The following is a 57671-nucleotide window of genomic DNA, read 5'->3' as shown; positions in this document are numbered from 1 at the left end:
GCCGAGTCCCCAGACGGTGCGGCCGCCCGTGTCCACCGCCACGAGGCAGGTCATCGGTGCGCCGGTCGCCGCCGTGCCGGTGAACCGGGGCCGGGTGAACCCGATACCGTGCTCGGCGGCGAGCCGTGCGAGGATCTCGGCGCCGTCGGCACCGCCACCGCCGTCGCCGACGGGCAGTGCGGGCGAGTCGTCGAGGCAGTAGGTCTCCCGGAACAGCTGCCAGATCTCCGACGGTTCCAGTTCGTGCCCCAGGGCGTCGGCGGCGGACTGGACCACGGCGGCGAAGTCCCGCCGCAGTTCCATCGGCAGGTCGATCCCCCAGCCGGCCTTGAGCACGTAGGCGATGCCGCCCTTGCCCGACTGGCCGTTCACCCGGATGATCGCCTGGTAGTCACGGCCGACGTCCTTCGGGTCGATGGGCAGGTAGGGCACCTGCCAGGGCATGTCGCCGACGTCCTTGCCCTCCCGTTCGGCCCGGTCGGCCAGTGCGGCCAAGCCCTTGGCGATGGCGTCCTGGTGGGTGCCGGAGAAGGCGGTGTAGACCAGGTCGCCGGCGTAGGGGTGGCGGGGGTGCACGGGCAGTCGGTTGCAGTCCTCGACGATCTCGCGGACGGCGTCGATGTCGGAGATATCCAGCTGGGGATCGACTCCGCTGCTGAACAGGTTGAGCGCGAGGGTCACCAGGCAGACGTTCCCGGTGCGTTCGCCGTTGCCGAACAAGGTGCCCTCGACCCGGTCGGCCCCGGCGAGCATGGCCTGTTCCGCCGAAGCGACGGCGGTACCCCGGTCGTTGTGCGGGTGGACGGAGAGAATGATCGCGTCACGCCGGTCGAGGTTGCGGTGCATCCACTCCACCTGGTCGGCGAAGACGTGGGGCGAGTGGGTCTCCACGGTGGTCGGGAGGTTCAGCACGAGCGGCCGGTCGGACGTGGCGTCGACGACCTCCGCGACCCGGTTCGCGATCTCCAGGGCGAACTCCGGCTCGGTCAGGTTGAAGGTCTCGGGTGAATACTCGAACCGGATGTCGGTCGCGGGCTCACGCTCCGCCAGGCGCACCAGGTGCTGTGCGCCGTCGACAGCCATGCGCAGGACCTCGCGCGGCGACATCCCGAACACGACCTCGCGCCACAGGCAGGCCGTGGCATGGCACAAATGCACCACGGCGCGGTCGGCTCCGCGAATCGCGTCGAAGGTCCGCTCGATGAGTTCTGGGCGGGCCGGCGTGAAAACCGAGACCGTTACGTCGTCCGGGATTCCCTCTTTGGTGACCAGTTCGCGGACGAAATCGAAATCGTGCGCGCTGGCCGCCGGATATCCGATTTCTATGTCTTTGAAACCTGTCGCCACGAGCAGGTCGAACATCCGCTGCTTCCGGCGCATGTCCATGGGGTCGGCCAGCGCCTGGTTTCCGTCCCGGAGATCAACCGAGGCCCAGATCGGAGCGCGGTCGACCGCACCGTCCGGCCACCGCCGTGACCAGCCCGAAGTGGGAGAGGTGGTATCCCGCGCATAGCGGTGGAACGGCATGGGTGACGGACGTTGTGGAATTCCCCGGAACTCTCGGGAAAAGGACAATGGTGTTCCCCCCTGCACTTCCAGGCTGTGCCCTCTTGGGATTCTCAGCGCTCTGAGGCTATGGAGCGTCAGGCCCCGTGGGGAAGTGGACCGTTCTCTATACCTGACCCTGGAATCGGACCATTCGGACATCGGGGTCGGTTTGGCGGACTGCGTGGTTGACGCTGCGTGTTTTGTCACTAGGGTTTCGCAGTATTGTCGGCATCAATTCACCGCCTCATGCGCGCTGACGCGAACCCATGCGAACTCATGCGAAATGGCAGGCCATGGCCGAATCCACCAGTTTCGACAACCGCACGTCCGACAGCGGCGGTGCGGCCCTGCGGCCCGGCCGCGTCCTGGCGGTGGCCTGTCTGGCGCACGGGATGATCGTCGTCGACACCAGCATCCTCCACGTCGCGATCCCGGCGATCCGCGACAGTCTCCACGCGAGCCTTCCGACGATGCAGTTCGTCGTCACCTCCTACGTGGTCGTCATCGCCGGCCTGATGCTGGCCGGAGCCGCAGCGGTGGGGCACTACGGCGCGGTGCGGATGTTCCGGCTCGGGGTCGCGCTGTTCGGGGTGGCCTCCGCGCTGTGCGGGCTCGCCCCCAACGGCACGGTGCTCGTCGCCGTGCGGGCGGCCCAGGGGCTGGGAGCGGTGCTCGTCATGCCCGCCACCCTGGTGATGCTCACCGACACCTACCGGGAGCCCGGCAAGCGCGCCAAAGCCATCTCCATCTGGTCGATGGTCGCCGGGAGTCCGGTCGCCTTCGGTCCCACGCTCGGGGGCGCCCTGGTCGCGACGGTGGGCTGGCGGAGCATCTTCTGGATCAACGTGCCCATCGTCCTGGTCGTCCTGTGGCTCTCGGCACGGAACATGCCACGGGTCGAACGGTCCACGTCCAAGGAACCGCAGGACGTGCCGGGCCAGTTGCTGTCCATCGTCTTCCTCGGCGGTCTCGCGCTCGCGCTCGCCGAAGGACAGGAGCTGGGATGGACCCGGCCGTTGCCCGTGGTGGCGGCGGTGGCGGCCCTGGCCGCGTTCGCCGCCTTCGTGGTCCGGCAGCGCGGTTACGCGTACCCCATGATTCCGGCGGACCTGTTCCGGGCCCCCGGGTTCCGCGGCTATGTCGCGGTCGGCCTGCTGCTCTTCGTCGGTTACAACGGGCTGATGTTCACGCTCAGCGTGTTCCTCCAGCAGGTGCGCGGTTACGACCCGATCACCGTCGGGCTGTTCTTCCTGGCATCCGCCCTGCCGATCACCTTCATGCCGCTGGCCGCGGGACGCTTCGCCGCCAAGTACGGTGCCCGGGCGGTGCTGGGCGCCGGCATCCTGCTGTCCCTGCTCGGCGCGGTGGTGCTGGCCGTCGTCGGCGGCGACACCCCGGTCGGCACCTGTGCCGGGCTGGCGTTCATCGGGCTCGGTTTCGGCCTGGTGACCGTGCCACAGATCACCCTGACCCTGGCCGCGGCCCCGGAGCACCGATCGGCCATCGCCTCCGGGCTGATGTCGGCGGGCCGGTCGACCGGATCCCTGATCGGGGTCGCCCTGCTCGCCGGCCTCCAGTCCGGAGGCGGCATCGCCGCACCGGCGTTCGCCCTCATCGCCGTCTACGTCCTGATGGGCCTGGCCGCCCTTCTCGGCGGCCGGGCACAGCCCGCCGACGCAACGGGCCGCTAGGGCCTGTCGTCGAATTGCCGCCCGCCGCCCGGCACGCACCCGCGCTCGCAGCTGGTCCCTCGCACTCCACACACACCGGAGCATTCATGTCGGAGCATCAGGCAGGTCACGATGTCGCCTCAAGGATCGCTGCCCTGCACGCGGGCGATCCCGAGTTCGCCGGGGCGGTCCCGTCACCCGACGTCGCCGATGCCATCGGCCGCCAGGACGGCCTCATGGGGGTCATCGCGGCCGCCATGCACGGGTACGCCGACCGGCCGGCCCTCGCCCGCAGGGCCGGCCGTGTCGTCCGCGACCCCGCCACCGGCCGCCGCACCCGTGAACTCCTCCCTGTCTTCGACACGTTGACCTACGCCGAACTGTGGCAACGGGTCGGCCGACTGGCGGCCGCCTGGGCCGACGGCCCGGACTGTCTGCGTGCCGGGGATTTCGTCGCGACCCTGGGGTTCACCGGTGTCGACTACGCGGTCATCGACCTGGCCTGCATGTACCTGGGCGCGGTTTCGGTGCCGCTTCCCACCGGTTCGTCCGCCGCACGGCTGGCTCCGGTCGTCGCCGAGACGGGGCCGAGGATCCTCGCGGCCGACGTCGGTTCGCTCGACGCCGCGGTCGGCGCCGTCCTGGCGTCCGACTCCATCGAGCGCCTGGTGGTCTTCGACTACGACCCCCGAGTGGACGACGACCGGGAGGCGTTCGAGTCGGCCGGCGGCAGGCTGAGCGGGCGGGCCGAGGTGGTTCCGCTGGTGGACGAGGTGGGCCGGGGCGCCCGGCTGCCGGCCGCGGAACCGTACGAGGACGGGGATCCGGACCGGCTGGTCGGCCTGATCTACACCTCTGGGAGCACGGGCACGCCCAAGGGCGCGATCTACACCGCCTCCATGATCACGAGGATGTGGCAGAACGCCCGCGGCGGGCTGAACGCCGGAGGCGGCAGCGGCACCCCGGTGTTCGTGCTGCACTACACGCCCATGAGCCATGTCAACGGCCGCGCCTGGCTGGTCAACGGCCTCGCCGCCGGCGGCACCGGCTACTTCGCGGCCCGCGGCGACATGTCGACGCTGTTCGACGACATCCGCCTGTCGCGTCCCACGGTGTTCAGCCTGGTGCCGAGGATCTGCGACATGGTGTACCAGCGGTACCTGCTCGAGGCCGACCGTCTCGGCCGCACCGGCACACCCCGCCCCAGGGCCGAGGCAGCCGCGTCGGCCCTGGTCCGCGACAGCATGCTCGGCGGCCGGATCGTCTTCGCCCTGTGCGGCAGCGCGCCCTTGTCGGAGGCGATGCACACCTTTACGGCCTCGCTTCTCGGCACGCGGATCATCGACTGCTACGGGTCGACGGAGACGACCCGGGCCATCGTCGTCGACCAGGAGGTGCGCTGCCCGCCGGTGACCGGCTACCGGCTGGCCGACGTCCCCGAACTCGGGTACTTCAGCACCGACAAACCGCACCCCCGCGGCGAGTTGCGGGTGAAGTCGGTCGGGCTGTTCCCCGGGTACTACCAGCAGCCCGAGGTCACCGCCCGCGCCTTCGACGAGGACGGCTACTACCGCACCGGCGACGTCTTCGCCGAGACCGCGCCCGGCCGGCTGGTCTACGTCGACCGGATGAACAACGTGGTGAAGTTGTCCCAGGGTGAGTTCATCGCCGTGTCCGGCCTTGAGGCGCTGTACGCGACCAGCCCGGACATCGCGCAGATCTACGTGTACGGCAGCAGCGAGCAGGCGTTCCCGCTGGCCGTGGTGGTCCCCGACGCCGAGCGCCTGGGGCGGGCCGACGACGCCGCCGTACGGGCCGCGGTCCTGGATTCCCTGCGGGAACTCGCCCATGGCGCGGGCCTGCACGCGTACGAGATCCCGCACGACGTCGTCGTCGAGCGGCAGCCGTTCACGGTCGCGAACGGGCTGCTGTCGGGGGTCGGCAAGGTTCTGCGGCCCGCCCTGAAGGAACACTACGGACCGCGACTGGAGCGGCTGTACGCGGACATCGCGGCCGGCCGGGCGGGCCAGATAGCGGCACTGCGGGCCGCAGGCGGTGAGGTCACACCGTTGGAGGCGGTCCGCGCCGCCGCGCAGATCACCCTCGGCTGCCCCTCGTCGCTGGTGCGGGCGGAGGCCGCCTTCACGGATCTGGGCGGCGACTCCCTGTCGGCGCACACCTTCTCGACCGTCCTCGAACAGATCCTCGATGAGGAGGTGCCCATCCAGGTCATCCTCCAGCCCTCCTCGACGCTGGCCCGCATAGCGGACCGGCTCGGCTCGGCGCGCGACGCCCGGGAGCCGCGCCCCACCGTCGCCTCCGTGCACGGAGGCGACGCACACGAGGTGCGGGCCGTCGATCTGGCTCTCGACCGCTTCGTCGACGGGCGACTCCTGGCCGCCGGGCGCGGAGCGCGGGGCGGCCAGGCCTCCGTACAGAACGTACTTCTCACCGGGGCGACCGGGTATCTCGGACGGTTCCTGGCGGTCGACCGGCTGCGGCGCGTCGCCGAGACGGGCGGCCGGCTGACCTGCCTGGCCCGGGCCGCCGACGACGTGGCCGCACGGCAGCGCGTGCTCGCGTGCCTGCGCGGCGCGGTGGCCGACCACACCGACTGGTTCGACGCCGCCGCGGCGCGGCATCTGACGGTCCTGGCCGCGGACGTGTCGGCGCCACGCCTGGGCCTGACGGAGACGGCCTGGGAGTCACTCGCCGGGCAGACCGACCAGATCGTGCACGCGGCGGCGCTGGTCAACCATGTCCTGCCGTATCACCGCCTGTTCGCGCCGAACGTCGCCGCGACGGCGGAGCTCATCGAGCTGGCGCTCACCGGCCGGGCGAAGCGGTTCGCCTATGTGTCGACGGTGGCGGCCGCGATGCTGCCCGACGGCTCGTTCCTCGACGAGACGGCCGACGTCCGAACGGCGTCCCCGGTACGGCCCCTGGACGACTCCGACGCGAACGGATACGCCACGAGCAAGTGGGCCGGCGAGGTCCTGCTGCGCGAGGCGCACGAGAGGACGGGCCTGCCGGTCACCGTGTTCCGGCCGGACATGATCCTGGCCCACAGCAGCCTTCCCGGCGGGCTGAACCTGACCGACCGGTTCAGCCGGCTGCTCCTGAGTGTCCTCACGACCGGCATGGCGCCGCGCTCCTTCTACCGGCTCGACCGGGACGGCGGCCGTCGGCGGGCGCACTACAGCGGCCTGCCGGTCGACTTCACCGCCGCGGCGATCACGTCGCTCAGCGCCGGGAACGAGGACGGGTACGTCACCTACAACACGGTCAACGCCCACGACGACGGGATCTCGTGGGACGAGTTCGTGGACTGGCTGATCGACGCGGGCCACCCGATCACCCGGTTCGACGACCACCGGCAGTGGCACATGCGCGCCGAGGCGGCTCTGCGCGGTCTGCCCGACCACCAGCGCCGGCTGTCGCTGCTGCCGCTGATGCGGGCGTACGCCCGGCCGGGCGTACCGAGGGCGGGCTCCGCCGTGCCGGCCTCGCGGTTCAGCACGGCGGTCGGCGCTCTCGGGGTGGGCGAGGGGCGTGTGCCGTCGCTCTCTCCCCCGTACATCGCCAAGTGCGTGGCCGACCTGAGGCTGCACGGCCTGCTCTGAGCGGCGCCCGCGCGATCCGGCCTCCGCGCGGACGCGGGCCCCGTCCACGGATCGCGTGAACGGGGCCGCGAGGGGCTGCGGCGAGAGGCGCTCAGCGGTTCGCGGGCGCGATCTCCTCGATGACGTGGCGGGGACTGGCGAAGAACCCGGACTCGCGCGGGCAGTGGACCACGATGTCGGTGAAGCCCAGCTCCGCGCACCGTCCCGCGACATCCGCGAACGCCTGTGCGGACTCCATCGTCGGCAGCAGGGAGAACCCGGTCAGCAGCGTACGGTCCAGGGACTTCGGGTCGCGGCCCTCCCGCTCGCACGCCGCGTCCAGCTGCTCCATGCGCCGCGCGAGCAGGGACCAGGTCCAGGACGCGGTCCGCTCGTGCCTGGGTACGTCCCCCTGGTCGGTGACGACCCACGACGCGCCGTACCGCGCGACGGTCCGCATCCCCAGCGGACCGTTCGCCGCCAGCACGAAGGGCACTCTGGGCCGCTGTACGCAGCCAGGCTCCAGCCGGGCGTCGACCGCTTCGTAGTAGCGGCCGAGGAAGGTGGTCTGCTTGCGGCCGTCGGGCGCTCCGGTCAGCAGCCGGTCCAGGAGTTCCACGGACTCGCGGAACCGGCCGCCGCGTTCCTGCACCGACCAGCCCTTGCCGCGCTCGCCCTGGCCGAGCACGAAGGCGTCGGCATCCGGCGATCCCGCGCCGAAGCCGAGGACGAAGCGGCCCTCGCTGATGGCGTCCAGCGTGACGACGTCGTGGGCAAGGGGGACCGGGTGCCGGTAGTTCGGCGACGTCACCAGCGTGCCGAGCCTGATCCGCGAGGTGACCCCGGCGGCGGCCGTCAGCGTGGGTATCGCGCCGTACCAGGCGCTGTCCGGCAGCCCGGCCCAGGTGATGTGGTCGTAGCTGTAGGCGGCGTGGAAGCCCAGCTCCTCCGCGTGCCGCCAGCTCGCGGCCGCCTCCCGGAACGGACGGTCGGGCAGGATACAGACGCTGATACGCACGACAGACTCCAGATTCCTTGCTTCTGCTTCCCGACGCTCCCGACAGTACTGATCCATCGCCACGGCGCGGAGTCAGGAAATCTCTAGACCGCACCCTTGAATCCGGCCAATGCGGCACGCCGCGGCCCGGCGCGCTTCCTCTCCGCCGGGCCTCACGATCCGCCCGGCAGACCTCGGTCGTACCCCGGACTGCCGGATTCCGTGAGCGGTGGCTCGTTCCTCATGTGAGCGGGAGCCAGGACCCGCAGGGCGTGGTAGCCGACGACGACGATCAGGGTTCCCAGCGCGATGCCGCTGAGCTCGAAGTTGTCGGTGAGCGTCAGGCTGACGTTGCCGATTCCGACGATGAGCCCCGCGGCCACGGGTATGAGGTGGAGCGGGTTGGAGAGGTCGACGCGGGAGCGGACCCAGATCTGGGCGCCCAGCAGGCCGATCATGCCGTACAGGATGACGGTGATGCCTCCGAGGACCCCGCCGGGGATGGCGGCCACGACGGCGCCGAACTTGGGGCAGAGTCCGAACAGGATCGCGAAGCCGGCGGCGCACCAGTAGGCGGCGGTCGAGTAGACGCGGGTGGCGGCCATGACGCCGATGTTCTCGGCGTACGTCGTCGTGGCGGGGCCGCCGACGGACGTCGCCATCACGGTGGCGGCTCCGTCGGCCATGATCGCCGTGCCGAGCTTGTCGTCCAGCGGGTCGCCGGTCATCTCGCCCACGGCCTTGACGTGCCCCGCGTTCTCGGCGACGAGCGCGATGACCACGGGCAGGGCGACGAGCACCGCGGACAGGGAGAAGCTCGGGGCGTGGAAGGTGGGGAGGCCGATCCAGTCGGCCTTGGCCACCCCCGAGAGGTCGAGGCGCCAGTGGTCGACCGCTTCGGTACCTCCCGCGGGGGAGTGGATCTTGCCGAAGACACGGTCGAAGACCCAGGAGATCAGATAGCCGAAGGCCAGCCCGAGGAAGATCGCGATACGGGACCAGAAACCGCGCAGCACGACGAGGGCGAAACCCGTGAAGAGCATGGTGAGCAGCGCGGTCCACTGGTCCTGGGGCCAGTAGGTGCCGGCGGTGACGGGAGCCAGGTTGAACCCGATCAGCATGACCACCGCGCCGGTGACCACCGGCGGCAGGACGGCGTGGACGACGCGGGCGCCGAGGGCGCGGATGACCGCCCCGCACAGGAAGAGGACCGCGCCGACGACCAGCAGTGCGCCGGTGAGGGTCGCCGCGTCGCCGCCCTGCGTCTTGATGACGGCGGCCACGCCGATGAACGACAGACTGCTGCCGAGATAGCTGGGGATACGGCCCCGGGTGATGAGCAGGAAAAGGATGGTGGCCGCACCGGATGCCATGACGGCGAGGTTGGCGTCCAGCCCCATCAGGACGGGGGCGACGAAGCAGGCCCCGATCATGGAGACCACGTGCTGCCCGCCGAGGCCGGCGGTGCGTCCCCAGGTGAGTCGCTCGTCCGGTCTGACGACCTCGCCCGGTGCGAGGCTCTTGCCGTCGCCGTGCAGCTTCCAGCCGAAGCCCGCCATGGTCTTGCTCCCTGAAGGTCTGCTCGGTGCGCCGGCCGGTCTGCGACCCGGGTTTCGGTGTTCACCTGCGGAAAAGATCAGCGCCATGGTAGTGGTGCGGCGGGTGGCGGCCGCGCGGAGGTCACCCGCCGCCGCGCACGCCGTCCCCGCGCCCGGCCCCGGTCAGCTCCCGGCGGCGCTCTTCGCCGCCGCACCGCCGCCGGCCGCCGGGGCGGCGGCCTTCCGGTCGGCCGACCGCAGCACGCCGGCGCCCAGCACCAGTCCGAAGGCCAGCGCCGTCACCACGCCGAACGACACCACCAGCGAGGTGGCCTCGGCCAGCGAGCCGATCGCGGAGGGGGCGATCAGACCGGAGGTGTACGTGATGGTAGCGACGCCCGCGATGGCCTGGCTCGGGTTCGGTCCGCTGCGCCCCGCCGCGGCGAAGGCCAGCGGGACCACGACCGCCACGCCCAGGCCCAGCAGCCCGAAGCCGCACATCGCGGCCGCCGGGGACGGCGAGAACACGACCAGCAGCCCGCCCGTGGTGGCGAGCAGTCCACCGGTCCGCACCGTGCGGACCGCGCCGAACCGGTCGACGATCCGGTCCCCGGCGATCCGGGCCACCGCCATCGTCAGGGCGAACGCCGTGGTGGACGCCGCCGCGAGACCCTCGGAGCTGTCCAGAACGTCCCGCAGGTAGACCGCCGACCAGTCCAGGCTCGCCCCTTCGGCGAAGACCGCGCAGAATCCGATCGCCCCGATGAGCAGGGCCGACTTCGGCGGCAGCGTGAAGCGCGGCGGCGGCTCCTCCTCCGGACCGCTCTGGAGGTCGAGGACGCCCCGGCAGGCGATCAGCCCCACCGCCGTGAGCACCAGAGCCGCGATGACGTGGTGCAGACGAGCGTCGGTCCCGGTGTGGGCGGCGACCGTGCCCGCCGCCGAACCGATCAGCGCGCCCACACTCCACATGCCGTGCAGACCCGACATGATCGACTTGTCGAGACGGTTCTCCACCTCGACGCCCAGCGCGTTCATCGCGACATCGGACATCCCCGCCGTCGCCCCGTAGACGAACAGCGCCGCGCACAGGGTGACCAGGTCCGGTGCGAGGGCGGGCAGGACCAGCGCCAGCGTCCACAGCGCCAGAAGCCCCCGCAGGGCGGTCCGCGCCCCGAACCGGTGACTGACCCGGCCGGCCAGCGGCATCGCGATCGACGCGCCGATCGCCGGGAAAGCCAGCGCCAGGCCGAGCTGACCCGCGCTCACCCCGGCGTGATCCTGGATCCACGGCACCCGGGTCGCGAAGCTGCCGGTCACCGCCCCGTGCACGGTGAAGACCGCGGCGACGGCGATCCGGGCCCGCTTCACCCGTTCCGCGCTGTAGACCGTGACGGTCGAGTCGTTCGCCATGCCGTCGTGTCCCTCCCCTGGGAATTCTCGGATGCCGGTGGTCCCGGCGCTCCCGTGCGACGATGCGGGCGTAAACTATCAGGAAACCTGCCTGATAAATAGTCATTACGTCACGCCCCCGGGAAGCGGCGGGGCGGCGATCTGGAAGGATCCCGGTATGCCCGCATCACCGAGCACGGCTCGGGCCATCAACGACCGGCTCGCCCTGCGGCTGCTCCAGCAGGACGGCCCGCTGACGGCCACCCAGCTCAAGACGCTGACCGGACTCTCCCGCCCCACCGTCGCCGACCTCGTCGAGCGGCTCCGGGGGGCCGGGCTGATCCAGGTCGTGGGCGAGTCCGGGGCCGTCCGCCGCGGACCCAACGCCCGGCTGTACGGGATCGTCGCCGACCGGGCCCATCTCGCGGCGCTCGACGTGCGCCTGGGAAGCGTCGGCGTGGTCGTCACCGACCTGCTGGGGGCCACCCTCGCCGAGGGCTCCCTGCCCATCGGCGGTGACACCGGCACCGAACCCGCCGTCGAGCGGGCCGCCGCTCTCCTGGAGCGCACCGCCCGCGAAGCCGGATCCGTGCCGCTGCACAGCGTCGGGGTCGGGGCGCCGGGGCTGATCGACCCCGTCACCGGTGAACTGCGCGACAGCTCCGGCCTGCCTGCCTGGCACCGGGTCCTGGTCCGGGAGCTCCAGCGCCGGCTCTCCGCCACCGTCCTGGTGGAGAACGAGACCAACCTCGCGGCCGTGGCGGAGCACCGGGAGGGCGCCGCCCACGACTGCGAGACCTTCGTCCTGCTCTGGCTCGGCCAGGGGATCGGGGCCGCCGTGATGCTGGACGGCAAGCTGCGTCAGGGGGCGTCCGGCGGCGCGGGGGAGATCGGCTTTCTCCCCGTCCCCGGGGTGAGCGGACTGCCCTCGGCGGTGAACTGCGAGGGCGGATTCCACTCCCTGGCCGGATCCGTCGCCCTGTGCGAACTCGCCGCCGGGCACGGACTCGTGGACCTCGGCGCGATGGCCGGGGGCCGCGAGGAGGCGGCGGCCGTGGACGCGGTGCGGACCGCCCTGGAGGCGGGGGAGACCGGCGAGCCCTTCCTGAAGGAGCTGGCGGACCGCCTCGCCCTCGGCGCCGCCGCCGTCGCCTCGGTGCTCGACCCGGGCTGCGTCCTGCTCGCGGGGGCCGTCGGCCACGCGGGCGGGACCGCGCTCGCCGCCCGGGTCGAGGAGCGGCTGGCCGCGATGTCACCCCTGCGCACCGAGGTCCGCGCCGGTTCGCTGGGCGACGGGGCCGTACTGCGCGGCGCGCTGATCACCGCCCGGGACGCGGCGCAGGACGCGCTGTTCGCACCGGGGGGCTGACCGGGCCGCCCCCGAGGATCGGCGGGCGGGCCGATCGCGCGGGCTCGGGCCGGAGCGCACGGGATCAGACCGGGTGGCGGTGGCGGCGGTCGAGGAACTCCTCGAACGTCACGGTTCCCACGGCGTGTTCGGGCGCCAGGTGGTCGCCGCGCCGGTAGCCCGCGTACGCCTCGCCCGCCAGCCGGACCGGTACCACCCGCCGCCTGCGGCCGGTGGCCCGCAGGAACGCCCCGGTGAGGCCGGTCAGCTCACGGACCTCGGGTCCGCCCAGGTCGGGCACCCGGCCCGCCGGCCCGCCGAGCGCCAGGGCCGTGAGCCGGTCGGCGACCTCGCCGCTGTCGACCGGCTGGAGCGACACGCTGGCGGGCACCGGCAGCACGGGCAGTATCGCCGCGCCGGACAGGATGCGCAGGGCCAGGTCGTGGAACCGCGTGGTCCGCAGGATCGTCGAGCCGAGCCCGGAGTACTCGATCATCCGCTCGACCCGGTGCTTGACCGTGTAGTAGCCCAGCGGCAGCCGGTCCACGCCGACGATCGAGATGTGGAGAAGATGCGGCGTCCCGGCCCGCTTCGCCGCGTTGATGAGGAACCCCGCCGCCCGGTCGTCGCCGCCGCGCGGGGTGGTGGCGCAGTGGACGATCACGTCCGCCCCCTCGACCGCCGCGTCCAGACCCTTGCCGTCGCGCGGATCGACGGCGTACGAGGGGGAGCGCCTGCTGAGACCGCGGACGCCGGCCCCCTCGGTGCGCAGCCGCTCCGCGACCTGGCGGCCGAGGGCACCGGTGGCGCCGGTGACCAGAATCGTCGTCATGGCGCCAGCCTGCCAGAACGGGGTCCGCCCCCCGGGAGGCTTTCCGGCGGTGGACGCCGGGGCCGGGGCCGGTGGGGGCGGGAAGCCCGGCGGTGAACGGGGGATCCGCTCACCGCCGGGCGGCCGGAGGAGGGATCAGCAGGCGCCGAGGTCCTTCCAGGCGCCCCACTGACCGGTGGATCCGGGCGTCTCGCCCTTCGTCCACCACGAGGCCTTCCACTGGTGGCCGTCGTGGCTGACGGTGGAGCCGCCGCCGTACTCGGTGGCCGCGTTCCAGGCCGGGGCCGTGCAGCTGCCGCCCGGCTCCGTCGGGGTCGGGGTCGGGGTCGGGCCGGTGGGGTCCGGCGTCGGTGTGGGGTCGGTGCCGGTGCCGGGCTCCACCACGGTGGTGCCGCGGGCCAGATCACCGGCGAGGGAGTAGGACTTCCCGTCGAAGGTCACCGTCCAGTTCGACGGGGTGGAGGTGGGCAGGTAGTAGACGAAGTCCAGCTCCACCGAGGCGCCGGGGGCCAGCGTCTGCCAGGCCGGGAGCTTCAGCGAGACGCGGTTGTAGTCGCCCTTGAGGCCGCCGATGTTGTTGGCCGCCGTGTGGTCGCTGCGGATGATCGTCGTGCCGAATCCGGACTGGTCCTTGGCGTTGGCCGGGGCGGAGGTGGAGTAGTCGAACTGGAACTCCGTACCGCCGGGCAGGGTGGCCTCGGTCCGGTTGGTGATCTTCAGCTTGGGGCTGATCGGGTAGTTGGAGTCGCCCAGCGGGAACTGCCCGAAGGAGACGTCGATGTTCACGGCCTGGGTGGGCAGGTCGATCGTGGAGCGCTTCGCGCCGTACGGGGTCGCCGACTTGAACGCGTCGTACATCGCGGTGGTCAGCGTGGAGCCCGTCTCGTACTGGCCCTTCGCCGCGTTCCACTGGTAGTCGCCCGCCAGCTCCCAGATCATCGTGCCGCCGATGCCCTTGTCCACGACGTAGTCGGCCTTGGCCTTCACCGACTGCTCGTCCTCGGTGGAGAGGAACACCTTCTTCTCGGCGTTCCACAGCCACGGGGCGACCAGCGTGGAGTCGTACTTGCGAGCGTAGGTGCCGGTCAGCCGGGTGTCCGCGGGGAAGCCGTAGTCGGTGACGTAGTCGCCGACGATGCCCTTCTCCAGGTTCTTCGCGTGCCACATCGGGTTGGAACCGGCCGGCGATTCCTTGCCGTTGGTGTCCTTGTCGTGCCAGAGGTTGTCGATGCCGACCGCGCCGTCACCGCACTTGGTCAGACCCGCGCCCGCCGGGCAGTCGGTCGTGGCCGCCCTGCCCCACAGTCCGTCGGTGCCGCCCTGCACGTTCTTGAAGCCGCGGGTGTAGTACGGCAGACCGATGTTGATCCGGCCGGCCGGCATCGAGCCTCGGAAGTAGTGGTAGGCCCAGTCGGTGTTGAGGTAGCCGGTGCCGCCGTACTGCGAGGTGGAGTACACGCTCGCCTGCGCCAGTTCGGCGTCCTTGCCGTCGTCGAACAGGGAGGCGTTCGGGCCGACGTACTCGTTCCAGGCGCCGTGCAGGTCGTAGGACATGATGTTGACGTAGTCCAGGTACTTCTGCATCTGGTACGTCTCCATGCCCCGCAGCAGGTAGCCGGAGGAGGGGGCGGCGACGGTCAGCAGGTAGTGCTTGCCGTCGGCGGCGCCCGCGTGGTCGAGCTTCTCGCGCAGCGTCTTCATCAGGGCGTCGTAGCCCTTGACCAGCCCGGCGCGGCGGCCGTTGGACAGCGTGTGGTCCAGGGGGTTGCCCGCGTCCTTCATCGTGGTCGCGTACTCGTAGTCGATGTCGACGCCGTTGAAGCCGTACTTCTTGATGAAGTCGACGGCCGAGTCGGCGAAGGTGTCGATGCCCGCCTGGTTGACCGACCCGTCGGCGTTGGTCGCCATCGAGTAGAAGCCGCCCGAGTCGACGCGCTCGCCGTCGGGGGCGAAGTAGCCGCCCGTCTCGGCCCAGCCGCCCACGGAGACCAGGGTCTTCACGTTCGGGTGCTGCTTCTTGTACTTCGTCAGGAGGTTGAAGTGCCCCTTGTAGGGGAGCGCCGGGTCCATCTCCGCGCCTGTGACACCGGGCCAGGTCATGCCGGTGGAGGCGTTGGCGGCGCTGTCGGGGCCGACCGAGAGCTTGTTGGACCCGTCGACGTGCGCGAAGGCGTAGTTGAGGTGCGTGACCTTGTCCCACGGGATGTCCGGGACGAGGTAGGCGTCCTTGCCGTCCTTGCCGGTACGCCAGTTGGTGAAGTAACCGATGACGCGCCGTTGGTGGTCGGCGCCCATCTTCTCGCGCCCGTCGGCGTCGTAGACGGAGCAGTAGGGGACGTCGACGCCGGGGGTCTGGTACAGCCCGTCGGGTCGGCAGGAGGCCTGGTCGGCGGCGGCCGACGGACCTGCGGCGAGTGAGCTCAGCAGCAGTCCGGCGACGGCGGCGCCGGCGGCGAGCAGGGTGGCTCTCGCTCGGGTGGGGGACAGCATGTGGTCGTTCCTCCTGGGGAGGTCGGCAGAACACAACTGGCAAAAGGGGTGGGTCGTGTTGGGGTCCTGGTGTGCGCACACCGTCGGACCGAACCTCGGAGGTGACGCAGAGATTAAAAGGACTAGACCAGTGCGTCAATAGGCATGGACCTTTGGCGGTCAACATTTCTGTCGGTTTCTCGCCGATCGGAACGCGCCACTCGCTCTGTGACCCAGCCCACACGGCTCACCCGCATGGCCGTGAGGTGTCCGTGGCAGACTGGTTCCGTACCAATAGCAGCGCACTCCGGGGTCGGTGTAAGTCCGAACCGGCGGTTACAGTCCGCGACCCGTCCGCAGCCAGCGGCCGGTTGACCAGGTGAAATTCCTGGACCGACGGTGAAAGTCCGGATGGGAGGCAGTGCGCGGCGGGTTGTCATCGGTACGCCGCCGTCGGCGGACGCATGGCCGGGAATCTCCCGGCACTCCGTGCGTTCCCGGCGTTCCCGTTCTCGGGTTCTCGGCGTTTCCCCTGATGAGCCGCTCTATCTGTCGTCATCGACAGGCCCCGGAGTCCGTGCCCGAAGAGGCAGGAGGACCCGGTGGATACCGCAGCCGACATCACCGCTATGCGCCGAGCGATCACGCTCGCGGCGCGCGGTCTCGGCTCCACCAGCCCCAACCCGGTGGTCGGATGCGTGATCACCGACGCCACCGGAGCCGTCGCCGGCGAAGGCTTCCACCAGCGCGCCGGAGGGCCGCACGCCGAGGTCCACGCCCTCCGCGCGGCCGGCGAACGGGCCCGCGGCGGCACCGCCTACGTCACCCTCGAACCCTGTGACCACACCGGCCGCACCGGCCCCTGCGCTAAGGCGCTCTTGGCCGCCGGGATCAGCCGCGTCGTGTACGCGGTCGCCGACCCGGACCCGGGGGCCGCCGGCGGCGGCGACACCCTGCGCCGGGCCGGGGTCCGGGCCGAGCAGGGCCTCCTCGCCGAGGAGGCCGGGGCGGGCAACGCCGCCTGGCTGACCTCGGTGCGCCAGGGGCGGCCGTACGTCCTGTGGAAGTACGCCGCCACGCTCGACGGCCGGATCGCCGCCGCCGACGCCACCAGCCGCTGGATCACCTCGCCCGAGGCCCGCGCCGACGTCCACCGGCTGCGCGCCGAGGCCGACGCCGTGCTCGTCGGCTCCGGTACCGCCCGCACCGACGACCCCCAGCTGGGCGTACGCGGTATCGACGGGGCCACCCAGCCGCTGCGGGTCGTCCTCGACACCGACGCCACCGCCGTGAAACCCGGCGCCCGGGTCCTGGACGACACCGCGCCCACCCTGGTCGCCGTCGCCGACGACGCCCCGGCCGGTCACCTCCCCGGGACCGCCGTCTTGCGGCTGCCCCGCGCCGCCGCCGGACCCGGCCTGGACCTCGACGCCCTCCTCGCCGCGCTGCACACCCGCGGCGTCCGCTCCGTACTCCTCGAAGGCGGACCCACCCTCGCCGGGGCCTTCGTCGCCGCCGGGAAGGTCGACAAGGTCGTCGGCTATCTCGCCCCGGTTCTGCTCGGCGCGGGCCCCGCCGCCCTGGCCGACGCCGGAATCACCACCATCTCCCGGGCGCTGCGCCTCGATGTGACCGAGACCGTGCCGATCGGCCCCGATCTGCGCGTCACCGCCGTCCCCGCCCCTGCTCGGAAGGGAAACTGAGTGTTCACCGGAATTGTCGAAGAACTGGGTGAGGTCACCGCCGTCGAGCGGCTTGCGGACGCCTCCCGCTTCCGGCTGCGCGGCCCCGTCGTCACCGAGGGCGCCAAGCACGGCGACTCCATCGCGGTGAACGGCGTCTGCCTCACCGTCGTGGACACCGGCGACGGCGAATTCACCGCCGACGTGATGGCCGAGACGCTCCTGCGCTCCAGCCTCGGCGCGCTCACCACCGGCTCCCGGGTCAACCTGGAACGCCCGATGGCGCTCGGCGGCCGGCTCGGCGGACACCTCGTCCAGGGCCACGTGGACGGCACCGGCACCATCGTCGAGCGCACCCTCTCCGAACACTGGGAGCTCGTCAAGGTCTCCCTGCCGCCCGAGCTGACCCGGTACGTCGTGGAGAAGGGCTCCATCACCGTCGACGGCGTGAGCCTCACCGTCGTCGACGCCGCGGCGGACCACTTCACCATCAGCCTCATCCCCACCACCCTCGCCCTGACCACGCTCGGCCACAAGCAGCCCGGCGACCCGGTCAACCTGGAGGTGGACGTCCTCGCCAAGTACGTCGAGCGGCTGCTCGGCGACCGGGCGGGAGGGGACCCGCGGTGAACGCGGCGAACTGGCTCAACTCCGAGGCCTTCACCGTGTTCGGCCAGCACATCAGATGGTCGGACATGATCGGCAACCTCGTTGGCCTGGTCGCCCTGGCTCTCGGCTGGCGGCGCTCGATCTGGACCTGGCCCGCCCAGCTCCTCTCCGGCGTGATCCTGCTCGTCGCCTTCGCCTCCGCGCACCTCTCCGGCAGCGCGGGCAAGCAGCTGGTCGTCATCGTCGTCGCGCTGTGGGGCTGGTGGTCCTGGAACCGGGGCAGGCAGCAGGCCCAGGACGGCTCCATCGCCGTACGCTTCGCCACCTGGCGCGAGCGCGGCGTGCTGATCGGCGCCGCCGCGCTGGGCACCCTCGCCGTCGGCGGCCTGTTCACCGCCTTCCCGTCGCTGTCCTGGGACCCGTGGCCGGACGCGTACATCTTCGTCGGCACCGTCGTCGCGATGTACGCCCAGGCCCGCGGCATGGTCGAGTTCTGGTTCGCCTGGCTGCTGGTCGACCTGGTCGGCGTCCCGCTGAACTTCGCCAACGGATTCGCCTTCTCCGGCTTCGTCTACATCATCTACGGCGCCCTCGTCCTGTGGGGGATGCGCGACTGGTGGCTGCGTACGCGGACACCCGCTCTGGAAGGAGCCACGGCATGACTGCTCAGCCCACCTGGCTGCACCCCGGCCACGCCCCGCTCGCCGAGGACCTCTCCCTGGACCCGGTCGAGCAGGCCATCCGTGACATCGCCGCCGGCCGGCCCGTCGTCGTCGTGGACGACGAGGACCGCGAGAACGAGGGTGACCTCGTCATCGCCGCCGAGATGGCGACCCCCGAGATCGTCGCCTTCATGATGAGCGAGTGCCGCGGCCTGATCTGCGCACCCATGGAGAGCGACGAGCTGGAACGCCTCGACCTCCCGCAGATGGTCGCCGACAACACCGAGTCGATGCAGACCGCCTTCACCGTCTCCGTCGACGCCTCCGCCGCCCACGGCGTGACCACCGGCATCTCCGCCGCCGACCGCGCCACCACCCTGCGGATGCTCGCGGGCGGCGTCGCCGGCCCCGGCGACTTCGTCCGGCCCGGCCACGTCTTCCCGCTGCGCGCCCGCTCCGGCGGCGTCCTCGTCCGCAACGGCCACACCGAGGCCGCCGTCGACCTCGCCCGGCTCGCCGGGCTCCGCCCCGCCGGGGCCATCGTCGAGATCGCCGGCGAGGACGGCGTCATGCTGCGGCTGCCCGAGCTGGTGCCCTTCGCCCGCAAGCACGGCCTGACGATCATCTCCATCGAGGACCTCATCGCCTACCGCCGCAGCAGCGAGCCGACCGTCCACCGCGAGGCGGAGACCCGGCTGCCCACCGCGTTCGGCGACTTCACCGCGTACGGCTACCGCTCCAGCGTCGACGGCGTCGAGCACGTCGCCCTGGTCCACGGAGAGATCGGCGACGGCGAGGACGTCCTCGTCCGGATCCACTCCGAGTGCCTGACCGGCGACATCTTCCAGTCCCAGCGCTGCGACTGCGGCCCCCAGCTGCACGCATCCATGCAGCGCATCACCGAAGCGGGCCGGGGCGTCGTCGTCTATCTGCGCGGCCACGAGGGGCGCGGCATCGGCCTGCTCTCCAAGCTGCGCGCGTACGAACTCCAGGAGCGCGGCGTGGACACCCTCGACGCCAACCTGGAGCTCGGCCTGCCCGCCGACGCCCGCGACTACGCGGCGGGCGCCCAGATCCTCACGGACCTCGGCGTCACCAGCCTGCGGCTGATGACCAACAACCCCGAGAAGACCGCGGCCGTCGTCCGTCACGGCCTCGCCGTCACCGGCCGGGAACCCATGCCCGTCCAGGCCGGCGAGCACAATCTGCGCTACCTGCGCACCAAGCGCGACCGCATGGGCCACGACCTGCCCTGGCTCGACGCCCCCGCGTCGACCTGCGCCAACCAGTAACGCGAACCACCGAACACCACGTAACCAGCAACAGGAGAGACATGAGCGGCAAGGGTGCACCCGAACTGTCCGTACGCAACTGCGGCGACCTCCGCGTGGCCGTGATCGCGGCCCAGTGGCACGAGAAGGTCATGGACGGCCTCGTCGACGGCGCCCTGCGCGCCCTGCACGAGCTGGGCATCGACGAGCCGACCCTGCTCCGCGTCCCGGGAAGCTTCGAGCTGCCCGTCGTGGCCAAGGTGCTCGCCGGACGCGGCTACGACGCGATCGTCGCCCTCGGCGTGATCGTCCGGGGCGGTACCCCCCACTTCGAGTACGTCTCCCAGGGCGTCACCCTCGGCCTCACCCAGGTCACCGTCGACACCGGAGTCCCCGTCGGCTTCGGCGTACTGGCCTGTGACACCGAGGAGCAGGCGCTCGACCGGGCCGGCCTCGAAGGGTCCAACGAGGACAAGGGGCACGAAGCGGTCACCGCCGCCGTGGCCACCGCTGCCACGCTGCGGACCATCAGCGAACCCTGGCGCTGAGTGCCGCCCGGCGACCCCGTATTCTGAGGACCATCATGGGACACAAAACCTTCGAAGAGCTCTTCACCGAGCTCCAGCTCAAGGCCGCCGAAGGCGACCCCTCCACCTCGCGCACCGCCGAACTGGTGGGCAAGGGCGTGCATGCCATCGGCAAGAAGGTCGTCGAGGAGGCCGCCGAGGTCTGGATGGCCGCCGAGCACGAGGGCAAGGAAGCCACCGCCGAGGAGATCTCCCAGCTGCTGTACCACGTCCAGGTGATGATGGTCGCCCGCGGGATCTCGCTGGACGACGTCTACGCCCATCTCTGAGCCGGTCCGAGCCCTCTCCCCGAAACCGCCCGCACATTTCTCCGCACTCCTCCGTACTCCTCCGCACAAAGGAAGCGACCTCATGCTGCGCATCGCCGTCCCCAACAAGGGTTCACTCTCCGGGCCTGCGATGGCGATGCTCCATGAGGCCGGCTACCAGCAGCGCAAGGAGTCCAAGGAGCTGGTCCTGGTCGACCCTTCGAACGAGGTCGAGTTCTTCTACCTCCGCCCCCGCGACATCGCGATCTACGTCAGCTCCGGCAAGCTCGACATCGGCATCACCGGCCGCGACCTGCTGCTGGACTCCGGGGCCGACTCCGAGGAGATCCTCCAGCTCGGCTTCGCCCGCTCCACCTTCCGCTACGCCACCAAGCCCGGCACCGCGGCGGGCCCGCAGGACTTCGACGGCATGACGATCGCCACCTCCTACGAGGGCATCGTCGCCGCCCACCTCGCCGAGGCGGGCGTCAAGGCCTCCGTCGTCCACCTCGACGGCGCGGTCGAGACCGCCATCGAGCTCGGCGTCGCCCAGATCATCGCCGACGTGGTGGAGACCGGCACCAGCCTGCGCAACGCCGGACTGGAGGTGATCGGCGAGCCGATCATGACCTCCGAGGCCGTCGTCATCCGGCGCAACGGCGCCCCCGCCGACGACCCCAAGGTGCAGCAGTTCCTCCGCCGCCTCCAGGGCGTCCTGGTCGCCCGGTCCTACGTGATGATGGACTACGACTGCCGCGTCGAGCACCTGGAGCGCGCCGTCGCCCTCACTCCGGGCCTGGAGTCGCCGACCATCTCCCCGCTGCACCACGAGGGCTGGGTCGCCGTCCGCTCCATGGTCGCCGCCAAGGAAGCCCAGCGGATCATGGACGACCTGTACGAGCTCGGCGCCCGCGCCATCCTCACCACGGCCATCCACGCCTGCCGCCTCTGACGGCCCCGGCCGCCCGTACCCCCGAGAGAAGACTCCCGATGTCCGCGCCCAGGCCCGAACTCCCCACCCTGCCGGTCACCTTCCGGCCCACCCTCACCCGGGTGGTCCTGCTGAGCGTGGGCCTGGCGATGTTCCTCGTCATCACGGTCATCGCGCTCATGCTGGAGCGGTTGAACCCGGGGGAGCGGATCACGTTCGTCCTCGTCGCGGCACTCTTCTTCGGCGTCCTGGCCCTGCTCAGCAGGCCCAGGGTCACCGCCGACGACACCGGGGTCACGGTCGTCAACCTCACCCTGACCCGCAGACTGGCGTGGGAGGAGATCCTCCGCGTCAACCTGCGCTCCGGCGACCCCTGGGTCTTCCTCGACCTCAGCGACGGCACGAGCCTGCCCGCCCTCGGCATCCAGCCCGGCCTGGCCAAGCAGCAGGCCATCCGCGACGCGCGCGCCCTGCGCGACCTCGCCGAGTCGCACGGCGCCGGAAACGACGACACCCCCGGCAACGGCTGAGCCCCTGCCCGGCGCGCGGCCTTCTTGTCTACTCTGGTGGGCGGCGGCGTCCCGCGCGCCCCGCCCCGCCCGTTCCACGGCCCGATCCCGGGCCCGCGGGGCTTTCCTGCGACCCAAGGAGTGACTCCCTCCAGCAATGGACGGATCGTCCGGTAGTACCTGCGCCGCCCCTTCCCCGGAGGCGGCGGCCTCATGACCACCCCCCTGCTGCTCCTCGGAGCGGCCTTTCTCCTCATCCTCGCCAACGGTTTCTTCGTGGCAGCCGAATTCGGGCTCGTCACGGTGGACCGGCCCGACGCCGAACGCGCCGCGGCCGAGGGCGACCGACGGGCCCGTACCGTCGTCGAAGCCCTGCGTGAACTCTCCTTCCAGCTCTCCGGCACCCAGCTCGGTATCACCATCACCTCCCTGGTGGTGGGCATGCTCGCCGAACCGGCCCTCGCCCAGCTGCTCGCCGGACCCCTCACCGCCACCGGACTGCCCGCGGGGGCCGTCCCGGGCGTCGGCATCGTCGTCGGGATGCTGCTGGCCTCGGCCGTGCAGATGGTCGTCGGTGAACTCGTGCCCAAGAACTGGGCGGTCTCCCGGCCGCTCCAGGTGGCCCGCTTCGTCGCCGGACCGCAAGCCCGCTTCGCGGGCCTCCTGCGACCGGTGATCACCCTCCTCAACGCCCTGGCCAACCGGCTGGTGCGGCTCCTGGGCGTAGAGCCCACCGACGAACTGGCCTCCGCCCGCACCCCGGGCGAACTGGTCTCACTGGCCCGGCACTCCGCCGAGGCCGGAGCCCTGGAACAGGACACCGCCGACCTCTTCGTCCGGACCCTCTCGCTGGCCGGCCTCACCGCCCAGCACGTCATGACCCCCCGGGTGAAGGTCAGCGCCCTGCACTCCTCCGCGACCGCCGAGGACGTCCTCAACCTCACCCGCGCCACCGGCCTCTCCCGCTTCCCGGTCTACCGGGACCGCATCGACGAGGTCATCGGCATGGTCCACCTCAAGGACGCCCTCGCCGTCCCCGCCCCCGAGCGCCTGCGCACCCCGGCCGGACGGATCGCCGTCCCCCCGCTCCTGGTGCCGGAGACCCTGCCCGTGGAACTGCTGCTGCGGCGGCTGCGCCACGAACAGCCGATAGCCGTGGTCGTCGACGAGTACGGCGGCACCGCCGGCGTCGTCACCCTGGAGGACATCATCGAGGAACTCGTCGGCGAGGTCCGCGACGAGCACGACGCCGAGGGCGCAGGCCGCCCCGAACTGACCGCCGCCATCGGCGAGGACGGCCGCCCGGTGTGGGACGCCGAGGGCAGCTGCCGGGTCCACACCCTGCGCCGGAGCGGCCTGGACGTGCCCGAGGGGCCGTACGAGACCGTCGCCGGGCTCGTCGCCGGCCTGCTGGGCCGCATCCCCGCCCCCGGCGACCGGGCCGAACTCCCCGGCTGGCGGATCTCCGTCCGCCAGGTCGGCCACTACCGCGCCGAACGGGTCCGTTTCACCCGGGCGCCCGACCCGCTGCCTGACCCGGCCGCACGGGACCTGCTGGAGGCCGTGCGATGAGCATGCTCCAACTCCTCCTCGCCGCCCTCCTCGTGCTGGCGAACGGCTTCTTCGTCGGCGCCGAGTTCGCCCTCGTCTCGGTCCGCCGCAGCCAGATCGAACCACTGGCCGCTCAGGGTTCCGGCCGGGCCCGCACGGTCCTGCACGGCCTGGAGAACCTGCCGCAGATGATGGCCGCCGCCCAGTTCGGCATCACCGTCTGCTCCCTCACCCTCGGCGCCGTCGCCGAGCCGACCGTCGCCCATCTCCTGGAGCCGGTCTTCCACGCGGCGCACGTCCCCGACGGGCTCGTCCACCCCCTCGGCTTCGCCCTCGCGCTCCTGTCCGTGGTCGTCCTGCACCTGGTCATCGGCGAGATGGTCCCGAAGAACCTCGCGATGGCGGCGCCCGAGCGGACCGCGCTGTGGCTGAGCCCCGGCCTGGTCGCCTTCGCCCGGCTCTGCCGTCCGGTCACCACCGCCCTGGGCGCCTGTGCCGGTCTGGTGCTGCGGCTGTTCGGCGTCGAGCCGAAGGACGAGGTGGAGGCCGTCTTCACCAGCGAGCAGCTCAACCGGCTCGTGGAGGACTCCGGACAGGCCGGGCTCCTCGGACCGGAGGCGGCGATGCGCCTGGAGGACGCCCTCGAACTGGGCAGCAGGCCGGTCACCGACGTCCTGCTGGAACGGGCGTCGCTGGTCACGGTCGACCCGTCCGTGACTCCGCGCCGGATCGAGGAGCTGACGGTGCGCACCGGCTTCTCCCGCTTCCCGGTCTGTGCGGACGGCGGCGGCCCCTTCATGGGCTACCTCCACGTCAAGGACGTCCTGGAGCTGGAGGACCCGGACCGCGCGGTCCCGCAGCAGACCTGGCGCCCGATGGCGACCGTACGGGCCGAGCTCCCGCTCGACGACGCCCTGACCGTTATGCGCCGCGCCGCGACGCACCTGGCGCAGGTCGCGGACGCCTCGGGCCGGATCCTCGGCCTGGTCGCCATGGAGGACGTGCTGGAGACGCTGGTGGGGGAGGTGCGCGACCCGGCCCACCGGACGGTGTCGGTGCCCCGCCGCACGGTGGACGTGCCGAAGGCGCCGGACCTCCCGGTGCCCGGGACCCTCGTGCACTGATGTGACGCCGGGGCCGTGCCGGGAGCCGACGGCCGGTGCCGCGCCCGGGAGCGATCGCGCCCGGGCGCGGCCTCACCCCGCGCCCGGCTCCTGCTTGCCCCGGCCCACCGGCCCGCGCCCCGACAGCACCTCGCCGTACGCCTGCATCAGGTCCGGGAGCCGCAGCGTCGACAGGTCCTGGCGGGTCAGCTCGCCCGGATAGCCGGAGAGCCGCAGATCACGGTAGGCGCAGCTCTTCTCGTACAGGGTCCGCAGGAAACGGCCGTTACCCAGCTCGTCGATCCAGCCCTGGTCCACCACATGGCCGCTGATGGAGCGCAGCTCGTCCGCCGCCTCCTCGTCCCACACGTCGTCGTTCTCGGCGGCCAGGACACTCCCGATCGCGGTGAGTTCGAGCGGCCGGTAGCTGGGGAAGTCGACCCTGCTGGTGAAGCGGGAGGAAAGCCCCGGGTTGGTGGCGAGCAGCCGGTCCATGCCTTCCGGGTAGCCCGCGAGGATGACGACGAGATGATCCCGGTTGTCCTCGGCCCGCTTGAGGAGGACCTGAAGCGCCTCGTCGCCGTACGCGTCACCCTTGCTGTAACCGGAGTTGGCCAGGCTGTACGCCTCGTCGACGAACAGCACCCCGCCCAGCGCCGAGTCGATCAGCTCATTGGCCTTGACCGCCGTCTGGCCCAGGAACTCCCCGACCAGATCTGACCGTTGCGCCTCGACCAGGTGATCGCCGCCGAGCAGCCCGAGGGCGTAGAAGACCCGGCCCAGGATGCGCGCCACGGTGGTCTTGCCGGTGCCGGAGGGCCCGGAGAAGACGAAGTGGCGCTTCGGCGGCTGGACGGGGAGACCCTGCTCGGCCCGCAGCCGGGCCATGTTCAACTGTGCGGAGAGCGCCTTGACCTGTCGTTTCACCGGATCGAGACCGACCATGCGCTCCAGCTGCGCCAGCGCCTCGGCCAGCAGGGCGGGATCGCTGGGCCCGGCAGGGAAGGGCGGCGGCTTCCGGGTCCTGGTGCGGCGGGCGCCCTCGACGGGCGGGGGCGGACCGGGGGCCGGGTCGTCGCCGAGCAGCCCCGCGTCGCCCAGCGGCCACGACTCGCGCCCGTCCACCAGATCGGTGCCGAGCAGCGCGTCGCCCTCCGGGCGCGGCTCCGCCCCCGCGCCCCCCGAACCGAAACCGGTCAGGGTCACGGCGGCCAGATCCGCCGACTCGTCGTACCCATCGCCCTCTACGAGCGCGGCGAGCCGGGCGGAGGTGTCCATGAAGGCCGGGTCGACCCGGTGCACCGCCCGGTACAGCGGCAGGGCGGCCGCGCTGCGCCCGGTGCCCTCGTGGGCCCGCGCCAGCCAGTAGCGCAGCTCCTTGCGCTGCGGCTGCTCGCTGCGGCAGCGCATCAGCGAGGCCGACAGCAGCGGCTCCGCCTGCCCGAACATCTCCAGCCGCACCCTCGCCATCCCGCCGAACAGACCCGCCTCGATGCCGAGCATCGGGTCGTCGACGAGCTGCTCGGTGCAGCGCACCAACTGCTCCCAGTCCTTGACCAGATAGGAGCGGCAGGCGTGCAGGAACCGCACCTGCGGATCCGCGTCCACCGGCGGCAGCCCCGCCAACGCCCGGTCCAGCTCGGGCACATGGCGTCCGTCCAGCCAGTGCGAGGCGTGCGCCAGCAGCAGATCGCGCCGGCTCTCCAGCACCGGCTGCACCCACCAGCCCAGCCAGTACCAGGAGTTGAGCGTACGTCGGTGGCGTGCGCGCTGTTCGCCGAAGCGGTCGCGGTGCCGGTACATGCGTAACAGGGCCGTGGTGGTGTCGATGCGCAGCGCGTGGAGGCCGAGCCAGCCGTCCGCCATGCCGGGATCGAACCGCACCGCGGCTCTGAACTCCTCCTCGGCCTGGGGGTAGGCGCCCATGGTGTAGGCGTCCATGCCACGCAGCCAGGCGAGGTCGGCAGGGGCGCCAGCGCCCTGTGTGCCGATGTCCATCAGGTCCCCCACAAACCGTGCCCCCAGGATGTTCCGCCCGCACAGCATGCCCACCGGAGCGTGCTGAATCACGGCGCGGAGGGAGGGAATTGACCACACCGAGCTGCATCGTACCCGCGCACGGGGGGAGGTGACCGCTCGATGGCGGACCTTCGGGGCGGTGACCGAGGGTGAGTGAATCGCTCTGCGTGGTCGCCGGGGCGGCGGCGGGAGCACAGAACGAAGCCCCCGATCACGGGGGAACAACCGGGGGCTTCGCGTCTGCGGGGGCTCCGAAAAGCCGCACAATGAGAACGTAAGACCAGCAAGGCCCCACGGTCAAGCGGAGTTGGGGCACTTCCGGGACGATTTCCGACTGCTCAGTATGGCGGGACATTCTGGCTACCGTGCGTGACGCTTCGGTTCGCTCCCGCTGTCGCGCGGGGCCCGGGGAGCCACGCGTACCCCTCCGGCAACTGGTGTACCAGCGCGTCGGCATAGGGCCGTGAGGGATCTTCGGCGAAATGCCGCCCCTCGGCGAGCGTCCACCCGTCCCAGAACCCGGTGAGCCCGGCCCCGTCCCGGCACCGGCCCCGCTCCCAGGACGTCTCCCGGTCCAGCTCCATCCAGCACAGCGCCGCCAGCCACGGGCGCAGCTCCCGGCGTCCCGTGCCGACCCCCTCCACCAGTACCACCGGGGCCGGCTCCAGCATCCGCGCCGGGCCGAAGCGGCGCTCCGTCCAGTCGTACGGGGCATAGCGGGCGGCCTCGCCGCGCGAGAGCGGCAGGATCACCTGCCCCATCAGCCGCCCCGTCCAGCCGAACAGCTCCTCGTGCGTGGCGAGATCGTCCAGGTGGAGGACCGGCGCACCGCCCAGCGCCGCCGCGAGGCGGGCGGCGAAGGTGCTCTTGCCCGAACCGGCGTGCCCGTCGACCGCGACGAGCCGGACCGGCCCGCAGGAAGGGGGCAGTGAGCAGAGGCCATCGGCGTGGCGGGCCAGGTCGTCCATGGCTCCAGGGTACGTTCCGGCACGGAGCGGCCCTGGGGAGTGTTCCGAGCCATCGCAGGTCACGCCAGTGGTCCAGACCCATATTGGTCCGGCGGCGGCTGCCGAACCGCTGGCCCGATCCGGCCCGGAACCGGGATAGTTGGCGCACCGCACGGCACCCGCAGACCATCTTCAGCATCCGACCGGGGGTCACGACCATGACCAGTCCGACTTCGCGCAGAACCGTCCTGACCGCCGCGCTCGCCGCGGCGGCGGGCGCCGGCACGGTGGCCTCCGCCGCGCCCGCGTCCGCCGCCCCGTCCGCAGTCCCGTCCTCGCCGGCCGGCCCCTCCGGCGGCCCGGAGGTCCTCGTGGACAACCGTTTCTGGCACACCTACACCGACTGGCGCTGCGGCACGGGCGACGGCACCCGGATCCAGCCCGGCGCCCGCCCCGGCCTGGTGATCGCCGTCCCGGCCGGCCGCACCGACCACACCGACCCGCACACGGGCACGACGGCCGCCTGGGACTACGCCACCTGGACCTCCTCCGTCCACCGCTCCGCCGTCCCCGCCACCGAGGTGATCATCTCCTGGAACGCCCGCACCCCGGCCGGCACCTGGATCCAGGCCGAACTGACCGGCGCCTACGCGGACGGCACCACCACCCCCTGGTTCGTGATGGGCCGCTGGGCGGCGGGCGACGGCGACCTCCGCCGTACGTCCGTCGACGGCCAGGGCGACCCGCACAGCTCCGTGTGGACGGACACCGTCTCGGTGGACGACCCGGCGAGCGGCGCGCGCCTGGTCTCCTACCGGCTGCGGCTCACGCTGTACCGCACCCCGGGCAGCCGCCTCACCCCGACCGTCTGGCGGGTCGGTGCGATGGCCTCCGACGTACCCGACCGCTTCACGGTGCCCGCGAGCACCCCCGTGCTCGCCCGCGAACTGCCCGTGCCCCGCTACTCGCAGAACATCCACATCGGGCAGTACCCCGAGTACGACAACGGCGGCGAGGCGTGGTGCAGCCCCACCTCATCGCAGATGATCATCGAGTACTGGGGCCGCCGCCCCACCGCCGAGGACCTCGCCTGGGTCAAGCCCGGCCTGCCCGACCCCCAGGTCTGCCACGCCGCCCGCCACACCTACGACTACCAGTACGAGGGCTGCGGCAACTGGCCGTTCAACGCCGCCTACGCCGCCACGTACCGTGACATGAACGCCGTGGTCACCCGGCTCGGTTCGCTCACCGACGTGGAGCGGCTCATCCGCGCCGGAATCCCCGTCATCACCTCCCAGTCCTTCCGGAAGGAGGAACTGCCCGGCGCCGGATACGGGACGGCCGGCCACCTGATGACGGTGATCGGTTTCACCGCCGAGGGCGACGTCATCGCCAACGACCCCGCGTCGCCCGACAACGACGCGGTACGCCGGGTCTACCGGCGGCGCGAGTTCGAGAACATCTGGCTCCGGACCAAGCGCTACGACGCGAACGGCCAGGTCAGAAGCGGCACGGGCGGGGTGTGCTACGTCTACTGGCCGACCCGGACGACACCGGGCCGGCACCGCGTGCTGCGGTCGCTCGGCCTGCTGTGAGCAGGTTCGGCCCCACAACCGTCCCCGACGACGCCGCCTGATCGGGGGAAACCGTGTGATCGGCCTGCACGCGGTGATCATGGGATGCCACAGTCGGGGCATGCGCAGTGACGAAGCAGACGTGCACGAATCCGTCACCGGCCTGGCACAGGAGCGGTGGGGAGTCACGCCGGCCGGAGAGTTCCCCGCACGGTTCGCGGAGCCGGGGTGGAGCTACGAGGCGACCGTCGACCGCCGCTGCCCCGAATGCGGCGGCGAACTGCACGCCCTGCGCAAACCGTACGAGTCCCAGGGGCGCACCTACCAGTACACGGCACTCGTCTGCCCCGGCTGTCCCACCGCCTTCACTCTCGCGGATCTCGGGGCGAAGCGGTACGACCAGCTGACCGACGCCGTGCCCCGCCAGGCCGGACAGGCGACCCGGCCCCGCCCGGTGCCCGTGCGGCGCGGGGCCTGCCCGGACGGGCCGGGGGGCAACGTGACCGCGGCCGTCGGGGTTTCGGCGCAGCCGCGTCCGGGGGTGCGCGCGGGGCGTGGCCCGGCGTGGCCGCAGGACCTGGTCGTGCCCGACGGGACCGAGCAGCGCGCCCTGTCGTGGTGGATGGTCACCGATCCCGCGTGGCGCCCGGCCGACGCCGAGCTCACGACGGCGGAGGACATGCGGGTGATCCTCCCCGAAGGGCCGGAGTACCGGACGCTGCGGGCGTGGCTCACGGAGCGGGACGTACCGTACCGCGTCGGCCGCTACTGGGAGGAGGCCGGTCAGGTCGGCACGGTCGACGACACCGGCGGGCGTACGGAGCTGGTCGCGGTCGGTCCGCACGGTGCGGCCCCCGCCGCAGGGCCCTGGGCGGCGGCGGGTCGGGATGCCTTCGCCGCCCAGTGGGACGCGTTGGAGGAGCTGCCGGACGGCGACGGGGACAACTACGTGCCCGTCGGTGAACTGGTACCGGCCGAATGGGCCGGGCTGCTGCCTCACCCCTCGTTCAACCCTGTGCAGGCCGCCGCCGTTCCGGCGGTGCTCAAGGACACGGGGCATCTGGTCGTGGTGGCGCCGACGGGTGCGGGAAAGACCCCGATCGGGATGGTCGCGGCGTTGGAGGCGTACGCCCGCGGACGCAAGGCGGCCTGGCTGGTGCCGCAGCGCTCACTCACCGACGAACTGGACCGGGAGCTCCAGCTGTGGCGCGACCATGGACTGAGGGTGGTCAGACTGACCGGTGAGGCCGCGGTGGACACGAAGCTGATCCGGTCGGCCGACGTATGGGTGGCCACCACCGAGAAGTTCGAGGCGATCTGCCGTGCGGGCTCGCTGCGGGACGCGCTCGCCGAGGTCGGCTGCCTGGTGGTCGACGAGATCCATCTGCTCGGCGACCCGACACGCGGAGCCGTACTGGAGGCGCTGCTCGCCCGCGTGCGGGAGGACAGTGTGGCCACCCGGATCGTCGGTCTGTCCGCGACGGTCGCCAACGCGGACGAGGTCGCGGACTGGCTGGGCGCCCGCCTGGTCCGTACCACTTGGCGGCCCACCCGGCTCACCTGGCAACTGCCGATCCTGCCCCCGGTCGACGAGACGGACTGGGCGGCGCGGGCCGCCGTCCGTACCGGGGCCACCGTGCGCATCGCCCGGCGGACCACCGCGGACGGCGGCAGCGTCCTCGTCTTCTGCGGCAGCAAGCGCCGGGTGCGGTCCACGGCGCTCGCCCTGGCCGCGGACCGGGGCGTGCCCACCGCCGAAGTGGACGCCGACGACGCCGAAGCCGTGGAGCGGCTGTGCACCAAGGCCGGGGTACGGCTGCACTACCGGGACTGGCCGTACAAGCGGGAGGCCGAGCAGGCGTTCCGCGCCCGCGAGGCGGACGTCCTGGTCGCCACCTCCACGGTTGCGGCCGGCGTCAACCTTCCCGCCCGCGCGGTGATCGTCAGCGACACCACCATCGGTCTGGACCGCATCGAGGTGTCCATGGTCCAGCAGATGTTCGGACGTGCCGGCCGCATCGGCGCCGGGGAGCGCGAGGGCTGGGCGTTCCTGCTGACCGACCCGGCTGAACGCGCACACTGGCAGGCGCGGCTGGCCGCCGGATACACCGTGCGATCGCGGCTCGACGAGCACCTGGCCGACCATCTTCTCGCCGAGGCCGTGCAGGAACGGCTGGCGAACATCGAGGAGGCGGAGCGCTGGTGGGCCGGGACGTTCGCCGCGCACCAGGGCCACGACGGCGTCGAACCGCTCCATGAGGCGGCACAGTTCCTCGCCGCGACGGGCTGCCTGCGGCCCGCTGCCGACGGGGACCGTTTGGAGCCCAGCGCGCTGGGCAGACTGACCAGTCGCTTCATGGTCGACGCCACGCTCGCAGCCGACCTCGCGACGGCGTCGCGTCAGGTACCGGTACCCGAAGACCCTCTCACCGCCGAGCAGTTGCTCGCAGCCCTGCTCAGCACCCGGCTGCCCGTACTCGAACAAGCGCCGTTCACCGAGCGGGCGAAGACGGCCCTGCGCCGGGTTCTGCGTGAAACCGGGCACGCGGACGACGAGCCGGACGACGCCCGGGGGCCGGCCCCGTCGGACGATCCGACGCCGGGCGACGACACGCGGCGGCCACAGGCCGGAGACCTGGCCCGCGCGGTGCTGCTGCTGGCGGCGACCCGACCGGGTCTCTTCCGGGGCCGCCCCGCCTACGTCCTCGGTATCCCCGTGGACTCCATGACCGGAATCCTGGAGGAGGCCCAGCGCTACCTGGCCTGGCTCGGTGCACAGGGATCTCTCGGCACCGTCCATCCTTGGGTGGCCGTCGTGGCCGGTGACCTCTCGCTGCGCATCCGCTGGCGCACCCTGGGGGCCCCGCGAGGGGCCGGGCGACTGCTCTGGATGTGCGAGCGCATGGCCACGGCCCCGCTCGCGCCCGGCCTCGTCCCCCGTATGTGGAACGCGGCCCGGGCCCGCGGTATCGACGCACCGGACTGGAACGGCACGACGCGGCCGAGCGACTGTGTGATCTCCCAGGACCACTACCGCGCCCTTCTCGCGGAGCGCGCCACCGGCACACGCATGGCGCTCCAGGACGGAGAGGCCAGGGTATGGGCCCCGCCCGGAGCGGTGATCCGCCTGTGGAACGGCGCGAGCACCACTCTGCACATCGGCGATGGCGAGGAGACCACCCTGCTCCTGCCGCCCGCCGACCCGGCCGACGCGTCGGCCGGGTGCCGGGGCGCGGCCGTCTTCACCCGCGGTGACCGGCTGGCGGCAGGGTGGCTCGGCGAGTACGCGGCGATGCACGCCTGACCGGGCGGCCGCGTGAACGGGACCAACCGTCGCCGAGCCGCGCCCGGGGACAACGCGCGCCCTGGTCGGCGCCCCGGCCCGACCCGATATCCGTGCCGTACCGGGGGAGCGGGACGCCCCGGACACTCGGGCCGCGTCCGGCCGTGACCGGGATCTGGTTCTCCGCGGCCCGGGATCCTGGCACTCTGGTCGGGTCCCTGGGGGCCCAGCCGCAGCCGTACGAAGAGCGAGACGCCATGACCGCGACCACCGCAGCAGGAAACGCCCACCACGCCCGCCGTGCGCGCACCGGCGGACCCGAGGACGGCTCGAAGCTGATAGAGCACATCGCGGGCTGGGCGTTCGTGGTCGTGTTCGCGATGCTCGTCACCCGGCTCGGCCTGCTGTGACGTCCCGACGCCTCCGTGGCCGTGCGGCACACGGCGGGGCAGGGCGCGCGAACGGACGGGGCACCCGCCCGGCCCCCGCCCGTTCCGTCCGCGCCGTGAGAGCCAGGTGAAGTATCCGATCACCTTGCCGCCCGCCGTCGTGGGGGCGGCCGCGGCGAGCTCCCGCAGCCGGGCGCGGGGGCGGTGCGGCTTGAGCATCGTGGCTCCTCGTGAGCGGAGGGCTGATGTGTGGGGAGCACGGGCCGAACGCCGGGCAACCGCGCCGATCTGGCATGGACACCGCAAGGCGTTCGGAGGAGCCGCAGGGGGACCAGACCAGTCAGGTCAATGGTTTCGGGCCGGTCCGCCGATCGCCCGCGGCCCCTCCGGGCCGTCCGGCCTGCCCATCGCCCCGTGACGGGAGGCATTCGATCGGGCATACTCAACCCGCCACGGCCGATGACCGCGCCACCCGTGACCCGGGAGGGCAGGATCGGCGGGGCAGTCTGTTTTTCCCGGGTCGTTCCGGGAGATCACCCGGCGGCGCCTCTCCCACCCCGAGCGCGCGACCGCCGCAACGCCCGACAGGGAGGAGAGCGCCGTCATGTCCGACCGTGCCCCGCAGCCGGTGGAACGCCGTCTGCCCACCGAGGAGTCCCGGCAGCTCGTCGCGCTCGTCCGCGACATCGTGTCGAAGGAGATCGCTCCCCGGGCGGCCGAGGAGGAGGATGCGGGCGTCTTCCCGCGCGAGGTCTTCACCCTCCTGTCCGAGGCCGGACTCCTGGGACTCCCGTACGACTCCGCCCACGGAGGCGGTGACCAGCCCTACGAGGTCTACCTCCAGGTCCTGGAAGAACTGGCCGCCGCCCGGCTCACCGTCGGACTCGGCGTCAGTGTCCACTCCCTCGCCTGCCACGCCCTCGCCGGATACGGCACCGACGAACAGCGCGCCGCGCACCTCCCGGCCATGCTCACCGGCGGCCTGCTGGGCTCCTACTGCCTCTCCGAACCCGCCTCCGGCTCCGATGCCGCCTCGCTGCGCACCAAGGCCGTACGGGACGGGGACGGGTGGGTCATCACCGGGACCAAGGCGTGGATCACCCACGGCGGCGTCGCCGACTTCTGCACCGTGCTCGCCCGTACCGGCGTCGAGGGTCCCCGCGGCATCACGGCCTTCCTCGTCCCCGGCGACGCCGAGGGGCTGAACGCGGCTCTCCCCGAGAAGAAGATGGGGATGAAGGGCTCGCCCACGGCCCAGCTCCACTTCGACGGCGTACGGGTCGGCGACGACCGGCGCATCGGCGAGGAGGGCCAGGGCTTCGCCATCGCCCTGTCCGCACTCGACTCCGGGCGCCTCGGCATCGCCGCCTGTGCGGTCGGGGTCGCCCAGGCGGCGCTGGACGAGGCCGTAAGGTACGCCACCGACCGGCGCCAGTTCGGCCGCCCCATCGCGGACTTCCAGGGGCTGCGGTTCATGCTCGCCGACATGGCCACCCATATCGAGGCCGGCCGGGCGCTGTATCTGGAGGCGGCCCGGCTGCGCGACGCGGGGGAGTCCTTCTCCCGGCAGGCCGCCATGGCGAAGCTGTTCTGCACGGACGCGGCCATGCGGGTGACCACCGACGCCGTCCAGGTGCTCGGCGGCTACGGCTACACGCTCGACTTCCCGGTCGAACGGCTGATGCGCGAGGCGAAGGTGCTCCAGATCGTGGAGGGCACCAATCAGATCCAGCGCATGGTCATCGCGCGCCACCTCGCGGGTCCCGAGACGCGCTGAACCGCAGCGGCGCCTCGGACCAGGAGGGCAGTGCCGCGGCCTGGTTCCACTCCGGGTCGCGGGGGCCCGGCAGCGTGCGGCCGGCGCTCTCCCACTGACTGAGCAACGCGCTGTAGATCGGCGGGCCCACGGGGGCGCCCATGGGCGAGGCCCCGGTGGAGCGGGGCAGCGGCTGGGCGGGCGCACCCGGCTGCGGAACCGATTCTTCGGGGGCGGGTGCGGCGAGCCGGCGACGACCCGAACCCACTGGTGAATGCAGCGTGGTCATACCGGGCCAACGCGGCAGGACGGGCCGGGGTCACTGGTACGCCGAATCGAGCGCCCGTTCGCAGAGGCCACGCCCTGCGCCGGCGCCGGGGCAGCGGAACCACGGGCACCACGGCGGCCGGGCCCGCCGTGGTGCCGGGTGGGCGTACGGCGTACGGGGTCAGGCGGCCTCGGGCCGTATCCGCGGCACGCGCACCGGACGGGAGCCGGGTCCTCCGGCGTGCGAGAAGGGCTGCATCCGCCAGTCGAGGCCCTGGGGGAGCGTCAGCAGTAGCCCGGCCTCCTGCTCCTGGAGCTCCAGCGTCTCGTCCGCGGGCCGGGCGTCGCTCACGCCGCGGCCGGTCCCGGCGCAGACGGTGAGGACGAAGGGGTTCCACGGCGTGGGGCACCGGGCGTGCTCCGGCAGGACGTCCTCGTCGGCCAGCAGTGCGATGGGCTGGGCGCAGTCCGGGCAGGTCACCCGGACCATCTCGAACATGTCGTACGCGTCGGCGGTACCGTCGTCGTCCGGATCGACAGGCTCCGGTTCGGTACGTCCGGTGAGCTTCAGGCTCTGCATGGAAGTTCCCCCTCGGGTGGGCCGACAAGGCGTCACGGCCTCGACCACAGCAAGCACTTCCCGTCGCGCATGGCCGATAACCGTGAGGCGGCCCGCTACCGACCCGTGGGCCTGTGGTGTTCGTCACATGCCACCCGCAGGTGCCGTTCTGTGACCCGCGCGACTGTGCCGGGGGACGCCCTGGGCCATAGGTTGATCCGCATGGAGGAGCTGGACCGTCAGATTGTTGAGTTGCTCGTCAAGGACGGGCGGATGAGCTACACCGACCTGGGCAAGGCCACGGGCCTGTCCACCTCGGCGGTTCATCAGCGCGTCCGCCGACTGGAGCAGCGCGGGGTGGTCCGCGGCTATACCGCGGTCGTCGACCCCGAGGCCGTCGGGCTGCCCCTCACCGCGTTCATCTCGGTGAAGCCGTTCGATCCGAGCGCACCCGACGACATCGCCGAACGGCTCGCCGGGGTACCCGAACTGGAGGCCTGTCACAGCGTCGCCGGGGACGAGAACTACATCCTCAAGGTGCGTGTGGCGACCCCGCTGGAGCTGGAACACCTGCTCACCCGGATCCGTACCCTCGCCGGCGTGTCCACCCGGACCACCGTCGTCCTGTCCACTCCGTACGAGGCCCGGCCCCCGCGTATCTGAGCGGTGGGCCCGGGGGATGTCCGGCCCGCTCCGGAAGGGGGCCGGGGGCCGGGCGGTGGCTGGCAGGCGCGAGACTGGTCCCATGAGCCAGAGCACCGCCCCCCAGAGCGCCCCCGAACACCGCACCGTGCTGTTGCGCGGCGGCGACGTCCACAGCCCCGCCGACCCGTTCGCCACCGCGATGGTCGTCGAACGCGGGCATGTCGCCTGGGTGGGGTCCGAGGGGGCAGCCGACGCCTTCGCGAGCGGCGTGGACGAGGTGGTCGACCTCGAAGGCGCCCTGGTCACCCCGGCGTTCACCGACGCCCATGTGCACACCACCGCCACCGGCCTGGCTCTGACGGGGCTCGACCTCTCCGGCGCCCGCACCCTGGCCGAGGCCCTCGGTCTCGTCCGTGCGTTCGGACACGGCCGGGCCGCCGGGGACGTTCTGCTCGGGCACGGCTGGGACACCGCCCGCTGGCCCGAGCGGCGCCACCCCTCGCGCGCCGAGCTCGACGAGGCGGCCGGCGGCCGGGCTCTGTACCTGCCGCGGATCGACGTGCACTCCGCGGTCGTCACGACGGCCCTGCTGGACCTCGTCCCCGGCGTCACCGGGATGACCGGATACCACCCCGAAGCGCCGCTGACCGGCGACGCCCACCACGCGGTACGGGCGGCCGCCCACGGCGCGCTGTCGTCCGCCCAGCGGGCCGCCGCCCAGCGCGCCGCCCTCGACCACGCCGCCTCCCTCGGCATCGGCAGCGTGCACGAGTGCGGCGGGCCCGAGATCTCCGACGAGGAGGACTTCACCGGCCTCCTCGCCCTCGCTGCCGAGCGGCCGGGACCGCGCGTCCTCGGTCTCTGGGCCGAGGAGATCGCGGACGAGAAGGATGCCCGGCGCATCCGCGAACTCGGCGCGATCGGCGCCGCGGGCGACCTGTTCGTCGACGGTTCCCTCGGCTCGCACACCGCCTGCCTGCACCAGGGGTACGCGGACGCCCCGCACACCGGCACCGCCCACCTGGACGCCGCCCGGATCGCCGCCCATGTCACCGCCTGCACCGAGGCGGGCCTCCAGGCGGGTTTCCACGCCATCGGCGACGCCGCGGTCACCGCCGTGGTGGACGGGATCAGGGCCGCCGCCGGGACGCTCGGCCTCGGCCGGATCCGGGCCGCCCGCCACCGCGTCGAACACGCCGAGCTGCTCACCCCCGAGACCATCGCCGCCTTCGCCGAACTGGGCCTGACCGCATCCGTCCAGCCCGCCTTCGACGCCGCCTGGGGCGGGTCGGAGGGGATGTACGCCGAGCGCCTCGGCGCGGAGCGGGCCACCGGCCTCAACCCGTACGCGGCGCTGCTGCGCGCCGGAGTGCCCCTCGCCTTCGGCTCCGACAGTCCGGTCACCCCGCTCGACCCCTGGGGCACCGTGCGGGCCGCCGCCCACCATCGCACCCCGGAGCACCGCATCTCGGTCCGCGCCGGGTTCGCCGCCCATACCCGGGGCGGCTGGCGGGCCGTCGGCCGCGACGACGCCGGCCTCCTGGTGCCCGGCGCCCCGGCCGACTACGCCGTCTGGCGCACCGCCGAACTCCTGGTCCAGGCCCCCGACGACCGGGTCGCCCGATGGTCCACCGATCCCCGGTCCGGCACGCCGGGCCTGCCGGATCTGACGCCCGGGGCCGACCTTCCCGTCTGCCTGCGGACCGTGGTCTTCGGACGAACTGTCTATGTGCGACCGAACGAGTGACGTCGGGACATTCCGTACCGCCGATCGATGGCCCGACGGCTGGTCCGCGACCTGCGGCCCTTCGGCACTGACCAGGCGATTTCGGAAGAAGTCGCAGGTCGCACGGCTGTTGACAGAACGCGCCCACCGGCCGGTAGGTTCGGCCGGGCCCACCACAGGACGTCCGACCGGTTGAACCTCCACGCAGTCGTCGAACGCCGCTGGGTCATGAGGTGGTGTGCCGCACCGGCCCACCACCGCTGACAGCCAGGTTCAGCGCCCGCGCCTCGGGGCGAGGGACGGTTGCGGCCGGTCGGAGGGTGGGACCCGGGTGGGGCCCGGACGTTCAGTAGACAACGGCTTTCGGTCGACCCGCAGCCAGCGGGTCCCAGGTCGGCCCGAAGGGCGCCGGGCCCCGATCCGCAGTTCCGTCCGGAGCCCTGAGCCATGTCGTGGGCCCGTGTTCTGTCCGCAGTTCCACGGGTCTGTCCGCGCCGCGCCGCACGCCCGCGCGACCGCGTCGGAGTCCGGCGGCGGCGCGCTGGATATGGTGTCCCTCTGTGTACGACTCTAAGGGGCAGTAGTGAACGACGGCGGTCAGAGGCAGTTCGGCCCGCTCGGCAAGGTTCTGGTGATCATTCCGACCTACAACGAGGTCGAGAACATCGGACCGATCGTCGACCGGGTGCGCACCGCCGTCCCGGATGCCGACATCCTGGTGGCCGACGACAACAGCCCCGACGGCACCGGCAAGGCGGCCGACGAGATCGCCGCGTCCGACGACCAGGTGCACGTCCTGCACCGCAAGGGCAAGGAAGGGCTCGGCGCCGCCTATCTCGCCGGCTTCGCCTGGGGCTCCGAGCACGGCTACGGCGTGCTCGTCGAGATGGACGCCGACGGCTCCCACCAGCCCGAGGAGCTGCCCAGGCTGCTCACCGCGCTCAAGGGCGCCGACCTGGTCCTCGGATCCCGCTGGGTGCCGGGCGGCCGGGTGGTCAACTGGCCCAGGAGCCGGGAGGTGATCTCGCGCGGCGGAAGCCTCTACTCCCGGCTTGCTCTCGGCCTCTCCGTCCGGGACGTCACCGGCGGCTACCGCGCCTTCCGCACCGAGACGCTGGGCGGCCTCGGACTGGGCGAGGTCGCCTCGCAGGGCTACTGCTTCCAGGTGGATCTCGCCCGCCGCGCGGTCGAGGCGGGCTATCACGTGGTCGAGGTCCCCATCACGTTCGTCGACCGGGAGATCGGCGACTCGAAGATGAGCCGGGACATCCTCGTCGAGGCGCTGTGGCGGGTCACCGGCTGGGGCATCACCTCCCGCGCGAACAAGGTTCTGGGTCGCAAGCCCCTCTGACGGCCCCGGACCGGAGACGGAGGGCGGGCTGGCGGCCGGGGGCGGACCGGACCGGACCGCTTCATGATCACCCTCTTACGCCGCTTGCACGCCGGTACGGGCACACTGGGTGCATGACGACCGGCACTCCGCCCCCGACCCGTCCCCGGCGCTCGCGCGCCCGTAGATTCCTGCCGCTTGCCCTGGCCGCCTGGCTGGTCCTGGAGATCTGGCTCCTGACCCTGGTCGCCTCGGCCGCGGGCGGCCTCGCCGTCCTGCTGATCCTGGTGGCCGGCGCCGTGCTCGGCACGGTGGTCATCAAGAGCGCCGGCCGGCGCGCCTTCAAGAACCTGACCGAAACCCTCCAGCAGATGCCGGGACAGCCCGGTGCCCCCGCCACCCCGCCGGCCGCTGCCGCGGGTGGCAAGGGATCCCGGGGCAACGGGCTGCTGATGCTGGGCGGGCTGCTGCTCCTGATCCCCGGCCTGATCTCGGACGCGGCCGGCCTGATCCTGCTGGTGCCGCCAGTGCGCACCATGATCAGCCGTTACGCGGAGCGCTCGCTGGAACGCCGGATGCGGGCCGCCTCGCCGGGCAGCCTCTCGGACGCGTTCCAGCAAGCCAGGATGCACCGGCCGGACGGAAAAGTCGTCCCCGGTGAGGTCGTCCGCGAGGACGGCACCCAGGCGCCCTCCGGGCCCGACGACGACCCGCAGGGTCCTCGCCCGCCCCTCACCCCCTGACGGGAAGGGCATACCAAGAGCCGCGGGTGCACGGCGATGTTCATGGCTCCGGAGCGCAGAACCGCCAGCCTCTCGGCCAGCACCTCCTCCAGCTCCTCGCGGGTGCGCCGCTCCATGAGCATGTCCCAGTGCGTACGCGCCGGCTTGCCCTTCTTCTCTTCGGGGCCATCCCCGTCCACCAGGAGTGCCTGGGCGCCGCACGCCTTGCACTCCCACTCCGGCGGAATTTCCGCCTCTACCGAGAACGGCATCTCGAATCGATGTCCGTTCTGGCATGCGTACTCCACCGCCTGGCGCGGGGCCAGATCGATGCCGCGGTCCGTCTCGTAGCTGGTAACCACAAGTCGCGTGCCGCGGAGAGCTCGCTCACTCATGAATCGTGCCTCCCGGGCTTGTCGCCCACAGGACAAAATGTCGCTGTCGTCGTCATCCGGTCAACGTCCGGTCGGCGGTAAAGATTCCCGTTGCCGGTCATGCGTCGCCCGTCGTGCCGCTGCCTTATCTGGGTTGAGTACCCGCCCATGCCCGGTTTGTCACCTTTGTTGGATGTTGTCACCCAGCGGTTGAACCGCTTCCACTCGCAGTAACGGTCCTCCGGGCAGGCCAAAGACGTATACTACCGGCCTTTGACGGCAACGTCTAAATCCGGTCCGGCACCGGGTTGCCCGCGGCCTGGATCGCCCGCCTCACCGGAACCCGCGCGAGCAGTGCCGCGCCGAGGGCGAAGAACACGATCAGCGAGATGATCGCCTCCCGGTAGCTGCCGGTCAGCTGGTACGCCAGACCGAACACCAGGGGCCCCAGCCAGCTCAGACCGCGGTCGCTCATCTCGTACGCGGAGAAGTACTCCGCCTCCTTGCCGCGCGGCACCAGATGCGAGAACAGCGACCGCGACAGCGCCTGGCTGCCGCCCAGCACCAGACCGATCGCCGCCGCCAGGACGAAGAAGAACACCGGCGCGTCGGCGGGCAGCAAGTAGGCGGAGACCAGGATCAGGGTCCAGATGACCAGCGATCCGAGGATAGTGCGCTTGGCGCCGTGCGTCCGGGCGAGCCGCCCCATGCCGAGAGCCCCCGCCACCGCCAGGATCTGCACCAGCAGCACGGCGATGATCAGCGTCGTCTGATCCAGGCCCAGCTCCTCGGAGCCGTACAGCGAGGCCTGTGAGATCACCGTCTGGATCCCGTCGTTGTAGACGAGATAGGCGAGCAGGAAGGAGAGCGTCAGCGGGTGGCGCCGCATGTCGCGCAGGGTTGCCCGCAGCTGCTTCCACCCGGATCCGACCGAGCCCTCGCCGCCCGGCGGCACCCGGCGGTCGCGCAGCCGGCGCAGCGGTACGAGGGTGAACGCACCCCACCACACACCGGCCGAGGCGAGACAGATCCGCACCGCGTCGGACTCCGCCAGCCCGAAGGACTCGTGGCCGGTGTACAGGATCAGGTTGAGGACCAGGACTAGGGCGCCCGAGGCGTAGCCGAAGGCCCAGCCGTGCGAGGAGACCGCGTCGCGCTCCTCCGGCCCGGCGATCTGCGGCAGGTAGGCGTTGTACAGGACCATCGACACGGAGATCGAGGCGTTGGCCACGATCAGCAGGAACGCCCCCAGCAGATAGCGGTGGCCGTCCAGGAAGAACATCCCGGCCGTCGCCGCGGCCCCCGTGTAGGCGGCCGCCGCCAGCAGCGGCTTCTTGCGCCCCGTACGGTCCGCCGCCGCGCCCACGATCGGCATCAGGATCACGGCCACCACGATGGACGCCGAGACGGAGTACGCGAACAGCGAGCCCGCGCGCACGGGTATGCCTAGGGGGTGCACGAACCCGTCGGGATCGGCCGCCGCCTTGGCGATCGACGTCAGATACGGACCGAGGAAGACGGTCAGCACGCTGGTGGAGTAGACGGAGCAGGCGAAGTCGTAGAAATACCAGCCGTGCTGCTCCCGCTTGCGGGCGGCCGCCGTTCCGTCTCCCGGCGGTCGCCCTGACGGATCGGCCTTCCCCGTGGTCCCGGTGCTCATTCCGCGTCCCCTCGGTCGTCCCCTGTGGACGCGGACGGACCGGGCGTCAAGACCATGCCCCCCGCTCGCTCAGCACCGTACGCAGCGTCTCGATGTGATCGGTCATGATGCCATCCACGCCGAGGTCCAGGAGCGCCGCCATCCGCTCCGGTTCGTTCACCGTCCAGACGTGCACCTGGAGTCCCAGCGCGTGCGCCGTGCGGACGAAACGGGCGTCCACCACCGGGATGCCGCCCTGCCGCTCCGGGACCTGTGCGCAGACCGCGCCCGCGCGCAGGGCCGCCGGGATCCCGTACGAACGCAGGCGCAGCCCCAGGACGCCGCGCACCCCGTACGACGTGGCCAGGCGGTGGCCCGCCAGACGGTGGGCGCGGGCCACCCGGGCCTCCGAGAACGAACCGACGCAGACCCGGTCCCAGGCGTCGGTGCGGCGGATCAGGCCGAGCAGCGGCTCCAGCGCCGATTCGGCCTTAAGGTCCACGTTCCAGCGGGCCTCCGGGAACTCCTCAAGGAGTTCCTCGAAGAGCGGGAGCGGTTCGCCGCCCCCGACCCGGGCCCGGCGCACCTCGCTCCAGGGCAGTTCGGCGATCCGGCCCCGGGTGTCGGTGACCCGGTCCAGCGTCGCGTCGTGGAAGGCGACCAGCCGGCCGTCCGCCGTGGTGTGCACATCGGTCTCGAAGTAGCGGTAGCCCGCGTCGGACGCCCGGCGGAAGGCGGTCGCGGTGTTCTCCACGCCGTCCGCCGCCCCGCCGCGATGGGCGAAGGCGATCGGCGTCGGGTGGTCCAGGTAGGGGTGGCTCGGTTTCACTGCGGCAGTATGGCGTGCCCGGACGCCGGGGCGGCAACGGGCCCGGAACCGGCGGGCGGCGCGGTGGTGGACGGTCCGTCGGAACCCGGGGTGACCTCGGCGGGCGCGGGCAGTGCGAACATCCGCAGGAAGAACTGGGCCAGCGGGCCGATGGCGAGGGCGTACAGCACCGTTCCGGCCCCGAGCGAGCCGCCCAGCACGAAGCCCGTCGCCACGACGGCCACCTCGATCGCCGTGCGGACCAGCCGGATCGAGCGGCCGGTGACGTGGTTCAGCCCGGTCATCAGCCCGTCGCGCGGGCCGGGGCCGAACCGGGCCGCGATGTACAGCCCGGTCGCCACCCCGTTGAGCACGACGCCCAGAACCATCACCGGGATGCGGAGCCCGAGGCCCTCCAGGTCGCCGACCACGGCGAGCGTCCCGTCCAGCGCCAGCCCGACCACGAAGACGTTCGAGACCGTGCCGAGCCCCGGCCGCTGGCGCAGCGGGATCCACAGCAGCAGCACCACCGCGCCGATGATGATCGACACGACGCCGATCGAGATCCCGGTCAGTTCAGCGAGGCCCTGGTGCAGTACGCCCCACGGCTCCAGGCCGAGTTCGGCCCGCACCAGGAGCGCGGAGCTCGCCCCGTACAGCGTCAGGCCGATGTACAGCTGGACCAGCCGCCGGGTGAGATGGGTGGTGCTCCGGCCGGTGGTCCTGGCCACGTTGTGCCCCCTGATGTAGTGATAGTGGACTGCTTCGTGCCACTCTGTGGCAGGAGGCCGGTCGTCAACTATGGCCAATTCGAGGAAGGTGGACTGATTTCGGTGGCACAGTGGACATCGACAGTGGGGGCGGCCCAGCTCGCCCGGCAGCTCCGGTCGCAACAGGCCCGGCCCACCGGACCGGGCGGCCGCAAGCCCCCCGCCTACCGTGCGCTGGCCGACGGCGTACGGCTACTCGTCCTGGAGGGCCGGGTTCCGGTCGCCGCCCGACTCCCCGCCGAACGTGAACTGGCCCTCGCCCTGTCCGTCAGCCGGACGACCGTCGCGGCCGCCTACGAGGCGCTGCGCGCCGAAGGCTTCCTGGAGTCGCGGCGCGGCGCGGGAAGCTGGACCGCCGTCCCGGCCGGTAATCCGCTGCCCGCCCGCGGTCTGGAACCGCTGCCGCCGGAGTCGCTCGGCTCGATGATCGACCTGGGTTGCGCGGCCCTGCCGGCACCCGAGCCCTGGCTGACCCGTGCCGTCCAGGGGGCGCTGGAGGAGCTGCCGCCGTACGCCCACACGCACGGTGACTACCCGGCCGGACTGCCCGCCCTGCGCCAGATGATCGCCGACCGCTACACCGCGCTCGGCATCCCCACCATGCCCGAACAGGTCATGGTCACCACCGGCGCGATGGGTGCCATCGACGCGATCTGCCACCTCTTCGCGGGCCGCGGCGAACGCATCGCGGTCGAGTCCCCCAGTTACGCCAACATCCTCCAGCTGATGCGCGAGACGGGCGCCCGCCTGGTCCCGGTCGCGATGGAGGAGGGGCTCGGCGGCTGGGACATGAACCGCTGGCGTCAGGTGCTGCGGGACGCCGCACCCCGGCTCGCCTATGTGGTCGCCGACTTCCACAACCCCACCGGCGCGCTCGCCGACGAGCAGCAGCGCCGGGACCTGGTGGAGGCGGCCCGGTCGGCCGGAACGGTCCTGGTCGTCGACGAGACGATGAGCGAACTCCGCCTGGACGCAGACATCGACATGCCGCGCCGGGTCTGCGCCTTCGACCCGGCCGGCAGCACGGTCCTGACCGTCGGCTCGGCCAGCAAGGCCTTCTGGGCCGGCATGCGCATCGGCTGGGTGCGCGCGGCCCCGGACGTCATCCGCAGTCTGGTCGCCGCCCGCGCGTACGCCGACATGGGCACCCCCGTCCTGGAACAGCTCGCCGTCAACTGGCTGATGGGCACGGGCGGCTGGGAACAGGCCGTCGAGGTCCGGCGGAGCCAGGCGCGCGAGAACCGGAACGCACTGGTCGCGGCGGTGCGCCGGGAACTTCCGGACTGGGAGTTCGCCGTGCCGCGCGGCGGCCTGACGCTGTGGGTGCGCACCGGCGGCCTCTCCGGATCGCGGCTGGCCGTCGCGGGCGAACGCGTCGGCGTCCGGGTGCCTTCGGGCCCTCGCTTCGGGGTCGACGGGGCCTTCGAGGGATATGTGCGGCTGCCGTTCACGGTGAGCGGCCCGGTCGCCGACGAGGCGGCCGTACGCCTGGCCGCGGCGGTGGGCCTGGTGCGGTCCGGGGCGGGCGCGGGGGCCGACGTCCCGCGCAGCTTCGTGGCCTGAGCGGCTCCTTCGACGGAACGACCGCGGGCGGGGAGCGGACCATCGGGTCCGCTCCCCGCCCGTCGTGCTGCTCGGGCCTGCCCGGCTCAGCTCTCGGCGCCCGCCGGCTGCGCCTTCGCGAGCGGCTCGGACGGCCTGGCCTCGGCGACCACCGCCTCCACCGGAACCGCCTCGACCGGACGGGCCGCGGCTTCCACCGCCACGGGGACCTGCTCCGTCGCGGGGCCCTCGTCGGCGGGCTCCCGCGCCGGCGCCGCCATCGGGGTGTGCGGGCCGGGCAGCAGGCCGAGTACCGCCCGCCGGTGCGCGTCGCTGGTGGCGTCGTCGTACGGGTCCGGGGTGGCGGGCACCTGGAGCCGCAGGACCGGGCCCGTGCCCAGGCGGACGTAGCCGCGGCCCGGGGGGACCTCGGGCGGCGGCGTGGTGTGCGGTTCGGCGCCGAGGACGGCTTCGATCTGCTCGCGGGAGGCGGGCCCGAGGACCGCGCGGGCGCGGGTGTGGGTCCGTACGGTCTCGGTGAGCGTGTCCAGCGCGTCGAACTGCTCGGCCAGCACGACGGTGACCTGCGCCGCCCGGCCGTGCCGCAGCGGGATCCGGAGCAGTTCCTGCGGGTCGGGCCTGCCGTCGGCCGTCGCGAGGTGGCCGAGGACGCCGGGCCGGTCCAGCAGGATCCACAGCGGACGCCGGATGTCGTCCGGCGTCGGGCGGCCGGTCTGGCGGGCCAGGTTGGCGGTGATCAGGCGCCGCTCGGTCTCGTGCGCCGCCCATTCCAGAGTGGCCAGCGCCCCGCCGAGGCCGGACTCCACGGCGAGGACGCCGGTGCGCCCGGTGAGGGCGCCGTACTCACCGGTCCCGCTGCCGTCGACGACGATCACGTCGCCGTTCTGGAGGGCCTGGAGGGCGATCGAGCGGACCAGGGTCGTGGTGCCGGCACCGGGCTGTCCGACGGCCAGCAGGTGCGGTTCGGTGGAGCGGCCGCCGGTCCGCCAGACCACGGGCGAGGCGTCCACCGTCGTGTCGCCGTCGCGCACGGGGACGGTGCGCGAGACGGCGTCCGGGTCGGTGAAGCCGATGACCGTCTCGCCGGGGGCGGTGACGAAGCGCTGGGCGGCGATCGTCGTGGGGAGCGCGTCCAGCACCGTCATGACGAGGCGGTTGGCCTCCTCGTCCCAGCCGAAGTGGTACTCACGGCCCCGGCCGGACTTGGTGTGGAGCAGCTGCTCGATCCGGGAGCGGGCGGCGGCCTCGCCGTCCGTGAAGTACGCGGGGTAGGAGACCTGGAGGCGGGTGAGCCGCCCGTCGTCGTCGAAGCCGTAGCCGTCGAGGGCCTTCGCCCAGTCGCCGCCGTGGGCGAACAGCGGATCGGGGTCGTCGGCCGTCGAGAAGTACGGCACGAGCGCCTCGTACAGCGACCGCAGGCGTGCGGTCTCCGCGTCGTCGGGCCCGGTCCGCACCGGGGCCCGCTCCCGCCCCTTCCACGCGGCTGCGCCCATCACCGTGACGAGGGCCAGGATCGGCCCGTAGGGGACGAGCGCCACCACCAGCACGCAGGCCGCGCCGAGGAACAGCTTGGGACCTCGCCGTTCCTTGGGGGTCGCGACCCACTTCTGCCGGCCGGACACGGCCAGCAGCCGCAGTCCGCGGACCACTGTGATCAGCGGATGGAGGACATCGGTGGCACTGTCGGCGGCCGTGCGCGCGATCTCTCTGCTGCGAGTGATCGAAGCGCTGCCGCTGCTCAGAATGCGGGGGAGTGGTCGCCGGGCCACATCGGTCTCCTGAAGGGGTGGGAGCGGTTGCGGAGCGTCAGAACTTGATCCCGCCCAGCAGGCCGGCGAGGCTCGCCCCGCCCGCCGTGATGCTCGGCGCGATGGCGGTGCCGGCCAGGTAGAAGCCGAACAGGGCACAGACGATGGCGTGGGAGGCCTTGAGCCCGTCCTTCTTGAAGAACAGGAAGACGATGATGGCGAGCAGTACCACGCCCGAGATGGAAAGGATCATGAGCGGTTCTCTCCTGGTTGAAGGGGACAGTCACCATGAGTCCTTCCAGGATCACGGGAAGTATCTATACGACAAAAGGTGCAATCGAGTGAATATCCTGCGCTTTCACTTGACTGGCCCACGGAAGTCGGCCTCCAGGGAGCGGCATCACCTCGTCCGTGCCGGGCAGGATCAGCCGCGGTGATCCCTTGCCGTGTCCGGGCCGGGTCATGTCGTCCCGGGAGCAGTACCCTGTCGATTCACTCGTACGGCCCCGTGCCGTACTCCCCACCAGGTCACCGCGGCGGTGACAGTCGCGGCAGCAGTCAAGGAAGGCGGTCCGTCCGATGAGTGGAACCCCCGATCCCGAGGTGGTCGAGCTGGCGACCAAGGTCTTCGACCTGGCCCGCACCGGCGACACCGAGGCGCTCACTGCGTACGTCGAGGCCGGAGTCCCCGCCAACCTCACCAACGACCGGGGCGACACGCTGCTGATGCTCGCCGCCTACCACGGGCACGCCGGCACCGTCGCCGCCCTCGTCGCCCGCGAGGCCGACCCGGACCGGGCCAACGACCGGGGCCAGACCCCGCTGGCCGGAGCCGTCTTCAAGGGGGAGGACGCCGTCATCGACGCCCTGCTCGCCGCGGGCGCCGACCCGGCCGCCGGAACCCCGTCCGCGCTGGACACGGCCCGGATGTTCGGCAAGTCCGACCTGCTGGAACGCTTCGGTGCCCGGTGAGACGCCGGCGGACGCGCTTGTCGACGCGTCCGCCGTGGGCTCCGCTGACCGGTCCGTCGTAAATGTGGTCGCGGTGGCGAAATGGCTGGGTCATCATGACGTCGCGGGCCCGCTCAGGGCCACCGACGAGAGGCAGAGGAAGATGCTCTACACCAGGCGAAAGACGGCGGTCGGCCGATCATGTCACTGCGCGGCGTAGCGGTGTCCCCCGGACACCCCCGCGTGCCGAGAGGCACGGGGGCACTGCACAGTCCCGGTTGCGTCGACAGCTTGATGTGAGGCTTTCTCCCATGTTCGATCCGTTCATAGCGCCGAGCGGCACCCTGCTCGGCCTGTTGCAGAGGGGCCGCGGCGACGGCACGCTCCACGCGCTCGCCGCACCGCGCCCCGAGGCCCTCGCGGCTCTCAACCACTGCGTCGTGAGCGACCCCCGTCACGACTGGCAGGTGGAGAACCGCTCCCTCTACTACGCGCGCCTCTACCTCGACCTCGACGGCGGTATCGAGGAGATCGAGCGGCACCTCGCCGATCCCGACGACCACCTCGATACCGACGACTCACGCACCGGTCTGGCGCTGTCCGTCCTCGGCCACCTCGCCTCCTACGGACGCGACGACGCCCTGGCCCTGCTCCGCCGCTACGCGGCGAACGGCGCCAACTGGGCCTGGGCCCTGGACGAACTCGCCCTGCGCGACGACGACGCCGGTCTGCGCTCCCTCGCGCTGCCCGTCCTCGCCCGCTTCCCGGCCACCGACCAGGGGGCGGCCGAGCTCGCCGCCGCCGTGCGGGACTCCTTCGAGCCGCGCCCCTGGCGGCTGTGGGCCGAAGACCCGCGCGAAGCGGTCGGCGCCCGGGTCAGGGCCGCCGGCGAGCAGGGCTCGTTCGACCGATGGCAACGCCAGATGCGCCCCGGGGGACCCCGCCCCGGCTGGAGCGTCCAGGCCGTCTTCGACTGGGCCCAGCAGGCCCTGGAGCGCGGCAGCGAACTGCACGTCCCCGCAGCGCGCTGTATTTCCGCCGTCGCCGGACCCGACGACCTGCACCTGATCGTCGAGGCCGCCCGCGGCGGCCCCGAAGGCGCCCGCTGCGCCGCCCTGCACTACCTCGCCGAGGCGGGCGACCCCGCCGTCCTCGACCTCATCGAGGCCGCCGCTGTCAGCTCCGCCCGCACCGTCGCCGACTCGGCCATCGCCGCCTTCGAGCGGATGACCAGCGGCGACGCCGTGGAACGGGCCAGGCGCTGGGCCCACCGCCCCGACGCCCTCGGTGCGTCGGCCGCCGGAGTGCTCGCCTGCCGAGGTGCCGCCCAGGACGCTCCCCAAGTCCTCGGCGCGCTGCGGGAGGCCGTACGCGGCGACGGGCCCGACGACCCCCGGCTGTGGACCCTGGTCGACGGAGCAGGACGCCTCGGCATCGCCTGCGCCGCCCCCGTGCTGCGCCACGTCTACCGCGAGACGTCCTCCTCGCACCTGCGGGGCAGGGCCGCCCGCGCCCTGGCCGCCACCGACCCGTTCTTCGCGACCGGGTTCGCGGTGGAGTGCCTCTGGGACTGCGAGGAGACGACCCGGGAGGTGGCCGCCCTGCACGCCGAGACGGGAGACGTCCGCGTCGCCGAACGCCTGCGCCGCCTCGCCGCCGATCCGGCCGAGGAGGCCGAGGTCCAGACGGCGGTACGGAGCCGGATCGGACCGGACGCGCCGGCGGTCTGAGGCCAGGAGCCGTGGGGAAGGGCGTTGGAGGAGGGGCGTTGCCAGCCCCCCCTCCTGGGCTTCCCACCACGGACATCAACCAGTGGTGGGCGCCCGGCACCCTGACCGACGTGCTCGCGGCCCAGGAGCCGGAGCGGATCGCCGCCTTCGCCGTCACGGTGGTGGGGGTGACCCGCTCCGCCTACCGGTGGCCCTGTGGAAAGCGGCCCACCTCATCGAGGGAGGCCGTGGTGACGACGGCTTCATGGACTTCCGTGACGGGCTCGTGCTGCTCGGACGGTCGACCTTCACCCGCGCGGTGGCCGACCCCGACTCGCCGGCCGCACTGCCGGTGGTCATCAGGATGGGCCGTGGCGAGAGCGGCTGGATCGGATACGAGTCCCTGAACGTGCCGGTCGCCGAGCTACCGACGGCGCCGGGGAGAGACCTTCTCCCCGGCGCCGCCGTGGAAGCGGCGCTCCGCGACCGCATACGCCCGGCGGGCGGGACCCGGGACGCCGAGGACGCCGAGGCGGCCCGTCGGCAGCCGCCCCGGCCGGTGGTGCTCCTCCCGGACCGGACTCCTGCCCGCGCTTTGCCCCTGCGGGACCGTGAGCGCGGGCACAGAATGGCGCCATGGCCGGACGCTGGGAGTTCTGGATCGACCGGGGCGGCACCTTCACCGATGTGGTGGGCCGCCGCCCCGACGGCCGTCTGATCACCCGCAAGCTCCTCTCCCACGACCCCGGCCGCTACGACGACGCCGCAGTCGCCGGAATCCGGCTGCTCCTCGGCCTGGACCCCGGAGAGCCGGTGCCCGCCGACCGGGTCGCCGCCGTCCGGATGGGCACCACCGTCGCCACCAACGCCCTGCTGGAGCGGCGGGGCGAGCCGACCGTCCTGCTGATCACCGAGGGCTTCCGGGACGCCCTGCGGATCGCGTACCAGAACCGGCCCCGCCTCTTCGACCGGCACATCGTCCTCCCCGAGGCCGTCCACGAGCGCGTGATCGAGGTCCCCGAACGCGTCGACGCCCACGGCCGCACCGTACGGCCTCTGGAACTCGACCCCGTACGAGAAGAGTTGCGCGCCGCCCACGCCGACGGGCTGCGCAGCGCCGCCGTCGTCCTGATGCACGGCTACCGCCACCCCGCCCACGAGCGGGCCGTCGCCGAGGCGGCCCGTGAGGCGGGCTTCACCCAGGTCAGCAGCTCCCACGAGGTCAGCCCGCTGATCAGGCTCGTCCCCCGCGGCGACACCACGGTCGTCGACGCCTACCTCTCACCCGTCCTGCGCCGGTACGTCGACGAGGTCGCCGCCCGCCTCGACGGAATCCGGCTGATGTTCCTCCAGTCCAACGGCGGTCTGCGCGAAGCCGCCCGGTTCCGCGGCAAGGACGCCGTCCTCTCCGGCCCGGCCGGAGGCGTCGTCGGCATGGTCCGCACCTCGCAGCGGGCCGGATACGACCGCGTCATCGGGTTCGACATGGGCGGCACCTCCACCGACGTCTCCCACTACGCCGGCGCGTTCGAACGGGAACTGGGCACCGAGGTCGCCGGAGTCCGGATGCGCGCCCCGATGATGAGCATCCACACCGTCGCGGCCGGCGGCGGATCCGTCCTGCACTTCGACGGCAGCCGCTACCGCGTCGGCCCCGAATCGGCCGGCGCCCACCCCGGCCCCGCCTGCTACCGCCGGGGCGGCCCCCTCACCGTCACCGACGCCAACGTGATGCTCGGCCGCGTCCAGCCCGGCCACTTCCCGGCCGTATTCGGTCCGGACGGAGACCTCCCGCTCGACGCCGGCCTCGTGCGCGAGCGGTTCACCGCGCTCGCCGACGACGTGGGACGCGCCACCGGGCGGCGGCCGGACGAGGCGGAGACGGCGGCGGGCTTCCTGGAGATCGCCGTGCTCAACATGGCCAACGCCGTCAAGAAGATCTCCGTGCAGCGCGGCCACGACATCACCCACTACGCCCTCACCGGCTTCGGCGGCGCGGGCGGCCAGCACGTCTGCGCGGTCGCCGACGCCCTCGGCATCGACACCGTCCTCGTCCCCCCGCTCGCCGGAGTGCTCTCCGCGTACGGCATCGGCCTGGCCGACGCCACCGCGATGCGCGAGCAGTCGGTGGAGGAGAAACTCGACGAGGCCGCCCGGGAACGCGTGGAAAGGCTCTGCGCGGAGCTGGCCGACCGTACCCGCGAAGCACTGCGCGCCGACGGAACGCCGGACTCCGCGATCACCACACAGGCCCGCGTCCTGCTGCGGTACGCCGGGACGGACGCGGCGCTGCCGGTGGACCTGGACACGGAGACCGCCATGGCCGAGGCGTTCGCCGCCGCCCACCGGGCCCGGTTCGGCTTCACGATGGACAAGCCCGTCGTCGTCGAGACGGTCTCGGTGGAGGCGACCGGGGCGACCCTGGCCACGGGGGCGACCGACGCCGCCGCGCCCCCCGCCGGGGCGGGGCACCCGGGCGATGCCGGGCCCGAGCCGGACACCACCGGACCCCGCGACACCCCGCCGGCCCCGGCCGACACCGTGGACCTGTACGCCGAGGGGCAGTGGCAGCGGGCCCCGCTGTACCGCCGGTCCGACCTGCACCCCGCCGACACCGTCACCGGGCCCGCCGTCGTCGCCGAGGACGACGCCACCACCGTCATCGAGCCCGGCTGGGCGGCCGAAGCCGGCCCGGCCGGCCACCTCGTCCTCACGCGCAGCCGCCCCCGGCCCGAACGCACCGCCGTCGGAACCCGGGTGGACCCGGTGAAGCTGGAGGTCTTCAACAACCTCTTCATGTCCATCGCCGAGCAGATGGGCGTCCGCCTGGAGAACACCGCCCACTCGGTCAACATCAAGGAGCGCCTCGACTTCTCCTGCGCCCTGTTCGACGCAGAGGGCAACCTGATCGCCAACGCCCCGCACATCCCGGTGCACCTCGGCTCCATGGGCGAGTCGATCAAGGAGGTCCTGCGGCGCAACGAGGGGAGACTGCGCCCCGGCGACGTGTACGCCGTCAACGACCCGTACCACGGCGGCACCCATCTGCCCGACGTCACGGTGGTGACCCCCGTGTTCGACGAGGGCGAAGCACCGGAACAGGGCCGGCTGCGCTTCCTGGTCGCCTCACGCGGCCACCACGCCGAGATCGGCGGCATCACCCCCGGCTCCATGCCCGCCTTCAGCCGGACGATCCACGAGGAGGGGGTGCTCTTCGACAACTGGCTGCTCGTCCGCGACGGCCGGCTGCGCGAGGACGAGACCCGCGACCTGCTCACCGCCGCCCCGTACCCCTCCCGGAACCCGGACACCAACCTCGCCGACCTGCGTGCCCAGATCGCCGCCAACGAGAAGGGCATCGCCGAACTGCGGTGCATGACAGACCAGTTCGGGACCGACGTCGTGGACGCCTACATGGGCCACGTCCAGGACAACGCCGAGGAGTCCGTACGCCGCATCGTCGCCCGGCTCCACGACGGTCACTGCCGCTACGAGACCGACAGCGGGGCCGTGATCCAGGTCCGGCTGACCGTGGACCGGGACGCCCGTGGCGCCCACCTCGACTTCACCGGAACCTCGCCCCAGCAACCCGGCAACGCCAACGCCCCCCGGTCCGTCGTCATGGCCGCCGTCCTCTACGTCTTCCGAACCCTCGTCGGGCAGGACATCCCGCTCAACAGCGGCTGCCTCAAGCCCCTGGACGTGACCATTCCGGCCGGGTCCATGCTCGACCCCGCCTACCCGGCGGCGACCGTCGCCGGCAACGTGGAGACCTCGCAGGCGGTCACCGGAGCGCTGTACGGAGCGATCGGCGGCCAGGCCGAGGGCTCCGGCACCATGAACAACCTCACCTTCGGCAACGAGAACGTCCAGTACTACGAGACGGTCGCCAGCGGATCCGGAGCGGGGGACGGCTTCGACGGCGCCGATGCCGTACAGACCCATATGACCAACTCCCGGCTCACCGACCCCGAGATCCTGGAGTGGCGGCTGCCCGTCCTGCTGGAGAGCTTCGAGGTCCGGAAGGACAGCGGGGGAGCGGGGCGGTGGCACGGCGGTGACGGCGTCGCGCGCCGCATCCGCTTCCTGGAGCCCGTCACTCTCGCGCTGCTCTCCGGCCACCGCCGCGTCCCGCCGTACGGAGCGGAGGGCGGGGAGCCGGGGGCACTCGGGGAGCAGTACATCGAGCGGGCCGGGGGTGAAACGGTCCCGCTGGAGGGCTGCGACACCGCCGAACTGGACGCCGGTGACGTCCTGGTGGTGCGTACGCCGGGCGGCGGAGGATACGGGCCCGCGGCGCACAGGACCGCCGCACGGGACCGGTCGCATTAGCGCCGTTTCGACCGTTGTCAGTGCGAGGACCTAATCTGTCCCACGTGACTTCGCCTGCCTACCCGGACACCGCCTCGCCGCAGCTCAGCGCGGGGCCGCGGCCTGCCCCGGGCCCCGCCGCCGACGAGGGGCTCTCACGGCGGCTGCGCGCGCTCGCGTGCACGGCGCCGCTGCACGACCTCGACGTCCGCAAGGCGAATCTGGCCGGCGAGTACACGGTGTACGCCATGGCGGAGGTCGCCCTCGCCGCGATCGACCACGTCACGCTCAACATGGACTTCGACACCGGAGCCGACCACGACCAGATAGTGGCCAGACTGCTGCCCCGGGTCGGCGCCCAGGCCCCCGACCGCCCCGTCGCCGAACACGAACGGGTCGCCCGCTGGGTCCTGGAGAACCTGATCAACGTCGGCAGCGTAGACCGCGGCTTCCGCGCGGTCTACGGCACTTTCAACCCCGACGGGGTCTATGTCCGCCGGGACTACGACTTCAAGCTCATCGAAGAGGTCCCGGGCTACGGCGGCACGGTCTACCTCCGCGCCACCGACGAAGCGGTCAACGTCCTGGTCGGCGCGTTGGACACCGATGTCACCAGCGCCCAGATCGCCGCCGAGGTCAAGCTGGAGGTCCTCATCAGCCGGGGCCGCCTCGCGGACGCCCAGCTCGCCGCCGAACAGGCCCGCTACCGCACCGTGCAGTACGCCGAGACCCTGCGCCGGACCCTGGAGGCCACCCGGCGCAACGTCCGCGCCGTCGACTGGCTCCACACCGTCCCGGACATGATCGCCGAGGCCCTGGACCACGTGGCCGACCGCTACCGCCACGAGAACGCGATCCTCACCAACATCCGCAAGGCGCGCGACGAGGCCGAGGACCCCGAGCACAAGCGCCGGGCAGCCGAGCTCGTCGACATCGTCAAGGACTGTATCCGCCGCCACACCCAGCTCCAGTCCCGGCTCCTGGAGGCGGGCCCCCTCTTCCGCGCGGAGCAGGACCGGCAGGCGTTCGCCCCGCCCACCGCCCACGCGGGCCTCGATCTGTACGGGCAGCTCCTCGCCCCGCTCCTCCCCCTCCCCGTCGAACAGTCCACCCGGGCCACCGACGCCTTCTTCGCCCACGGCACCGGCCTGCGCACCCCCACCTCCGTACGGGTCGGGGACCTGGTCGACATGCTGCTCACCCCGCCGCTGGAGCGCGAGCACCTGGGCGCGGAGATGCCCGAGCCCGACCTGATCGCCACCCCGGACGACAGCCGGTTCAGCGAGGAGCAGCTCGCCCGCGCCATGACCCTGCTCGACCTGGAGCACGACGCCCCGCGCCGGCTCTCCGGACTGCTCGCCGAGGCCCGCCGCACCGGCGACACCGACCTGCCGTACCTGGTCGCCCTGCTCGCCGTCCACGCCGCCAGCCCGCCGGTCGGCACCGCCTACCGCCAGGGCGAGCGCCGCCTGCTGTTCGCCGTGGACGACGGGGCCGAGCTGGACGACCCGGAGTTCGGCGGCGCCGACCTGATCGTGGGCACCGCCCTGCTGGACGCCGTCGGCATGGCCGCCGACCGCAAGGAGGCCTCGTGACCGGCCCCGCGACGACCGGCCCCGCGCCTTCCGGCACGAACCGCCCCACCGCTTCCGCCATGAACCGCTCCGCGCCTCCTGCCATGGCCGGTCCTGCCCTCCCGCCGCACCCGCACGTCTTCCGTACCGAGGAGTCCCAGCCGTGAGCGACCACGACGCCGAGCACCCCGACGCGTGGACCGAGCCCTCCACGTACGCCGGACCCTCCACCCCGTACGCCGGCGACTCGGCGCACCCCGGCGCCGCCGAGCCCGCCGGACAGGCACCCGTCACCCCGGCCGACGCCGCCGACGCTGCCCGCCTGGTCTCCTTCGGACTCCAGCCCAAGCTGCTGCCCGCCCGCGACGCCGAATACGCCGACCTGCTGCGGCGCTACCGCGAGGAGAGCACCTTCGCCCGGCTCGCCGACGCCGTCGCCACCGGTCTCGGCCTCATCGTCCTGGAGGTCTCCCCGCGAGCCGGGATGGCCGTGACGGCGGGCGAGGACTCCGTCTTCGCCGTCCGCATGGGTGACTACGCCCGCCGCGCCTCCTCCGACGCCGCCGACCGCTTCCTGCACGGCCTCGCCCACCTGGCCGTCGCCGCCCTCGCCTTCCCCCGCCCCGAGGACCTCGCCGACGACGCGTACATCGGCCGCATCACGGTCAACGGCGTCGACGCCTTCGTCCGTCAGGCCTGCCGGCGGCTGGAGGAGCGCGCCGAGGAACAGGGCGACAACACCGACCCGGTCAGCGACGCCCCCGGGCTCGAAGCCGGCTGGCGGATCTACGCCCGCCGCAGCGCCACCGGCGCGACCAAGGACGCCCGTCGGCTCGCCGGATCCACCACCGGCATCATCGGCAAGGCCGTCGCCTTCCTCACCGACTCCGGCTTCCTCCAGCGCACCGGCGACGACGCGGGTGGCGCCTACCGCACCACCGCCCGCTACCAGCTCCAGGTCCGCGACATGGCGGGCAGCGCCGCCATGGCCGAACTGCTGGAGCTCGGCGTCGTCCCGGTCACAGACGGCTCCGCCACCCTGCTGCCGCCGCCCGACCCCGACAGCATGGAGCTGGCCGCCGACGCGGGCCTCCCCTTCCACTCCTGACCCGACCGGCCGTTCCCGACCACGCCGCAAAGCCCGTCCGCACCGCACCGCATCTGCCGCTCCGCCCCCGCTCACCGAACGACGAGAGTCCGCCGCCATGTACGAGTTGTCCCGGGTCCGCCTCTACTCCATCGGGCCTGCCGGTGCGCGCTACGCCGACACCGTCCTCGACCTGCGCGGCGTCGGCGCACCCGTTCCCCGCCCCGCCCCCGCCCAGGCGGAGTTCTTCGAGGACGAGCCGGTCGGCCCGCCCCGCCGGCCCGCCCCCGCGGGTGTCCTCTTCCTGGAGAACGGCGGCGGCAAGTCCGTCCTGCTCAAGCTGATCTTCTCGGTGATGCTCCCCGGCCACCGCAACACCCTCGGCGGCGCCAGCTCCGGCGTGCTGCGCAAATTCCTCCTCGCTGACGACTGCGGGCACGTCGCCCTGGAGTGGCAGCACACCCTCACCGGTGAATGCGTCGTCGTCGGCAAGGTCAGCGAGTGGCGCGGCCGCCAGGTCTCCAACGACCCCCGCAAGTTCGCCGAGGCCTGGTATTCGTTCCGGCCCGGTCCCGGGCTCAGCCTGGACAGCCTGCCCGTCGCCGAGTCCTCCGCCGTGGGGCGCCCCGCCGAGGGCGTCTCCGGGGCGCGCGGCAGGCGGCGCACCATGAAGGGGTTCCGCGACGCGCTGATGGACGCGGGCAAGTTCTACCAGCACCTCGACGTGCACTGGGAAGAGATCCACGACCGTTGGATCGAACACCTCGGCGACCTCGGCCTCGACCCCGAACTCTTCCGCTACCAGCGCGAGATGAACGCCGACGAGGGCGAGGCCGCCGGACTCTTCGCGGTGAAGAAGGACTCCGACTTCACCGACCTGCTGCTGCGCGCCGTCACCGACACCCGCGACACCGACGGACTCGCCGACCTGGTCAGCGGCTTCGGCAACAAACTGGGCCGCCGCGCCGAGCTGACCGCCGAACGCGACTTCACCGCGGGCTCCGTGGATCTGCTCGGCCGGATCGTCGAGGCCACCGACGCCCGCGCCCGCACCCGCGACATCCACGCCGGCGCCGAACGCCGCACCCGTACCCTGGCCCGCCGCCTGACCGCCCGCGCCGCCGAGGAGCGCGGCCGCACCACCGAGCTGGCCGAACGTGTCACCGCGGCCGCCCACACCGTCACCGAGGCCGACGCCACCCGGGGCCGCCGCGCCCTGATCGCCGCCGAACTCGCCTACCGGCACGCCTCGCTGGCCCTGACCGCCGCCGAGAAGAGCGCCGCCACCGGCCGTAAGGAGCTGGTCGAGGCCCGCACCCTGCACGCCGCCTGGCAGGCCGCCGAAGCCGTCCTGCGCCACCGCGCCGCCGC

General features: G+C 72.5%; 43 protein-coding genes, 2 pseudogenes and 1 riboswitch (1 of these 46 running past the window's edge). Of the genes and pseudogenes, 30 read left to right on the top strand and 15 right to left on the bottom strand.

Annotated features, from left to right (window positions below; all coding sequences use genetic code 11):
• Positions 1-1527 carry the 5' portion of a 2-isopropylmalate synthase gene (locus tag B9S58_RS33010; RefSeq protein ID WP_103535576.1) on the bottom strand. The gene continues 84 nt to the left of window position 1, outside the view, so the window shows 1527 of its 1611 coding nt (coding positions 1-1527); it begins with the start codon at positions 1525-1527; its stop codon lies off the left edge, out of view.
• A 314-nt stretch (positions 1528-1841) separates the two neighbouring features.
• Between B9S58_RS33010 and B9S58_RS33005 the strand changes: the two genes are divergently transcribed.
• Complete coding sequence (locus tag B9S58_RS33005) at positions 1842-3239, top strand: MFS transporter (RefSeq protein WP_181009541.1); 1398 nt, start codon at positions 1842-1844, stop codon at positions 3237-3239.
• A gap of 86 nt (positions 3240-3325) precedes the next feature.
• Complete coding sequence (gene car / locus B9S58_RS33000; RefSeq protein ID WP_103535574.1) at positions 3326-6841, top strand: carboxylic acid reductase; 3516 nt, start codon at positions 3326-3328, stop codon at positions 6839-6841.
• A gap of 91 nt (positions 6842-6932) precedes the next feature.
• On the opposite strand, the gene B9S58_RS32995 is transcribed toward car, so the two are convergent.
• From B9S58_RS32995 to B9S58_RS32985, 3 genes are all read right to left on the bottom strand, one after another.
• Entirely contained in the window at positions 6933-7838 is a 906-nt protein-coding gene (locus B9S58_RS32995; protein WP_181009540.1) for an LLM class flavin-dependent oxidoreductase, read from the bottom strand.
• A gap of 152 nt (positions 7839-7990) precedes the next feature.
• Positions 7991-9376: a uracil-xanthine permease family protein gene (locus B9S58_RS32990; protein WP_103535573.1), complete on the bottom strand. Its 1386-nt coding sequence runs from the start codon at positions 9374-9376 to the stop codon at positions 7991-7993.
• A gap of 162 nt (positions 9377-9538) precedes the next feature.
• Complete coding sequence (locus B9S58_RS32985; RefSeq protein ID WP_103535572.1) at positions 9539-10768, bottom strand: MFS transporter; 1230 nt, start codon at positions 10766-10768, stop codon at positions 9539-9541.
• Positions 10769-10925: 157 nt separating this feature from the next.
• Between B9S58_RS32985 and B9S58_RS32980 the strand changes: the two genes are divergently transcribed.
• The gene (locus B9S58_RS32980; RefSeq protein ID WP_103535571.1) at positions 10926-12116 is read left to right on the top strand and encodes an ROK family transcriptional regulator; all 1191 of its coding nucleotides are present in this window, start codon (positions 10926-10928) and stop codon (positions 12114-12116) included.
• A gap of 64 nt (positions 12117-12180) precedes the next feature.
• On the opposite strand, the gene B9S58_RS32975 is transcribed toward B9S58_RS32980, so the two are convergent.
• A complete protein-coding gene (locus tag B9S58_RS32975; RefSeq protein ID WP_103535570.1) occupies positions 12181-12927 on the bottom strand; it encodes an SDR family oxidoreductase in 747 nt (248 codons plus the stop codon).
• 135 nt (positions 12928-13062) lie between these two features.
• A complete protein-coding gene (locus B9S58_RS32970; RefSeq protein ID WP_103535569.1) occupies positions 13063-15417 on the bottom strand; it encodes a chitinase C-terminal domain-containing protein in 2355 nt (784 codons plus the stop codon).
• A gap of 277 nt (positions 15418-15694) precedes the next feature.
• Positions 15695-15825, top strand: a riboswitch (FMN riboswitch).
• A 173-nt stretch (positions 15826-15998) separates the two neighbouring features.
• Here B9S58_RS32970 and ribD point away from each other — a divergent pair.
• From ribD to B9S58_RS32920, 10 genes are all read left to right on the top strand, one after another.
• Positions 15999-17099, top strand: coding sequence for a bifunctional diaminohydroxyphosphoribosylaminopyrimidine deaminase/5-amino-6-(5-phosphoribosylamino)uracil reductase RibD (gene ribD, locus B9S58_RS32965; RefSeq protein WP_103535568.1), 1101 nt, complete (start codon positions 15999-16001; stop codon positions 17097-17099).
• Positions 17100-17708 carry a riboflavin synthase gene (locus tag B9S58_RS32960; RefSeq protein ID WP_103535567.1) on the top strand — a complete coding sequence of 203 codons (609 nt, stop codon included), beginning with the start codon at positions 17100-17102 and terminating at the stop codon, positions 17706-17708. It abuts the gene before it with no gap.
• Positions 17705-18349, top strand: a complete 645-nt coding sequence (locus B9S58_RS32955) for a nicotinamide mononucleotide transporter family protein (RefSeq protein ID WP_181009539.1) — start codon at positions 17705-17707, stop codon at positions 18347-18349. The genes B9S58_RS32960 and B9S58_RS32955 overlap by 4 nt, the downstream gene beginning before the upstream one ends.
• Complete coding sequence (locus B9S58_RS32950; protein WP_103535566.1) at positions 18346-19641, top strand: bifunctional 3,4-dihydroxy-2-butanone-4-phosphate synthase/GTP cyclohydrolase II; 1296 nt, start codon at positions 18346-18348, stop codon at positions 19639-19641. The genes B9S58_RS32955 and B9S58_RS32950 overlap by 4 nt, the downstream gene beginning before the upstream one ends.
• Before the next feature lie 41 nt (positions 19642-19682).
• Positions 19683-20168, top strand: coding sequence for a 6,7-dimethyl-8-ribityllumazine synthase (gene ribH / locus B9S58_RS32945; RefSeq protein ID WP_103535565.1), 486 nt, complete (start codon positions 19683-19685; stop codon positions 20166-20168).
• A gap of 35 nt (positions 20169-20203) precedes the next feature.
• Positions 20204-20476: a phosphoribosyl-ATP diphosphatase gene (locus B9S58_RS32940; protein ID WP_103535564.1), complete on the top strand. Its 273-nt coding sequence runs from the start codon at positions 20204-20206 to the stop codon at positions 20474-20476.
• A gap of 82 nt (positions 20477-20558) precedes the next feature.
• A complete protein-coding gene (hisG, locus tag B9S58_RS32935; protein ID WP_103535563.1) occupies positions 20559-21407 on the top strand; it encodes an ATP phosphoribosyltransferase in 849 nt (282 codons plus the stop codon).
• A gap of 38 nt (positions 21408-21445) precedes the next feature.
• Complete coding sequence (locus B9S58_RS32930) at positions 21446-21916, top strand: PH domain-containing protein (RefSeq protein WP_103535562.1); 471 nt, start codon at positions 21446-21448, stop codon at positions 21914-21916.
• A gap of 192 nt (positions 21917-22108) precedes the next feature.
• Complete coding sequence (locus tag B9S58_RS32925) at positions 22109-23467, top strand: hemolysin family protein (RefSeq protein ID WP_103535561.1); 1359 nt, start codon at positions 22109-22111, stop codon at positions 23465-23467.
• A complete protein-coding gene (locus B9S58_RS32920; protein WP_103535560.1) occupies positions 23464-24570 on the top strand; it encodes a hemolysin family protein in 1107 nt (368 codons plus the stop codon). The genes B9S58_RS32925 and B9S58_RS32920 overlap by 4 nt, the downstream gene beginning before the upstream one ends.
• A gap of 72 nt (positions 24571-24642) precedes the next feature.
• On the opposite strand, the gene B9S58_RS32915 is transcribed toward B9S58_RS32920, so the two are convergent.
• Positions 24643-26547, bottom strand: coding sequence for an AAA family ATPase (locus B9S58_RS32915; protein WP_103535559.1), 1905 nt, complete (start codon positions 26545-26547; stop codon positions 24643-24645).
• Between the two features lie 359 nt (positions 26548-26906).
• Positions 26907-27536, bottom strand: a complete 630-nt coding sequence (locus tag B9S58_RS32910) for a uridine kinase (protein ID WP_103535558.1) — start codon at positions 27534-27536, stop codon at positions 26907-26909.
• A gap of 197 nt (positions 27537-27733) precedes the next feature.
• On the opposite strand from B9S58_RS32910, the gene B9S58_RS32905 reads away from it, so the two are divergent.
• From B9S58_RS32905 to B9S58_RS32890, 4 genes are all read left to right on the top strand, one after another.
• The gene (locus tag B9S58_RS32905; protein WP_103535557.1) at positions 27734-29110 is read left to right on the top strand and encodes a peptidase C39 family protein; all 1377 of its coding nucleotides are present in this window, start codon (positions 27734-27736) and stop codon (positions 29108-29110) included.
• A gap of 100 nt (positions 29111-29210) precedes the next feature.
• Complete coding sequence (locus tag B9S58_RS32900; RefSeq protein ID WP_258045179.1) at positions 29211-32393, top strand: DEAD/DEAH box helicase; 3183 nt, start codon at positions 29211-29213, stop codon at positions 32391-32393.
• 236 nt (positions 32394-32629) lie between these two features.
• Entirely contained in the window at positions 32630-32782 is a 153-nt protein-coding gene (locus tag B9S58_RS32895; protein ID WP_103535588.1) for an SCO1431 family membrane protein, read from the top strand.
• A gap of 583 nt (positions 32783-33365) precedes the next feature.
• The gene (locus B9S58_RS32890; protein WP_103535556.1) at positions 33366-34538 is read left to right on the top strand and encodes an acyl-CoA dehydrogenase family protein; all 1173 of its coding nucleotides are present in this window, start codon (positions 33366-33368) and stop codon (positions 34536-34538) included.
• A 427-nt stretch (positions 34539-34965) separates the two neighbouring features.
• Here the strand turns inward: B9S58_RS32890 and B9S58_RS32880 are convergent, their stop codons facing one another.
• Positions 34966-35364 carry a hypothetical protein gene (locus B9S58_RS32880; RefSeq protein WP_103535554.1) on the bottom strand — a complete coding sequence of 133 codons (399 nt, stop codon included), beginning with the start codon at positions 35362-35364 and terminating at the stop codon, positions 34966-34968.
• A gap of 201 nt (positions 35365-35565) precedes the next feature.
• Between B9S58_RS32880 and B9S58_RS32875 the strand changes: the two genes are divergently transcribed.
• The 4 genes from B9S58_RS32875 (at position 35566) to fxsA (ending at position 39787) form a co-directional block, all read left to right on the top strand.
• Positions 35566-36006, top strand: coding sequence for an Lrp/AsnC family transcriptional regulator (locus B9S58_RS32875; protein ID WP_103535553.1), 441 nt, complete (start codon positions 35566-35568; stop codon positions 36004-36006).
• Positions 36007-36088: 82 nt separating this feature from the next.
• Complete coding sequence (locus tag B9S58_RS32870) at positions 36089-37735, top strand: amidohydrolase (protein WP_103535552.1); 1647 nt, start codon at positions 36089-36091, stop codon at positions 37733-37735.
• A gap of 562 nt (positions 37736-38297) precedes the next feature.
• Positions 38298-39065, top strand: coding sequence for a polyprenol monophosphomannose synthase (locus B9S58_RS32865; RefSeq protein ID WP_103535551.1), 768 nt, complete (start codon positions 38298-38300; stop codon positions 39063-39065).
• A gap of 113 nt (positions 39066-39178) precedes the next feature.
• Complete coding sequence (gene fxsA, locus B9S58_RS32860; RefSeq protein ID WP_103535550.1) at positions 39179-39787, top strand: FxsA family membrane protein; 609 nt, start codon at positions 39179-39181, stop codon at positions 39785-39787.
• 20 nt (positions 39788-39807) lie between these two features.
• On the opposite strand, the pseudogene B9S58_RS32855 reads toward fxsA, so the two are convergent.
• The 4 genes and pseudogenes from B9S58_RS32855 to B9S58_RS32840 form a co-directional block, all read right to left on the bottom strand.
• Positions 39808-40161 (bottom strand): annotated as a pseudogene (locus B9S58_RS32855) (RNA polymerase-binding protein RbpA); the annotation flags it as partial.
• A 265-nt stretch (positions 40162-40426) separates the two neighbouring features.
• On the bottom strand, positions 40427-41800 hold the full coding sequence (locus tag B9S58_RS32850) for an MFS transporter (RefSeq protein WP_103535549.1): 1374 nt from the start codon (positions 41798-41800) through the stop codon (positions 40427-40429).
• Positions 41801-41846: 46 nt separating this feature from the next.
• Positions 41847-42608 (bottom strand): glycerophosphodiester phosphodiesterase, encoded by a 762-nt coding sequence (locus B9S58_RS32845; protein ID WP_103535548.1) that lies wholly within the window; start codon positions 42606-42608, stop codon positions 41847-41849.
• On the bottom strand, positions 42605-43318 hold the full coding sequence (locus B9S58_RS32840) for a YitT family protein (RefSeq protein WP_103535547.1): 714 nt from the start codon (positions 43316-43318) through the stop codon (positions 42605-42607). The genes B9S58_RS32845 and B9S58_RS32840 overlap by 4 nt, the downstream gene beginning before the upstream one ends.
• A gap of 102 nt (positions 43319-43420) precedes the next feature.
• Here B9S58_RS32840 and B9S58_RS32835 point away from each other — a divergent pair, with 102 nt between their 5' ends.
• A complete protein-coding gene (locus B9S58_RS32835; RefSeq protein WP_103535546.1) occupies positions 43421-44920 on the top strand; it encodes a PLP-dependent aminotransferase family protein in 1500 nt (499 codons plus the stop codon).
• 86 nt (positions 44921-45006) lie between these two features.
• On the opposite strand, the gene B9S58_RS32830 is transcribed toward B9S58_RS32835, so the two are convergent.
• Together B9S58_RS32830 and B9S58_RS32825 are read right to left on the bottom strand one after the other, a co-directional pair.
• Positions 45007-46689, bottom strand: coding sequence for a hypothetical protein (locus tag B9S58_RS32830; RefSeq protein WP_103535545.1), 1683 nt, complete (start codon positions 46687-46689; stop codon positions 45007-45009).
• A gap of 37 nt (positions 46690-46726) precedes the next feature.
• Entirely contained in the window at positions 46727-46921 is a 195-nt protein-coding gene (locus tag B9S58_RS32825) for a hypothetical protein (protein WP_006123109.1), read from the bottom strand.
• A 326-nt stretch (positions 46922-47247) separates the two neighbouring features.
• Between B9S58_RS32825 and B9S58_RS40085 the strand changes: the two genes are divergently transcribed.
• The 8 genes and pseudogenes from B9S58_RS40085 to B9S58_RS32785 all read left to right on the top strand — a co-directional run.
• Positions 47248-47640, top strand: a complete 393-nt coding sequence (locus B9S58_RS40085) for an ankyrin repeat domain-containing protein (protein WP_103535544.1) — start codon at positions 47248-47250, stop codon at positions 47638-47640.
• 290 nt (positions 47641-47930) lie between these two features.
• Positions 47931-49349: a hypothetical protein gene (locus tag B9S58_RS32810; protein ID WP_103535543.1), complete on the top strand. Its 1419-nt coding sequence runs from the start codon at positions 47931-47933 to the stop codon at positions 49347-49349.
• Positions 49350-49593: 244 nt separating this feature from the next.
• The gene (locus tag B9S58_RS40350) at positions 49594-50046 is read left to right on the top strand and encodes a hypothetical protein (RefSeq protein WP_374935728.1); all 453 of its coding nucleotides are present in this window, start codon (positions 49594-49596) and stop codon (positions 50044-50046) included.
• Positions 49965-53660, top strand: a complete 3696-nt coding sequence (locus tag B9S58_RS32800; RefSeq protein WP_103535542.1) for a hydantoinase B/oxoprolinase family protein — start codon at positions 49965-49967, stop codon at positions 53658-53660. The genes B9S58_RS40350 and B9S58_RS32800 overlap by 82 nt, the downstream gene beginning before the upstream one ends.
• A gap of 44 nt (positions 53661-53704) precedes the next feature.
• Entirely contained in the window at positions 53705-55234 is a 1530-nt protein-coding gene (locus B9S58_RS32795) for a hypothetical protein (protein WP_103535541.1), read from the top strand.
• Entirely contained in the window at positions 55231-55380 is a 150-nt protein-coding gene (locus B9S58_RS38325; RefSeq protein WP_181009538.1) for a hypothetical protein, read from the top strand. Before B9S58_RS32795 ends, B9S58_RS38325 begins: the two co-directional genes overlap by 4 nt.
• Positions 55377-56321 (top strand): hypothetical protein, encoded by a 945-nt coding sequence (locus tag B9S58_RS32790; RefSeq protein WP_103535540.1) that lies wholly within the window; start codon positions 55377-55379, stop codon positions 56319-56321. Before B9S58_RS38325 ends, B9S58_RS32790 begins: the two co-directional genes overlap by 4 nt.
• Positions 56322-56418: 97 nt before the next feature.
• Positions 56419-57671, top strand: a pseudogene (locus B9S58_RS32785) (hypothetical protein); the annotation flags it as partial.

Source organism: Streptomyces sp. SM11, from assembly GCF_002910905.1.
Classification (GTDB): Bacteria; Actinomycetota; Actinomycetes; order Streptomycetales; family Streptomycetaceae; genus Streptomyces.
This window is presented reverse-complemented; position numbering and strand designations above follow the sequence as displayed.

Bases quoted from the DNA above. Each gene is read 5' to 3' on its own strand.
- B9S58_RS40350 (WP_374935728.1), top strand. From the start codon at position 49,594: ATGGACTTCCGTGACGGGCTCGTGCTGCTCGGACGGTCGACCTTCACC.
- B9S58_RS32800 (WP_103535542.1), top strand. From the start codon at position 49,965: ATGGCCGGACGCTGGGAGTTCTGGATCGACCGGGGCGGCACCTTCACC.
- B9S58_RS33005 (WP_181009541.1), top strand. From the start codon at position 1,842: ATGGCCGAATCCACCAGTTTCGACAACCGCACGTCCGACAGCGGCGGT.
- B9S58_RS32940 (WP_103535564.1), top strand. From the start codon at position 20,204: ATGGGACACAAAACCTTCGAAGAGCTCTTCACCGAGCTCCAGCTCAAG.
- B9S58_RS32810 (WP_103535543.1), top strand. From the start codon at position 47,931: ATGTTCGATCCGTTCATAGCGCCGAGCGGCACCCTGCTCGGCCTGTTG.
- B9S58_RS32980 (WP_103535571.1), top strand. From the start codon at position 10,926: ATGCCCGCATCACCGAGCACGGCTCGGGCCATCAACGACCGGCTCGCC.
- B9S58_RS32900 (WP_258045179.1), top strand. From the start codon at position 29,211: ATGCGCAGTGACGAAGCAGACGTGCACGAATCCGTCACCGGCCTGGCA.
- fxsA (WP_103535550.1), top strand. From the start codon at position 39,179: ATGACGACCGGCACTCCGCCCCCGACCCGTCCCCGGCGCTCGCGCGCC.
- B9S58_RS32920 (WP_103535560.1), top strand. From the start codon at position 23,464: ATGAGCATGCTCCAACTCCTCCTCGCCGCCCTCCTCGTGCTGGCGAAC.
- B9S58_RS32825 (WP_006123109.1), bottom strand. From the start codon at position 46,921: ATGATCCTTTCCATCTCGGGCGTGGTACTGCTCGCCATCATCGTCTTC.
- hisG (WP_103535563.1), top strand. From the start codon at position 20,559: ATGCTGCGCATCGCCGTCCCCAACAAGGGTTCACTCTCCGGGCCTGCG.
- B9S58_RS32915 (WP_103535559.1), bottom strand. From the start codon at position 26,547: ATGGACATCGGCACACAGGGCGCTGGCGCCCCTGCCGACCTCGCCTGG.
- B9S58_RS32950 (WP_103535566.1), top strand. From the start codon at position 18,346: ATGACTGCTCAGCCCACCTGGCTGCACCCCGGCCACGCCCCGCTCGCC.
- B9S58_RS32930 (WP_103535562.1), top strand. From the start codon at position 21,446: ATGTCCGCGCCCAGGCCCGAACTCCCCACCCTGCCGGTCACCTTCCGG.
- B9S58_RS32975 (WP_103535570.1), bottom strand. From the start codon at position 12,927: ATGACGACGATTCTGGTCACCGGCGCCACCGGTGCCCTCGGCCGCCAG.
- B9S58_RS32890 (WP_103535556.1), top strand. From the start codon at position 33,366: ATGTCCGACCGTGCCCCGCAGCCGGTGGAACGCCGTCTGCCCACCGAG.
- B9S58_RS32870 (WP_103535552.1), top strand. From the start codon at position 36,089: ATGAGCCAGAGCACCGCCCCCCAGAGCGCCCCCGAACACCGCACCGTG.
- B9S58_RS32985 (WP_103535572.1), bottom strand. From the start codon at position 10,768: ATGGCGAACGACTCGACCGTCACGGTCTACAGCGCGGAACGGGTGAAG.
- ribH (WP_103535565.1), top strand. From the start codon at position 19,683: ATGAGCGGCAAGGGTGCACCCGAACTGTCCGTACGCAACTGCGGCGAC.
- B9S58_RS32850 (WP_103535549.1), bottom strand. From the start codon at position 41,800: ATGAGCACCGGGACCACGGGGAAGGCCGATCCGTCAGGGCGACCGCCG.
- B9S58_RS32905 (WP_103535557.1), top strand. From the start codon at position 27,734: ATGACCAGTCCGACTTCGCGCAGAACCGTCCTGACCGCCGCGCTCGCC.
- B9S58_RS32990 (WP_103535573.1), bottom strand. From the start codon at position 9,376: ATGGCGGGCTTCGGCTGGAAGCTGCACGGCGACGGCAAGAGCCTCGCA.
- car (WP_103535574.1), top strand. From the start codon at position 3,326: ATGTCGGAGCATCAGGCAGGTCACGATGTCGCCTCAAGGATCGCTGCC.
- B9S58_RS40085 (WP_103535544.1), top strand. From the start codon at position 47,248: ATGAGTGGAACCCCCGATCCCGAGGTGGTCGAGCTGGCGACCAAGGTC.
- B9S58_RS32875 (WP_103535553.1), top strand. From the start codon at position 35,566: ATGGAGGAGCTGGACCGTCAGATTGTTGAGTTGCTCGTCAAGGACGGG.
- B9S58_RS32925 (WP_103535561.1), top strand. From the start codon at position 22,109: ATGACCACCCCCCTGCTGCTCCTCGGAGCGGCCTTTCTCCTCATCCTC.
- B9S58_RS32895 (WP_103535588.1), top strand. From the start codon at position 32,630: ATGACCGCGACCACCGCAGCAGGAAACGCCCACCACGCCCGCCGTGCG.
- B9S58_RS32970 (WP_103535569.1), bottom strand. From the start codon at position 15,417: ATGCTGTCCCCCACCCGAGCGAGAGCCACCCTGCTCGCCGCCGGCGCC.
- B9S58_RS32910 (WP_103535558.1), bottom strand. From the start codon at position 27,536: ATGGACGACCTGGCCCGCCACGCCGATGGCCTCTGCTCACTGCCCCCT.
- B9S58_RS32880 (WP_103535554.1), bottom strand. From the start codon at position 35,364: ATGCAGAGCCTGAAGCTCACCGGACGTACCGAACCGGAGCCTGTCGAT.